We start from the raw sequence: 57,671 nt of genomic DNA, 5'->3' as shown, positions 1-57,671 counted from the left end.
ATGCGTTCGCTTGGGATCAGGAATGGATATGTACTCGGTCAATAAATAATAGGTCGGCTGTCAGGACGCCGTCGTCGGAACGCCGCCCGCAGCAAGCCGGCTCCTACAGTAGATCGGGGACAGCCGCGGACGATTGGTCGGCTATAAGGCCGCCTTCGCGAGCAAGCCCGCTCCCACAGTTGGGATCGGGTACCGCCGCGAGAGACGGGTCGGCTGTAACGCCGTCATCGCTGCGATGCGGCGACCGGACAAGCCAGCTCCTACAAGGCCGCGCCGGTTCACTCGTCCTCTCCCTCACCTTCAGGTACAACACGATTCTGCGTCAGGTAGCGATCCAGCGTCTCGTTCTGCGCAGGTTGGGAATTATCCCCCGCCACCTGCCACAAATGCCGCTCGATCCCCTGGGCCAGCATATGCCCCACCGCCGCCTCGATCGCCGACAAAACACACAACTGCGCCGGTTCGTTGGTGGTGTAGCCCACCTCGGCCTCGAGCAGTTTCTTGAATTCGATGAACTTGAATACCCCGGCACTGCGGGCCACGGAGTAGATGGTCTTGCTGGTCATGACGTTGGACAGCACCTGGCCGCTGCGCACGTCCACCGCCCGCAGGTTCACCGTGACCTGGTCGACGCGATACTCACGGGCTATGTCGATGCCCAGGTAGCGCGCCCCTTCCCCGCCGCTACGTACGTTGGTGTCGTAGGCGATGATCCCGCCTTCGAGCATCATGTTCGCCGCTTGCAGCGGTGGCAGTTCCGCCTGGATGTTCACCGGGGTGTTGGGTTTCTTTTGCGAGGCGCGGATGATCTTGCGTTCGGTCAACAGGTTCTGCAGACCTTCACGCTCGAGCACCACGAACCAGCCGCTGGCCTGCAAGGCGTCCATCAGCATGCTCGCCGCGCCCTGGGTGACGCTGGTGGAGAACGAGCTGGCCGGGGTTGGCTTGTATTGCCCGGTCTGGTCACGGAAGCCGTAGACCACCGCCATCAAGCGGCCCTTGGGTCGTGGCATGTTGATCAAGTCATAATAAGTCGAGGCCCTTGGGGTCAGGGTCGGGGTTTGCGAGTCCTGTTCGGCCGGCATCGGCTCGCGCAGACTGCACCCCTGTAATGCCGCCAACATCAGCCCCAGCGCAATTATTTTTTTCATGTCCTTAACTCCCCATAAACCCGCATCCCCTCAAGGGGCCAGGCCATTCACCTGGATTTCCGAAACTTCGCCCGTGGCCCGGTCGGTGACGTTGATCGTCAGCGCACCGGAGTCGTCGACCACGTCGACGATGAAAGCGTCCGTGGACAGGCTCCCCGTGTTGCCGGTGGAGATGTTGTCCAGCAGTTGCCCGAGCAAACGCGATTGCAACTGGGCGCTGAAGCGCTCCAGGGCCGAGGTCCCGGCCACCGAGGTGCGATCCTTCAAGTCGGGATCGTCGTAGTCGTTCTGCGCCTGGGCATTGTTGAGCAGCCAGGTGCCGTTCAACGGGTTGCCGCCGAACGATGGGTTGACGGGCGTGTAGACCAGTTCCGTGCCCTGGGCCAGGGCGCAGGCGCCCAGGCCGAGCAAGCATCCACCGGCGCGCTGCAAAAACGTTTTCGCTTTCATAGTTCGTCCCTCTCAAGGTCCGTGGTGTCCTGCAACAAGGCTTCCAGCTTGCGCTGGACAATCTGCCCGCGTACCCAGTCGGCGGCGGCATAGGCCTCGTCCTTGAGCTCCACGGTGTTCGGCGGCAGGAAGCGCCGGTAAACCAGTCGTTGTTGAAATTCCACGGTCACCAGGCTGCCCCAGCGAGCCGAAGGTCGTTCGCGTACCACCAGGTTGAAATCCATCGGACTGGTGGCGCGCAGGCGTTCACTGAACGAGTAATAAAATTCGTGGCCGATGTGCGAGATCGTGTCGTCGACGATAAAGCCGAGCATTTCGTCCTCTTCACCGGCCCAGGTCACAGAGGTGCTCAACACCAGGATCAAGGCCAGGCAGAAGCGCTTCATGGCTGCACCGCCCGGGACGCTGCGGACTGGCCTTTGGCCGGGCCCGAGGCGCCGTCGAGGAAGGCTTTCTCGGCCACGAACTGCCAGTCCTTGTAGCTGGCCATGCCGTTGAAGTCCGACCACTGGCTGGGAAAATCCGCCTGCTTCAGGGGCTTGTCCGTGGACGGGCTGCTGATGCCGGTAATGCGTCCGTCGAAGCCGCGCATCAGAAACCATTCGCCGCCGCCAATCGGGTCCGGGTACAGCTGGCGGATATGGTGCTTGGCGCCGGGAAAACGCTCGTCCTGCACCAGGTCGGCGAGTTCCCTGGGGTACTGGGCCAGGCCTGGCGAACTGCGGTAATAGCTGCGCAGTGCCTGGGCGTACTGGGTGCCAACCCACAGCAACTGGCGTTCGCGGTCGCGGCGCGAGGCGGTGGACCACAGCTCGCCGGCACTGGCCAGGCCCATGCCCATCACCATGATCAGGAACAGCACACCCAGGTAGGTGAAGCCGTCTTGCCCCGCAGGCTTACCACTCGGAATAAAGGCTGCCATCACGGGCCCTCCCTGTGGCACCACTCTTGATATCGGCGACACCGCCGGCCACGCCATCAGGCGGTGCAACCATGACCCAGGCGTCCTTGCGTTCGGTGATCGGGTCCATCGGCGGGTTGCGCAGGTAACGCTGTTCAACAAGCTGCTCGATTGAATCGGGATAACGTCCGGTGTCACCGTAATAGTGATCCAGGGCTTCGCGCATCGCCGACAGGCTCTGGCGCAGGGTGGTCTCCCTGGAGGCCTCCAGGCTGTTGAAATAGCGTGGCAAGGCGATGGTCATCAGGGTCGCGATGATTGCCATGACCACCATCAGTTCCAGCAGGGTAAAACCCTTTTCCCGACGCATATTCTCACCACTCCCGGTAGGCGATGCCGTTGAGCCCTTTGCCGCGGGCCTTGGAGTAAACGTCAAAGACGTCCTCGCCCTCCCGCGGGTTCTGAGCCGTACTGTCGTAGGAGCGCACGCCCCAGCCGCCTTCGTCGTCGCGCTTGACCGGTGCCAGCGGGTCATGGGGCACGCGCCGCAGGAAGTAGAACTTGGCACCCTTGGCGCTGCGCACATCACGCACGCCTTCCACCAGCACCTGCAGGTTCGGCGGGTAGCCGCTGCTGTTGAGCGACTTCTCGATGTAACCGGCGTCGAACGCGCGCTTGTAGGCGTCGATGGCATCGCGGATCTGGTACAGCGCGGTGCGCAGTTCCTGCTCTTTGCCCCGGCGCACCACGGTCTCCGTCAGCGGCGCGGCCATGCCGGCAAGCAGGCCGATCAACGACAGCGTCACCACGACTTCGATCAGGGTAAAACCGCGTTGCGAGGCGTTCATGATCAAGGCTTCCCGACGGTAACGGTGGTCGCGATCGGTGCGCTCATGCCATTGGTCTTGACCTCTTCGACTTCGACCTTCGAACGATCCGGCGCCTGGATGTGCATGCTGGTTTCGGTGCCGGTGGTGAACTCCATGTCCGACGGGCTCTGGTACGGCAGGTTGCGCACGATCCGCGGGGTGATCGACAGCACCAGCTCGGATTTGCTGACGTCGTCCTTGTTGCTGCCGAACAGGCGACCCAGGCCAGGAATGTCGCCAAGGCCGGGAATCTTGTTGCCGGTGCTGCCATGGTCGTTGCGCATCAGGCCGGCGAGGATCTGGGTTTCGCCGTCATGCAGGCGCAGGGTGGTCTGCGCGTTGCGGGTATCGACCTGGACCGGAATCGTGCCCTGGCGGGTCGGCTCCAGGGGCGTGGCGTTACTCACTTCCAGGGCCACCTTGATCGCCACTTCGTTGTTCAGGTGCACGGTGGGCTGCACTTCCAGTTTCAGACCGACATCGAGGTAAGTCACGCTTTCGGTGATCACCGGTCCCTGGGTCGACGGCACCGACGTGGCGCTGATGATCGGCACGCGCTGGCCGATGTGGATGCGCGCCTGTTCGCGGTTGCTGACGCGGATGACCGGGCTGGCCAGGGTGTTGATGTCCTTGTCCTGGGCGTTGATCTTGGCCTGTGGCGACGGCTGGATGGTGATCCGGCTGGAGTTGATGCCCTTGAGCTGATCGAGCAGGGTCACCGCCGAACCGTCGCTGTTGACCACGCCGAAGGTGTTCGGCCATTGCAGGCCAAGGTCGAGGATGCGCTGGGTGGCGACTTCCATCACTTCCACTTCCAGCACCACTTCGGGGTTGGACTGATCCTGGGATTGCAGGAGTTTTTCCGCCATGCGCACGGCGTCGCCGGTGTCGCGCATGGTCAGGGTATTGAGGCGTTCGTCGACGAACACGTCGCGGGTCTTGAGCATGGTCTTGACCATGTTCAGCGCGGTGTTGGCATCGATGCTGGTCAGGTAGAAGGTGCGCATCACCAGTTCCTGGTAATCCTTGAGCTTCTGCGGCGAATCCGGGTAGATCAGCAGGGTGTTTTCGTTCACCACTTTCTGGTGCAGCTGGTTCTGTTGCAGCAGCAGTTCCACAGCGTCTTCAATGCGCACGTCACGCACGAAGATGGTGGCTTTCATGTCCGGGCGCAGGTCCTTGTCGAAGATGAAGTTCAAGCCGGCGACCTGGGACAGCACTTCGAAGATGGTCTTGAGGTTGGCGTCGCGAAATTCCAGGGTCACCGGTTTGTCCAGGCGGGTGCGCAGTTGCGGATAGGCCACCACGTTGCGGCTCTGCACCAGGCGGATATTGCTCTGCAGTTCCAGGGCGCCTTCGTTGTTCGGGTCCAGTTCGAGAATCTGTTTGACCTGACGCTCGGCGCCGTAGATGTCGCCGCGGCGCAGGTCGCCGCGGGCCAGTTCGAGTTTCTCGTCGAGGCTGCGCATGTGTTCGAGTTGGCGCATGGCGTCCTGGGCGCGGCGGTTGTTCGGTTCGATGGTCAACACCCGGCCGTAGGCCATGCGGGCCGACGCGAAATCACGCTGGGTGCGGTCCATGTCGGCCTGGGTCAGCAGTGCCGTGATCGCCCGGGCACGGGAGCTGTTGAGGGCGATGTGCAGTTCGGTGTCGCGAGGGTTTTCCCGCAAGCCCTCCTCGATCCGGGCCAGGCCGGCTTCGTACTGCCCCTGCTCCATCAACTCGGAGGCTTCTTCCTTGGCGACCTGCGCCGAGCTGCACGCAGCCAGCCCGGCACAGAGACAGAGGCTCATCAGCAAACGGGATTTGTTCATTGCGCGCTCCCCACAGACAAAGTCTGGGACAAATGCAGAGGCAAATAGACCAGGCTCAGTTCCAGATCGGAAATCCCCTCGATCTTCCATGTTTCGTCGATCACATCCCCTTTACGCACGACGTAGATCTTCTCGCCGTTTTGCAAAAACACTTGCAGGTCGGTGCGGTCATCGATTCGCCCGATGAACTGGAAAGGCATCGGCGGTGCAGTGGGGACCTGCACCACCGGCGCGACGTTGACCGGTTTTTCGGTGACGCTGGCCAGGGTTGGCGCGGCCTTCCAGCTGCGCGCGGCGAACAGGTCGCCCGCCGGGCTCAGGTCCTTGATCGGCACGGGCGCAGCGGAGGCTTGCGCCGCTGGCAACGCGCTACGTTTTTTGCCTTTGGCCGGCGTGGCCACGGCGGCCACGGCAAGGTCGCTGTCGTCGGCCGGCTTGAAGTAGTCGGGCAACCAGGTCAGCGCCGCGGCCACGCCGAGGAACGCCACCCAACCCATAGTGCGTTTGCTGTTCATCATGACCTCGACAGGTAAAGGGTCATGCGGATCCGCCCATTGAGGTCGGTGTCGGCGATCTTCTTGCGTTGCAACTCCAGGTCTTCCACCACCACCGCCGGCAACTGGCCGAGCAAGGCGTGCATGAAGCGCCGCAGTTGCGGGTAGCTGCCCCGCACCGGCAACAGGATCTGGTAACGGGCCAGGTGGGTCTTGGGATCGATGCCCAGGGAGTACTCGCCCCGAGACAGGGTGATGCGTTCCTGGGCGGCCAGCGCATAGATCTTGTCGATGGCGACGGTAGCCTGGGGCTGGGTCGGCAACTTGCTGCGGAAATCATCGAGCTGACGTTGCGGTACCACCGGTGCGGCGACCGAACCCTCTTCGACCTTGGCCAGGTATTCGCGGGCTTCGCGGGTCTGCTGGCTCAGCTGCTGCAATGACTGCCAGTCCGGCAACAGGCCGAACAGCCCATAGGTCAACGCCACTACCAGCATGGCCAGCCCCGCCAGGCCAGGCACGCCCAGGCTTTGCAGGTATTCGTGGACGATCAATCTAGGGATTTGCATCGCCAATCTCCCAGGTAGCCGACAAGTTGAATTGCACCGGGTGTTCCGGCACGTTGGCGACGATTTCGTGGCTGAGCAACGACACGTCGGAGAGCTCGTCGCTGGCTTCGAGGCGGCGGTGGAAGTCGAGCATGGCGTCCAGGTCGCGCGCCTCGGCGCTGATCCGCACCTGGCCCTTGCGGGCATCCGGGGTCAGGGTGAGCAAGGCAACGTTGTCCCGGGGCATGGCTTCCAGGGTGGCGAACAGACGCTCCCAAGGGCGGCGCAACTGCTGCGAGACCTTGCGCATCTCGGCCAGGTTCTGCGCCTGCTCGCGGGTTTCGGCCGGGGTCAGGCTGACCTTGCCGCCGGTGTCGCCGGTGAGCACCCGTTGGGTGGTTTGCAGGTGACCTTGCTGTTGTTCGGCCTCACCGCTGAGGTGTTGCGCAAACACGATGCAGGTCAGCGCCAGCACCACGCCACCGGCCAGCAGGCTCCAGCCCAGGGGGCTCGAGCGGCGGCGTGGCTGAAAGTCGAGCATCAGCGGGCGCATGTCAGGCCACCGTCCGGGACATGACGTACAGGCAATCGCGTACGCAGGTCCGGCCTTCTTCGAGGGTGCGCAGGTGCACACCGGGCACTTCAGGATGGGAGTCGATGCGTGCCGGTGCGTGCAGGTAGACGTTCAGCGGCCGTTCGCTGGCAGAGGCCTGCAATTGGCATTCGCGTCCGACCAGTGCGCTCAGTGCGGCATCGCTGTCGCTGCTGCCCACCGAACGCACCGCTGTCCAGCGGCCATCGCGGGCCAGCAGCAAGACGCTGCGCACCGGCTCGGCGACCACGAACAGGAAGTCGCCGGCGTCGAAGCTTTTGTCGAAGTGATTGAACGCCGCCATCAGGTACGGTTGCACCGAGCGCAGGCGCAGGCCACGGCCGCTGACCAGGGTACGCAGGCGCTCGAGCAAATCCTGCGGCAGCGCCGTAGCGATGCGGTCATAACCGGCGGGTTCGGCCGACAGCACCAGGTCCCAGGGTTGGTTCGCCGCGCCGTAGAGGTCTTCCAGGCACAGCTGGGCAAACCCCTGCAGCTCGGCGGGGCTGCTGATCTGCTCGCTCCAGGGCACCAGGCAGAACCGGCTGAAGTGGCCGGAGACCACCACGGTCAACTCGGCACCGGCGCGGGCATGTTCGCCCAGCAGGCGGTCGAGGGTTTCCAGGGCGACCGCCCAGGCCATGAACCCTTCATCGATGAAGCCGACGCTGCCCAGCCACAGGGTGTCGCCACCTTGACGCTGACCGAGGCCGACACCGCTGGCGCCGAGCACGGCGACATAACGCTCACGAGATAAAAGTGACACGATTGATCTCCTCGAGAGTGGTCCGGCCTTGTTGCACCAGTTCCAGCGCCGACTCGCGCAGCAGGCGCAAGCCACGTTTGCAGGCGTGTGCCTTGATTTTCGAAATCGGTTGGCGCTCGACGATCATCTGCCGCAGCTCGTCGTCCAGGTGCAGCAGCTCGGCAATCGCGCTGCGGCCGCGGTAGCCGGTGCCACGACAATGACCGCAGCCCTTGCCGTGGACGAACTGGTAGTGGCCGACCTGTTGCGGGTCCAGGCCCGAGCTTGAAAGCTCTTCTTCGCTCGGCGTGTACGGCGTGCTGCAAGCGCTGCACACCAGGCGGATCAGGCGCTGGGCCAATACCGCATTGAGCGCGGAAACCAGGCTGTAGGGGTCGATCTCCATCTGGGTGAAGCGTCCGATCACGTCGAACACGTTGTTGGCGTGGATGGTGGTGAACACCAGGTGCCCCGTGAGCGCCGACTGCACCGCGATCTGCGCGGTGTCGGGGTCGCGGATCTCGCCGACCATGATCTTGTCCGGGTCGTGGCGCAGGATCGAGCGCAGGCCGCGGGCAAAAGTCAGGCCTTTCTTTTCGTTGACCGGGATTTGCAGCACGCCCGGCAGCTGGTATTCGACCGGGTCTTCGATGGTGATGATCTTGTCCACGCCGTGGTTGATCTCGGTGATCATCGCGTACAGCGTGGTGGTCTTGCCGCTGCCGGTGGGGCCGGTGACCAGCACCATGCCGTAGGGTTCGGCGGCCAGGCGGCGCAGTTGGCGCAGGGTTTCCTCTTCAAAGCCCAGGGCCTGCAACTGCACGCCGCAGACCTTGTCGGCCAGGTCCTGCTTGTCGAGCACCCGCAGCACCGCGTCCTCGCCGAAAATGCTCGGCATGATCGACACCCGGAAGTCGATCTGGCGGCCGCTGATGCCGATCTTGAAACGCCCGTCCTGGGGCACGCGTTTTTCGCCGATGTCCAGTTCGGCCATGACCTTGACCCGGGAAATCACCTGCTCGGCGAACTCGTTGCCCTGGATCTTGCTGATGTTGTTGAGCACGCCATCGATGCGGTACTTGATCACCAGGCCGCTGCCGGTGGTGCCCAGGTGGATATCGCTGGCGTGCATCTTCAGCGCGTCGTAGAGGGTCGAGTTGACCAGCTTGACCACCACGCTGGAGTCTTCGCTGATGCTGGTCAGGGACAGGCTTTGCAGGGTGTCGATCTCGGTATTGCCGTCGGCCTGGGCGTTGAGCGACTCCACCGCGTGGAAGCTCTCTTCGTGGCGCGCCAGGTAGGCTTTCAGGTCGTCGGCATGCACCAGGTACAGCGGCGCGCCGTGCAGGCAGTCGTCGATCCAGGCAAGGCGTGCAGTGTCGAAGGGGTCGGCAAACACGCCAATGACCGCGTCGGCGTGACGCAGCAGGATGAATTCGCGCTTGAGGCATTGGGCCAGGGTGACCCGGTCGAATACCGGGGTCGATTGAAACAGGCTGTCGGTGTCGAGCACCGGGTAGTGAAGGGTTGCGCCCAGGCACTGGATAAAGGGCATGGGGGCCAGTTCGCAGAGCACCCCGAGGGCTTCGAGCATCCGCTCGCCGGTACTGCCGGCCCGGGAACGGGCCTGGGCCAGTTGCTCACTGGAAAAACGAGTCGGTACAGAGTCCAGCGGTGGCACATCGACGACAAGGGATAGACGGTCCATGGCTTGCTCTCCAACACCCGGGGCTTAGAGCCCTGTCGGCGCGGCGAGCAATTGCGGCATGTGCCGTAACCTCTTGTCGCGCCATTACTCCCCGGTGAGCAATTGTTCGTCGTCTGGCGCTGTGGAGGCCGAGGTACTTCGTCGGCGATCTGCTAGCACCCAACTACCGTCGTACAACTGCAGCGGGAAACTCTCGGTCCTGCTCTGGCGTCGTTCGACAAAGCCTTCGGAACTGCTCACCGCCGCGTTGGGTTCGCGCTGTCGCCCCAGAAGATCAAGCACTGCACGCGCCAGTTCCGCCATCGGAAAGGGTTTGAACAGGATATGGCTGACTTCCAGTTGCCGGGCCCTTTCGCAAACCTCTGCGGTGGGGTGCCCCGTGATCAGCACAAAATGACACTTCCTGTTCTGGCGGACGGCATCGAGCACCTCAAAGCCTTCCATATCGGGCAAGCGGTAATCGAACACCATCACATCGGGTGCGAAGTCGCCGGCTTCAGCGATTCCTTGCGCACCGTCGTGAGCAATCCGGACTTCCAACCCTTGCGCCTGCAGGTAACCCTGGAGGTTTTCTGCAAGAAGTTGTTCGTCTTCAACAACCAGTACTTTGTTTAACAAGGTGGACTCCTTGAACCCCAGGTCCGAGTACCGAACCTGGCGGAGTGCGCGCCTTGATAGGTCTAACGCACACTTCATGCCAGGCTGAGTGCCGGTAATTTTATGTATTCATGTCCTTGAATTTAAAAGCAATGCCGTTTCGTCCACATGCCCCACCCCCCAAAAGCGGGGGAAAGCGAACGGACGTGCAGCGAAGCTTTCCCCCACTGTTGGGGAAAGCTCATTGATCGTCAATTCTTTCGATGCTGTTGCTTGCGCGCAGCTGCGCCAGCGCCTGCAGACGCGCCTGGACCTGTTTCTGTCGGGCAAGGTAGGCCCGAACCATTTCAAGTCCCTGCTCTTGTGTGACATCGGCGGCCTCCATTCGGTTCTCCAACAGGATCAAATGCCAGCCCACCGCCGTGCGCACCGGCTCGCTGACGGACCCGGGTTTGAGGGCAAAGGCTGCGGCTTCGAACTCCGGCATCATGCGCCCCCGGGCAAAGTAACCCAGGTCGCCGCCGGCGCTGGCCGAAGCGTCTTCGGAACCGCTACGAGCGACGCTGGCAAAATCGGCGCCTTCACGGATGCTCGTGTGCAGTGCCTGCAAGCGTAGTCTCGCGGCTTCGACTGTGGAAGCGTCCGCCCCCTGAGGCACTTTTATCAGGATATGCCTGACCTGGATTTCCTCGGGACGGTTCATCTCGGCGCGGTGCTCCTGATAGAACGCCCGCACCTCTTTTTCGTCCGGCTCGACGACCCTCGTGAGTTCAGTAAACATCTGCTGCGCCGCCAGGTCGCGGCGGGTGTACTCGATGTAAGAAGCCTCATCGAAACCGGCGTCTTCCAGGCGCCGGGCGAACACCTGTGGGCCACCCATGGCCTGGCGGGTCTGGTCCACCTGGGCTTGCACCGTGGCATCGCTGATCACCACCCCGCGCTTGAGCGCCTCCTGCCACAGCAGTTCCTTGTCGATCAGTGCATCCAGCGCCGCCGTGCGCAGCTGTTTGTAGGCGCTGGGGCTGCGGATGCTGGCGACCGCCCGGCCCTGATCCTCCAGGTATTCGGCGAAATAGCGCTCCAGGCGTAGCTGGGAAATTTCCTCGCCATTGACCCGTGCCACGGCCGGGCCATTGCTGCAAAACGCGGCGGGCACCCACAGGGTCAACAGCACCATTACAGTCGTGAGTTTCATCTTCGGCCTCCGGATCAGGGCGTGGCGGCAATGGGTTTGTAGGGGGCGACCAGATAGAAGCGCTGGTCGGGCAGGTCCACGGTGACCACATGGGCGCCGCTCAGGCCCAGGCGTCGGCCCGGCCCGAAACTGATCAGCGGGGTCAGGCCGGTATCGAAGTCGTGCAGGCCTTCCAGGGCATTGATGAGTTTTTCCCGGCTGGCATCGCGCCCCGCCTGCTTCATGCCCTCGCTGAGCAGCAGCATCGAACTGTAGGCCCCGACCTGCAGCACCGCGTGTTCGCCGCCGAGCTTCTGGCGTTCGCGCAATTGGGTCAGGGCGGTGCGCCCGGTGCGCGTCCAGTCGCTGGGCACGAACGGATACGCCAGGAACACCCGCCGGGAAAACCCGCTGGGCACCTGCATCAGATCCCCCGCCACCTGGTTCGAGGCGGCGAACAGATAAGGCACCTGGCCCGCGGTCTGCAAGCGCGCGGCCAAACGACTGAAGCCGCCACTGCTGCCCATGTAGAACACCGAGCGCGAGCCCAGTGGCAACTCGTCCTGCGCCGTCTCGTAGGGTTGCAGGCGCACTTTCTGCCAGGCGTTGTCCTGCAGGTATTGGGCAAGTTTCTCCGCCGCCAGGCGCTGGCCCGGCTCGTTCGGGTAGGCGATCAGCGTCGGGCCCTGCAGCACGCGCAGGCTGGTGGCGGCGTAGTTGGCCAGGGCAATCATCTGTTCGCGCAGCCCCGGCAGCGGCTCGAAAATCTGCCGACTGGCCTGGGCCGTGCCCTGCAACGACAGCGGCCCGATCAGGGGCACGCCGGCCTGCTCCAGGCGCGGGGCCAGTTCGTTATCCAGCGCCGGCACCAGCGGTGCGACCAGGGCGAACACCTGTTCCTGTTCGATCAACTGGTCGAGCGCATGCTCGGCGCTGACACGGTCGGGACCGGGATCGAGGATGGTCAGGCGCAACTGCCGGCCATGGATCCCGCCCGCTTCGTTGATCCGCGCCACGCTGCCCCGCAGCACCGCCGCCACCGTGGTGCCCTCCTCGCCCAACACGCCAGTGCTCGGCAGCAAGGTGCCCAGGTGCAGGCTGTCGGGGCTCAGGCCCGGATCGCGCTCATCAGCCAGGCGCTTGAGGTAGGCCGTCAGGTTGCGTTGATCGCTCATCGACAGGACGAACCGCGGCATCGCCGAATCCAGCCGGTTGTTGCCCGAGTCACGCCCCTCCTGGATCGCACGGGCCACAGTGCCCTCGGTGTAGGCTGGGTAGGCACGTCCGTTGATCTGCTGCTGGCCGTAGGTGCTGGTCAGCCGCGACCAGCTCAGGTCCGGCGGGCGCACCCCGCCTTCCGGGCGCCCCAGGCCATCGCTGCCGTGGCAGTTGGCGCAGGGCACGCTGGTGGCCGGCAGCAGCATGCCCGCCGCGCCGATCCGGGCCATGATCGGCTCACCTTTGGCGGAGACACCTTCGCGGTACAGCCGCTTGCCCGCGCTTTCGCTGGGCGTCAGCGTTAATGCCTGGGCGCTCAGGCTGATGCCGCCGAGGAGAAGCAGGCCGAGGATCAGGGCGTTTTTCATGGCCCTGGCTCAGCGACCGGCCACGGGCATTGCCAGCAACTGCAAGCGCTGGGCAATGGCGGCGGCCGGGGCATCGGGACGGATCTTGCTCCAGCGCTTGTTCGCCACGTCACCGACGATCAGCTGGGTGGAGTGCTGCTCGGGGGACGGTATGACCTGGCCGATACGGCCCAGGACCAGGTCCATCTGCGCTTTGTCGCCGGTAAGAAAAAGCCAGTGGGGCTCATCGACGCCCTGCTTCAAGGTGTAAGCCTTGAGTACCGCCGGGGTGTCCCGCAGCGGATCACTGGTAAGGGAGATAAAGGTGATGCCGTCCGCCTTGTCGCCCAGCACTTCGCGCACTTGCTTGAGCTTCTGGGTGATCAACGGGCAGGCATCGGTGCAACTGGTGAAAATCACATTGAGCAGCACCACGCGGTTTTCCAGCGCGTCGCTGTAGAAACGCAGGGTATTGCCGTTCTGGTCCTGCAACGGCGTATCGGTGAACCAGGTCTTGGCATCGCGGGTGCCAGCGGTCGGCTGGGCGGTGGCCGCCACCGTATCGGCGGCAGGCGCCGCGGGTGCATGCCCTTCGTGGGCCATGGCCAGGGCGCTGGCGAGGCAGGCGCAGAGGCTCAGGGCGAACCCGTGGAGAAGTCTCATGGCTGATGCTCCATGGCGATGGCGGTGTGTTTGGCATGGGTGTTGCGTTCACCGCTGAGCTTCTCCACCTGCCGGGTCAATATGTTCGGGTCGGTGAAGCCGTAGTAGCGGGTCCAGTGGCGACTGTTGCCGTCCCCCACCAGGATCAGCGGCGCATGGTTCTTGAAGTCGCCACTGAAGCTGCCCAAACCCTTGAGGGTTTCGTTGACCGACTGCGTGGAACCGGTCAGCCAGCTCCAGCCCGGGCCGTTCTGGAAGGCGCGGGCGTAGTCGTTGAGGCGCTTGGCGTCGTCGCGCTGTGGGTCGATGCTGATCGACACCAACTGCACCTCGGTGCCGACCCGCGCACCCAGCTGTTTCTGCACCTTGCCCATGATCGAGGACACCACCGGGCAGACCGTGGTGCAACTGGTGTAGATGAAGCTCATGACCACGATCTTGTTGGCCACCAGGTCTTTTTCCAGGCGCACGGTCTTGCCGCTCTGGTCCACCAGCGCGACGTCGGCAAACTTGACCTGGGCGGTCTCGGAACTGGTGCTCTTGGCCGCCTGGGTGTGGCCGGCATGTTCGTCTACCGAGTGGGCCAGGGCCTGGCCGATGGCTAATTCCAACGAGCAGGCCAACAGGCAGATCGTCAGCAGTCCATGATGTGCGAATCGGTTCATGTCGATGTCCTCTTCAATGAGCAATGCCTGGGGTTACCCGAACGCTGGCAAAAGTCTGGTCGTCGAAATTCGCGCCCAGGGACGCCGCACGCACGTGCAGGTACCAGGCGCCTTTTTGGTCAAGGGTGACCGGGGCTTCATAAATGCCATTGCCGACGTCCCGTGCTGCGACGTGCTGGGGCCGTGAACTCGGCGCGAGGAAGTAACGCACCTGCACGTCCTTGACCCCGCTGCGCTGGACCTTCTGCTTGCCCTGGACGATACGAAAGCGCACGACATAAGGGCTGCCCAAAGCGGCCGTGGTCTTGTCGAGCATGAACTCCACTTTCGGCACGCCGGCGACGGGCGGGAGTTTGTCGTTGGTCTCCACCACGGCGCTGAAGCAATGGATGATGTTGGGCTGGTTGAGCAGGAACGCCACGTCGAAGCGCCCCGCCGCCGGCAGCTTGATCCGCGAGCTGTACAGCCCCGGTTCGACCTCGCGCAGGCTGCGGTCGATGACCAGTGCTGCCCGCGCCACCTGCCCGCGATTGGGGTAGCCGGACATCGGCGCGTTCATGCCTTCGGCATAGAAGTAGGTGGTGTTGTCCACCGGGTTGACCACAAACACCGCGTTGTCGTCCCGCGACACCGCCAGGCTCGACGCCAGGGGCAGGTCACCGGCCAGCCGTGGTGGCTGCGGCCCGGCTTCGAAACCCTGGCTGATCGGCTTGCGGCCTTCGCCGAGGGACGCCAGGTTGATCATCGTCACCTTGGCCGAGGCCAGGCCGCGCACGTAGGCATAGGCCTTGGTGAACACCACCTGGTAGGGTTCGGCGGACACGTCCAGTTCATGGATCAGCGCATCGTTGGCCGCATCGATCACCGCGGCCTGGTTCTCCAGGGTATTGAGCACGATGCCGAAACGCCCGTCGGCGCTGAAGCCCATGGGGCCAAGGCCCTGCTTGACCTTGATCACCCGCCGCACCGACTGGCTCGCGGCATCGACCACGGTCACCGTGCCGTCCTTGCCATCGGCCACATAGGCCGCGTCGGACAGTGGCGAGTACGCCACCGACAGCGGGTGCGAACCGGTCTTGAGCTGCTTGGCGATGGTCAGGCTGGCGATATCGATGAGGCTGACGGTGCCGTCGTCGCGGTTGGTGACAAAGGCAAAACGGCTGTCCTTGCTGAAGGCGATCTCGTGGTGGCCGCTGCCGGTGGCCAGGTGCTTGAGGGTCTTGAGCGTGGCGGTGTCGATCACCGTGACCCCGGATTGCTCGGCCGACGGAGCATTGTTGCCCACCCACAGCAGGCGCTCGTCCGGTTGCAAGGCCACGCGCACCGGGTTACTCCCGGCGGCCACCGAGTCGATCAGCTTGAATTGCTCACTGTCGATCACCGCGACTTCGCCCGCCGTCGGCATCGACACGAATACCCGCTTGTTGTCCCTGGGGGTGACCCAATCCATCGGCGGTTGCTTGATGTCGATGCGGGTCAGGGTGCTGGTGATACCGCCCACCGAGACTGACGGGTCGACCACCGAGACGCTGGCATCACGGTTCATCACCATCAGGAAATAGCTGTTGAGATCGAGCAGCGGCCGTGCGCCGATACTCGACTTGAGGAACACCCCGACCCGGGCCTTGCAGCTCTGTTCGCGGCCCTGGGCCTGGTCGGCAGCAACGGTTTCCGGGTCAATCCAGGCGCCGGGGGCGATGCCCGCCAGCGGTTGGCCGGACGCCTTGTCGGTGACCTTGAAACGCACGTCGGCAAACTCACCCTCGCGCAACACGCCGCCTTCGGCCAGCGGCCGTACTTCCAGGGCCACCGACACGCCGTCGCGTTCAAGGGTCTGGTCGCTCCAGGTGTCGGGTAGCGCAATGTCGCTGAGCAGGGTCGGTGGCGATGTGCGCCACACCCCGAACCAGATCAGCGCGACCCCGACGATCAGCGCCACGCTGGCGATTTTGATGGTCCTGTTCATGTCACTCTCCCCTTCAGATCTATCCCTGCCTCACCGCGCCCCCCTGTAGGAGCTGGCTTGCCAGCGAAGGCGTCAGCACATTCAACATTGATGTGTCTGACACTCCGTCTTCGCTGGCAAGCCAGCTCCTACAGGTGTTGCGTTTGCCTGCCCTACGGCGCTGGCGCCGGTTCCGCTTCGTTGGTCACCCGCAACAGCCCCCACAACCCGGAGGTGTTGCCGTAGGCGGCGTAATCGCGGAACAGGTAGTCACCCGGTATCGCGTTGACCCCTCCGGCGCTCGGCAGCATGAAACTGAAGTGGGCTGCCGGCAGGACGCTCTCGCGGGCGCCGATGTACATCGACATCGGGTTGTAGCCGAACTTCACCGAGCCCACGCCAGGGGTGCCCATTGGATAGCCGCCGGTATCGCTCTTCTCCGACAGGAACGGGTTGGTCGACCAGACGTGCCCGTCCAACTGGAAGGTCGTGCCGCGACTGCCGCCGGTAGGCATCAGGATGTGCGTACGGAATGGTTGCCCAGGCCTCGCGTAAAGCACCGGCGTTTGCGGATCACCACCCACCAGCGCATTGCTGTAGGCCATGTGCGCGTTCACCATGTCGCCGTAGCCCGCGCCATCGGCGCGCCCGAACGGTGCATCCGGGGCCAGGCCGAAGCGGTACCACATGGGTTCGGTCCTGTAGTTGATGGCCATGCTCGAGTTGTCCTGCGGATCGTTCGGTACGCCGAACCCTTCCGCGGCAATCCCTTCCACCGGCCGACCATTGGCCCAGCGAATGTTCAAGGCCTTCTGCCAGACCATCGCAAAGTCGCGGTAGCTGGTTTGCCCTGGTGCGGTGACCGTGGCATTCACTTTGCGCGTGTCGTCAACCCAGGTGGCGCCCACCGGCAGGATGCTCGCCGCAGCGGCCAGGCCTTTTTGCGACTGCTTGATCACGTCCGCCGGAGTGAAATTCAACCCGCCGAACTCGATCGCCGTGGCGTTGATGTTGTCGACATTACGTCCCAACTGAGTGATCGGTTTGCCTTCACGCTCCAGGTGCCCGGCGTAGTACTGGTAGGTACGGGTCGGGTAGGCTCCGCTGCTGCCGACACGCGGCGGCACGGTCTGGGTCGGGTTGGCGCCGACGTTGGTGCCGTCGGATTTGGTGATGTCGTACGCCAGCAATTGCGCGTGCAGACCCACGTGGCTCGACGGCCGCATCAGGTTGTTGCTGAAGGTGGTCGAACCGGTGCCACTGTTGCGATCACGCTTGACCATGCCTTGCATCACCGCGGTCTGGGCCAGGTCCGGCATCACGCTCGGCAGACGGTTTTCCAGGGTGACATTGATGCAGTCACCGGCCGCTGCGCGCAGCACCAGGGGTTCGACTGGCACACCGGGTTTGAGCTTGCCGGTGGCAGGGTCGAGGTCGGCCTTGCGCACATACAGGATCGCGGTCGGGTCATGCAGCGGCCCGCTTTGCCCGCCGATGGTGATGGTTTCACCGTCTTCAGGGTCGAACACAGTGACCTGCGGAATGCTCACGGTCCGCGAGTTGAACACCAGGGTGCCGCCGGCCGGATTCAACGGCCCGCCGACATGCTGGCCGAGACCCGCCGGATCACCGATGGTCAGGCCCAGCGGGTTGCGGAGGATGTCGTTGGCCAATGCCGCCACCACTTCATAGTTGCGTTGTGGGGTCGGCCTAGTGCCGATACCGTTCGGGTTGGCGCCGTACCGTGGGCAGATGCCGTCGAACGCCACGGTGTTGCGCATGCCGGTAGGCTTGGCGTTGTTGGGCAGCGCGAACAGATCGCTGCGTTGCGCCGTGTAGTTGCGCATCACGCCCCAGATGCCGCTCCAGTAGCCTTCGATCGAAGCATCCATCGAGTACAGGTAGTCACCGGTGGTGGCCGCTGAGCTGGACAGCATCGACACCGGTGCAATGAAGCCCATCTGCTCGGAGATGCCGATCATCTGCGACGCGCGCCAGCCGGAGTTGGAGCTGTTGCCGAAACCGGAACCGCTTTGCAGCCACTTCACGCCGTGCAGGGTGACGTTGTGCTCCTCCTCGTGACCACCGGCATGCACCCGCAGCCGCACGTTGTCGCCGGTGTAGGTCCGCAGCATCGGGGTGAACGGATCGCCAGGCTCGGCGCCGCCCTTGTTGATGTGCGGCGGGAACAGCGTGGTGCCGCCGGTTGGGCCGGTGGCCGCGGTGATCAGGTTCGGCGCCAGGTTCATCGCCGGGATCGCACGGTCGGTACGGCTTTGCATGGCGTACGCCAGGTCGCCGCCCAGGCCATCGGCCTGCATGCCGCGCTTGCCGTCCGGGCCGACCTTGTTCGGGTCGTACACCCGCAGGGCCAGCGGTTCGTTGCGGTAATTGACCACGAACATGCCCGGGTCATCCACCGAAATGGCTTGAGGGCATGGCCGGCTCGGGCAGCCGGGCAGCATGCCGCCCTGCATTTCGACAATGCCGTCCAGCAAGGTACTGGCGTTGTTACGCACAGGCGGGTTGATGGCGTAGCGGAAGCTGTCCGCCGTAGCCGGGAAGGCTTGTGCATTCGGCTTGCCGTCCGGGCCTGCGCCGACGTACACACCGGCTTCATACGCGTGCTGGAAGTCGCTGTACTCGAGGAAGAACTCACGGAAGCTGTCGTTCTTGCCATCGCCGTCGATGTCACCGGTATTAATCACCGCTTGCCACGAAGTCGGTCCGCCATCCTGACGCGCGCCGCTGTACAACGGCTCGCCGGTCTCGGCGTGGAACCAGGTGGAACCGGCCGGTTCTGCCAGTACGGTGGCGTACAGGCCAATCTGTTGGTGAGTCGATGGGCCGAGGTGGTCGTGGGTGAAGATGGTGCCCAGGCCACGGTCGACGCCTTTGGCGTTCACCACCGGATCGACGAACCAGCGCTGCATCGCGGTACGCGCGCCGACCCAGTCAGCCCGGCCATATTGACCGAAGTACGGGTGGTTCTTGGCTTTCGGACAGGCAGGTGTGCCGTCGCGTGGATCAGTGCCTTCGCACTGGTTGAACTCGCGGATGGCGTGGATGCGTTCTTGCACCGCACCTGGGGAAAGTACGCCGTCTTCGTAGTTCCAGCCGTTGGACGAACCATCGGCAGACACCAGGTCCCACTTCGGCAGGTGAATGTGCTGGCCGATCACGTCGGTCGGCGTGCGCACCTGATAGTCGTCCATCTCATAGGTGGCCGGCACCAGGTTGGTTTGCTGGTATTGCACGCAGTCGAAGGTGTTCATGCGCATCACCAGAGGTTCTGGCGGACGCTGCTTGGTGATCACCGGCCAGGCGTCTTCCCAGAGCGCGAGGATGCGCGCTTGCGGGAAGTGGTAGCCGACCTTGTTGTACACCGCGTCGAACTGGATGTTGGCCGCCTTGTAGATGCGCGGACGGTCGGCGGTGAAACTCGAGGAGCCAATGAAGGACATGCCGTCGAGCCGCTCACCACTGTTGAATTCACCGATGCCGGCGCTGCTGCTCAGGCGTTTCTGCCGGTCGTCCATGCACGGTTCATAGAATGGCGCACCGGCCATCGGCAAGGCGCCGTTGGTGCGGAAAGGCCGTGCGACGATCTGGTTGCCCGGCAGCAGGGCGAAACTTGGATGGTCTTTCTTGGCGTGGAAGGCCATTGCCGCTTGCTCGACTTCGGTGCCCTCTTCCGGCAGGTAGATCGGCTTGGCGCGCGTGACCGTCTTGGAGAAATCCAGCGAGGTGGTAATGGTCTCGGCCTCGCCACCGGCAGACATGCCATCCAGCACATGGCGGCCCAGGCCACCGTCCCAGCCACCGGACTGAGCCGGGTCAAGGTTGGCCCACAAGGCTTTGCCCGTGGCTTTCAAGGCCTGCGCCGTGGCAGCGTCGAGCATGTCCAGCGGCGGAGTCGGTGGGCGTTGGCCGACCGAGCTTTCCATGCCGCCAATCCAGAATGGATAACCAGGGTTTTTCAGGGTGCCGTCGGCGTTGCGGTTGGCTTCGCTGCGATCGACCAGGGCCAGGGAACCGATGGCCTGGGCGCCGCCGCTGCCGCCATGGTGCTCGCCGTCATCGTCGCCCTCTTCTTCATCGTCATCGTCGTTGGCGGCCAACAGGCCCTCGCCGATTTTCGGTACCACGGCGACTTTGCCTGGCATCGGTGCCATGGCTTTGCCGGGCAGCGGCACTACCGCAGGGATGGGTGTGCCAGCGACGATTTCACCATCGGGCAAGGCCCGTGCGCCCGCCGCGGGTTTACCGCTGCGCAGGGCATAAGGCTCGCTGTGGTAACCGTCGTTGCCTTGTTGCGAGACTTCGAGCTTGGTGCCTTCTTCGAACACGTCGTGCACCCGCCACATGGCCCACATGCCCTGGGCGAAGTGCGGGTAGAAGTGGCAGTGATAGATCGCATCGCCGGCGACCCGGTTGCGGTTGCCCGAACCGCCGTTGGCGATTTCATAGGTGTATCCGGCGCCCGCACCGATGCCCTGGGCGTCCACGTAGTCCGAGTTGTCATCGTTGGGGTTGAACAGCCACTGATGCCCGTGCAGGTGGAAAATGTGCTGCTCATGGCCGTTGTGGGTGTTGCGGAATTTGACGAAGTCACCGATGTAGCTGTGGTTGACGTTGGACGGCTCGGACGGGTACAGCGCCATTGTCGCCTTGACGCCCACCTGATCGGCGTTCGGTGTCTGGCCGGGGGTGATGCCTTCCAGGCCGGCGTTGGCCGGCACGTCCACCAGCATCGCCACGTCGCCGACAGTGTGGGAGCTGAGGAAGAATTCTTCGTAGGCGCAGGACAGGCAATCGTGCATCGGACCGACGCCGAGACGGTTGGCGACCACTTCGGCGCCCATGCCGCCGGAGCCATAGTTGATCATGAAGGAGTCGCGGGTCGGCTCCAGCACGTGGGCCATCACCGGGTCGGCCCAGTAGGCCGGAAACGCCTGGGTCGCTGCGGTTTCATCCTGGAACTGCGAGGCGAAGTCGCGGAACGGTTCCAGCCGATTGGGAAGCGCCGGGTTGCGTTTGCCCACCGATTCCAATGGATAGGTGGAGGGCGGGAAACTGCCGTCGGCATTGCTGCCCATGACGATCGCGTCGCTCTCGCTGGAAATGATCTCATTGCCGTCGACCATGTTGATGATCGGCGTGCCGGCCTTGCCTTCACGGACCCACGGCTCGCGTTGCGGGTAGCGGGCCTGGTAGTCGACGATCGGCTGACCGGCCGGGGTGCGCCCTGTGGTCGCCAGGCGCATTTCTTCTTCGGTCACCGTGTTGCGGTAGGTGCGACCGCCCTTGGGCACCACCACGACCTGGCCGAACAGACCGTTGGCGACGTTGCCGGCCGCACCTTCACCACCGAAAGTTGCGCCACGGCTGCTGGCGGCGAACACCCCTTCGCGCTCGGCATACAGGGTGTATGAGCGGCTGGCGCCCGGAGCGATCAGGCTATTGGCATTGCGCCCGGTGAACGAAGCGATGTCGTCGATGCTGTTGACCGCTTGCATGCCGTTGACCTGGAAACCGACATGCCGGTCGGCCACTTGCTCGTCGACCTTGAAGTTTTCGTTACCGCCCACTTCGATGCCTTCTTCTTCCTCGCCCTCCTCTTCCTCGCCACCGTCGTGGGAACCGGGGTTGGCCTGATAAGCCAGCAGGTTCTGCAGGTTGATGGTCAGGCAGTCACCGGCGGCCACCCGCAGCACCAGCGGACGTGGACGCTTGTCGGGACGCAGCGAAACCTTGCCCGGCACCGCCGCACCACCCTGGGCCAGTGAGACGTCATGGTCATCGACCACATCGCGACGCAGGGCGAACATCATGCCGTTGACGTTCTGCGCACCGAGGCGGTTGAACATCAGCGGCTGGTCCAGCGCCACGACGTTGGCCACCAGGTTGCGCTCACATCGCGCTGCCGCTTCGGCGACTTCGATGCCGAGCATCGATGCGGCCAACAGCAGCCAGGGAAGGACGGATGGAGCGTGGAATGTGCCGGTCATGATCACGGGCCTCGCTGTGGGTGCTCACAGGGAATAATTCTCGACAAAACCCTTTGAGCAATCTGCATGCCATAAAAAATTTATCGTTATTTCAAACAGTTACAGTCCCCATTTAATTCATCGGGGGATATTCCCCACCCATTCCCCACTTTTGCGTCGGGGCCACCATGCCCCAATGTTGGGGAAACTCGCCCCAAGCTGTTCGTCATAGCGGGGCATCCGCCGCCAGCCCCTGCAGGCGCCGGTATTGGCGCAGCACACTGGGCACATAACGCTGGGTTTCGGCGAACGGCGGGATCACCCCGCCACGGCTGAGCACCGCTTGCGGCCCGGCGTTGTAGGCGGCCACGGCGAGGGCGATGTCGTTGTCGAACATCGTCATCAGGCGCTTGAGATATCGGGCTCCGCCCTGGATGTTGGCCTTGGGGTCGTAGACGTTTTTCACCCCCAGCTCGCGGGCGGTGTCGGGCATCAACTGCATCAACCCGCCCGCGCCCCTGGGCGATACGGCGCGGGCGTTGTAGCTCGATTCGGTCTGGATCACCGCGTGCAGCAGCGCGGCCGGCAACTCGTTGTCCGTGGCGGCCTTGGAGACCAGCTCGGCATAGGGGCGCGAAGCGATCATTTGCGGCTGCTGATCGAGGCTGACCGCCGCCACTTCGACCTCTTGCACCACCCGTTCGTAGTGGCGGCCGGGGCGATGGACGTTGGACAAAACGAAGTCGCCCTTGGCGTCTCTGGAAACAAACACATCGGCCTGGACAGCACCGGCCAGCAGCATCATGCCAAGCAATCCTGTGGTGAGAGTTTTCATGGTTCTACCTCCCCTGACCGGCCCCGAAAAATGGGGGTAATGCCCCAATGGCCAGTCGCGTATCAGCCATACGCAAGCACTGTGCCGAAAGCGCGAGTGGCCGGAATACGGGGGCTGCACGAGGATGTCCGAAGCTTGAGCGGGGCTTTGCATGGCAATTGCATAAGCCGTTGACGCGACCCTTCTGCCGACTGTGTGAGGTCAACATGAAACAGCGTCTGCGTTTCGCCCCGCGTGCTTTTCCCCCTCGAGCCGAGCGCGGGTTCACATTGCTTGAACTGTTGGTGGTGCTGGTGGTGCTGGGGCTGTTGGCCGGCATCGTCGCGCCGAAATATTTCGCGCAACTGGGCCGTTCCGAAGTGAAGGTGGCCAAGGCGCAAATAGAAGGCCTGGGCAAGGCCCTGGACCTGTACCGCCTGGAGGTCGGCCATTACCCGTCGACCGAACAGGGGCTGCAGGCACTGGTCACCGCCCCCAGTGACGAAACTCATTGGACCGGTCCGTACCTGCAGAAAAAACTGCCGCAGGATCCGTGGGGCCGTAACTACAACTACCGCTACCCTGGCGAAAACGGCGAGTACGACCTGCTGTCCATGGGCAAGGACGGCCAACCCGGCGGCGAAGGCGAAAACGCCGAAGTCACCAGTTGGCAATGAGGGGAATGGCGACCATGCGTTTTCACCTCAAAGCGGTCGGCAAGGCCGGTGTGGTTTCAATGACTGTCGAGGCGCCAGGTGACAGCGAAGCCCGGCGCATCGCCGAGGACCAGGGCCTGCGGGTGGTCAGCCTGCACGCCGAACGTCACTGGCGGGCGCTGCGCCCCAGGCAGCGTGAGACCTTCAACCTGGTGTTGTTCAGCCAGGAACTGACCACCCTGCTCAATGCCGGCCTGCCGTTGATCGATGCGCTGGAAAGCCTGGCGGAAAAAGAGAACGCGCCACAGGCCCGCAAGACCTTGAGCGAACTGGTGCGCCTGCTTTACGAAGGCAAATCGTTTTCCCAGGCGTTGGGCCAACTGTCGGCGGTGTTCCCGCCGCTCTACGTCGCATTGGTCCAGTCCAGCGAGAAGACCGGCGCCGTGGGCGAAGCCTTGGGCCGCTACGTCAGCTATCGCCAGCGCATGGACGAGGTTCGCCAGAAGATCGTCAGCGCCTCGATCTACCCCATGCTGTTGCTGGTGGTGGGCGGTGGCGTGGTGTTGTTCCTGATGGGGTATGTGGTGCCGCGCTTCAGCCTGGTGTTCGAAGGGCTGGGCTCGAACCTGCCGTGGCTGTCGCAGATCCTCATGAGCAGCGGCATGTTCCTGCACGCTCACCAGGGCGAATTCTTTGGCGCACTGGCGACGATCGTCATCGCCCTCGCCTTCCTCCAGCGCCAGCCGGCCTTTCGTCGGGGCCTGGACCGCTTGATCGAGAAACTGCCGGCGGTGCATCAACGCATCTTCATGTACGAACTGGCGCGGTTCTACCGTTCGCTGGGCATCCTGCTGCAAGGCGGCATCCCCCTCGTCACCGCCATGGGCATGGTCCGCAACCTGCTCACCCCGGCCTCCCGCCTGCGCCTGGACCAGGCCTGCGAAAGGGTGCGCGAGGGGCAATCGCTGTCGACGGCGCTGGAACTCAATCACCTGGTGACCCCGGTGTCCCTGCGCCTGCTGCGCGCTGGCGAACAGTCCGGCAACCTCGGGCAGATGATGGAGCGTAGTGCGGACTTCTACGACGAAGAAATCAGCCGCTGGATCGAATGGTTCGTGCGTTTGTTCGAACCCTTGCTCATGACTTTCATCGGCCTGCTGATCGGGGTGATCGTGATTTTGATGTACATCCCGATTTTCGAGCTGGCCTCAAGCATTCACTGACGCCTCTGGGACGGGCCTGCCCGGGAAATCTCAGTCTTTTTCCCCGTGACAACGAATAAAGCCGGACCCAGGCGTGTTTACCCACTGAATATGGCAGCACGTTGCAATGTTCATCAACGTTCTAACTTGAATTAAAAGACGGAGAACGACATGCACATCAACAAGCTATTACTGGCGGTAGCGATTGGCGCGGTCTTATCGGCGTCTACCGTCCTGATTCCGGACAGCCTGTCCGGGGTATCGAGTGCCCAGGCGAAAGAAGGCGGAAGTGGTGGGGGTGGTGGTGGCGGTGGCCACGGTGGTGGTGGCGGCAGTGGTGGCGGTGGCGGCGGTCACGGTGGTGGCGGCGGCAGTGGTGGCGGCGGTCACGGTGGTGGCAGCGGTGGCGGTGGCGGTGGCGGTGGCGGTGGCGGCGGTAATGGTGGTGGCCACGGCGGAGGCAGTGGTGGCAGCGGCGGTGGCAATGGCGGAGGTCACGGCGGCAATAGCGCCGGCAGCGGTCATGGCGGCAGCGACCATGCTTCGGGACACGCCGGCAATACCGCCTCTAACTCCGGACGTAGCAGCACCCACTCTGAACCGGGCGACGATCATGGCGTACATCAGGCCGGGCATGACGACAATGGTGTTCACCGCTCCGGCGAGGTCGGCGACGACCACGGCGTTCACCGTGCTGGCGAAGTCGGTGACGATCGCGGCCTGCATGCTGCTGGCGAACCCGGCGACGACAAACGCGTCAACTGACCTGGTCTAAACCCTGTGGGAGCCAGCCTGCTGGCGATGGCGGTGGGTCAGACGACATCAATGTCGAATGTCCTGACGCCATCGCCAGCAGGCTGGCTCCCACAGTGGATTGTGTGAACCGTAGATCTACAATACACCCTGCGTCTGATCCAGGCGCTCGCGTAAAAACTCGATCAGCACCTGCACCGGTCGCGACGCCTGGCGATGCTGCGGATACACCGCCGACAGCGTCAGCGGCTCGGGACAAAATTCATCCAGCACCGCCACCAATCGCCCATCCTTCAACGCCGCCCCGACGATAAACGTCGGCAGGTAGGTAATCCCCATCCCGGCAATCGCCGCGTCCTTGAGCAGCTCGCCATTGTTGACCCGCATCCGCCCGGTGACGTTGACCATCAGCGGCTTGCCCTGCCCTTCGAAGCGCCATTGCACCTGACGCCCATGACCGTAAGGCAGGCAGTCATGCTGGTGCAGGTCTTCGGGTTTGACCGGCGTACCGCGCTCAGCCAGGTAAGCCGGGCTCGCGCAGTAGACGCGCTGGATGGAAGCGATGCGCCGCGCGATCAACGTCGAGTCTTCCAGCGTGCCGATGCGCAGTGCCAGGTCGTAGCCCTCGCCGAGCAAATCCACCGGGCGATCGCTCAGGTCCACCTCCACCGTGACGTCACGATAACGCTGCAGAAACTGCGGCAGCAGGCACCCCAGATGCGCCAGCGCAAACGACAGCGGGGCACTCACGCGAATGGTGCCGCGCGGCTCGGTGGTCTGCCCGGCGATGCCCTGCTCCACCTGCTCGACTTCGCCCAGCAGGCGCAAGGCCGATTCGTAGTAACTTTGCCCCAGGGGCGTGACATCCAGCCGCCTTGTCGAGCGATTGAGCAGCCGCACACCCAGACGCGCTTCGAGCTGCATCAGGCGCCGGCTGACAAACTGCTTGGACAATCCCAACTGATCGGCGGCGGCCGTAAAGCTGCCGGAATCCATCACCTGGCAAAAAATACGCATATCTTCGAACGGGTTCATTGTCGCGCCTTGATTGACAGTCCGACACTTTACAACGTTTACAAAGCAAAAGATCGCAGCCTCCGGCAGCTCCTACAGTTGTACGCGTTCCCCTGTAGGAGCTGCCGAAGGCTGCGATCTTTTCAGCCTGTCGACTTACTTCGAAGTAAAGGTCGTGTAGCTGTTGATCAGGTTACGGTAGTTCGGAATGCGTTCCGACAGCAGGTTGGCCAGGCCTTCCATGTCGTTGCGCCAGTCGCCTTGCAGCTCGCACGCCACGGAGAACCAGTTCAACAGCTGTGCACCGGCGGCCGACATGCGGGCCCAGGCTGCTTGTTGGACGGTGGTGTTGAAGGTGCCGGAAGCGTCCGTCACCACGAACACTTCAAAACCTTCGGCCAGGGCCGACAGGGTCGGGAACGCCACGCAGACGTCGGTGACCACGCCGGCGATGATCAGTTGCTTGCGACCGGTGGCCTTCACCGCCCTGACGAAGTCTTCGTTGTCCCAGGCGTTGATCTGGCCAGGGCGCGCAATGAACGGCGCATCCGGGAACTGCGCCTTGAGCTCCGGCACGATCGGACCGTTGGGGCCGCTGTCGAAACTGGTGGTGAGGATGGTCGGCAGTTCGAAGAACTTGGCGATGTCGCCCAGGGCCAGCACGTTGTTCTTGAACTCGTTGGGCGAGAAGTCCTGGACCAGCGAGATCAGGCCAGTCTGGTGATCGACCAGCAGCACCACTGCATCGTCTTTGTTCAGGCGTTTGTACGGAACGTTGCTCATGAAAAACTCCTTGGTGGATGGTTGTCGCTTAAGTTGATTAGAAAGCAAAACACGAGCAGCCGAAGGCACCCCAGAACCCGGCGAAATCACTCACCGGCGCATTCGACAGACGCGCCCGCTCATGGCTGTGGGAGTGCACCGCGCAGGGTCCGCTGCACTGGTGAACCTGCGCCTGCAACGGCGAATTCGGCCGCCAGTGGCCCGGTACCTTCACCACCGGCGACCAGTCCGGCAGCACCGGCACGCTGGCGGGCCCAAGTTTTTCGAAATCATCGGCGGCATACACCACCTTGCCGCCGACCACGGTCAGCACCGACTCGATCCATTTGATCGCTTCGTCCTCGACGCTGAAATAGTCCGCGCTCAAGGCTGCCACGTCCGCCAGTTGCCCGACCTTGATCTGGCCTTTCTTGCCCTGCTCGGAGGAGAACCAGGCGCTGCCGTGGGTGAACAGTTCCAGGGCGGTCTGGCGCGACAGGCCCTCGGCGTGCAATGCCAGGCCACCGACGGTGCGGCCGCTGACCATCCAGTACAACGAGGTCCATGGGTTGTAGCTGGACACCCGCGTGGCATCGGTGCCGGCGCCGACCGGTACACCTTCGGCCAGCATGCGCTTGATCGGTGGCGTCGCCTCCGCTGCCTTGGCGCCGTAGCGCTCGACGAAGTATTCGCCCTGGAACGCCATGCGATCCTGGATGGCGATGCCGCCACCCAGCGCCCTCACCCGCTCGATGTTGCGGGGGGTGATGGTTTCGGCGTGGTCGAAAAACCACGGCAAGCCGTTGAACGGGATGTCGCGATTGACCTTCTCGAACACGTCGAGCATGCGGCTGATGGATTCGTCGTAGGTGGCGTGCAAACGGAACGGCCAGCGCTGCTCGACCAGATGGCGCACCACCGGTTCCAGTTCGTCTTCCATGGTTTGCGGCAGGTCCGGGCGCGGTTCGAGGAAGTCCTCGAAATCCGCCGCGGAGAACACCAGCATCTCCCCGGCGCCGTTGTGCCGCAGGTAGTCGTCGCCCTGGTGCAGGGTCACGCTGCTGGTCCAGTTCTTGAAATCGGTCAGTTCTTCCTTGGGTTTCTGGGTGAACAGGTTGTAGGCGATGCGCACGGTCAGTTGCTGGTCCCTGGCCAACTGCTCGATCACCTGATAGTCGTCCGGGTAATTCTGGAAACCGCCGCCAGCGTCGATGGCACTGGTCAGGCCGAGGCGATTGAGTTCGCGCATGAACTGGCGCGTCGAGTTGACCTGGTACTCCAGCGGCAACTTCGGCCCCTTGGCCAGCGTCGAGTACAGAATCATCGCGTTGGGCCGCGCCACCAGCATGCCGGTGGGTTCACCGTTCGAGTCCCGCACGATCTCGCCACCCGGCGGGTTCGGCGTATTGCGGGTGTAACCGGCGACCCGCAACGCGGCGCGGTTGAGCAAGGCGCGGTCATACAGATGCAGGACGAACACCGGGGTATCGGGCGCGGCCTGGTTCAACTCTTCGAGGGTCGGCATGCGCTTTTCGGCGAACTGGAATTCGTTCCAGCCACCGACCACCCGCACCCATTGCGGCGTGGGTGTGCGGTCGGCCTGATCCTTGAGCATGCGCAGCGCATCGGCCAGTGACGGCACGCCTTCCCAGCGCAGTTCGAGGTTGTAGTTCAGACCGCCACGGATCAGGTGCAAGTGCGAGTCGTTGAGGCCGGGGATCACGCAACGGCCCTTGAGGTCGATCACCTGCGTGCCAGAACCGCGCAAGGCCATGGCCTCGGCATCGCTGCCGACCGCGACGAAGCGGCCCTCGCTGATGGCGACCGCAGTGGCGCGTGGGTTTTCACGGTCGACGGTATGAAATTGGCCATTGAACAGAATCAGATCGGCGTTCATCGCGTTTCCTTGGGCGCAGTGGAAGAAGACAGCCAGGGCGCGAACAGGCGCGTCGCCATCGGCATGAACAGGTACACCACCGACAGCACGATGGTCAGGGTGATCAGGAAGGTCGCGACCACGTAGTTGGAGAGCACGGCGTTGAGCCGCAACAACGGCCCCCAGAGCAGCGGCACCAGCAAGGTGTGCGGCAGGATCACCAGCAGCGTCACCACGGCCTGCTTCCAGCGCGGCGGTGGCGAGCCCGACTCGACCTGGGGGGCGAACCAGAATTCGTTGACCGGGTTGACCTCGGTCTGGTCGCCGTCGGCCAGCATCGGCGTGGCTTCGTTGACCAGCGCCTGGCGTTGGGGCGAATCGAGCCAGCGCTGCATCGCCGAGGTGGAGCAAAAGCGCAGGACGCAGGTGTACATATCGAGGCCCGCGTTCTTGCCGCGCATCACATCCACGCCCAGGTGCCCCTCCTGCTGTCCGGCGACACTGACGATGTTGCGCAGCCAGGCCTCGTAGGGCACTTCATAACCGGCCCTGACCCGGTGTTTGATGACCAGGGTCACGACCTCCTCGAAAGGCGAGTCGAGCACGTTGGAATCAGGCATGGCGGAGGGCTCCGGCGAGACAATATTGAATTGAATAATGCCGGGGCGAGAAAGGAAAAAATTGAATGTACGTGCTCTTATTGCGAGGGACCCCGAGCCCCCTGTAGGAGCTGGCTTGCCAGCGAAGACGGTTTTACATTCAACAATGTTGCTGACTGACCCACCGCAATCGCGAGCAAGCTCTCTCCCACAGTGGTCCGAGTACATCTGTAGGAGATAGGTTGGCCTCGTAGCCGCCTTCGCTGGCAAGCCAGCTCCTACAGGGGTTGGGTACATCCGCAAAAATACAGGTTGGCCGGCAGGCCGCCGCGGTCACGCCGGGATCGACAGCGGCTCCGACATGAACTGACTGATCCGCGACCGCAACCAGCGCTCCGCCGGATCATTGTCATGCACCCCGCTCCAGGCCATCGACAACTGCGCCGCCGCAATCTCGAACGGCGGATCCTCGGCACGCAAGCCACACCCCTCCACCAGCGCACACGCCGCATAATCCGGCACCGTCGCAATCATCTCGGTGCCGGCGAGCAACGCGCGCAAGCCGCTGAACTGCGGAACGCCCAGCACCACCCGACGGGTGCGACCAACCTTCGCCAGGTCCAGGTCGATATTGCCGCTCAGGTCCCCGGAAAACGACACCATCGCATGGGGACGCGCGCAATACTCATCCAGGGTCAGCGTCCCCGGTCGCTTGTCACCGCGCAGCACTTTGCAGGGAATATCCCGCAGCTTCTTGCGCTTGGCATTGGCCGGCAGGTCGGTGGTGTAGCTGACGCCCACGGAGATTTCCCCCGACGCCAGCAACGCCGGCATCAGCAGGTAATTGGCCCGGCGCACCACCACGACAATGCCCGGTGCCTCTTCCTGCAGCTTGCTCAGCAGAGGCGGAAACAGACCGAACTCGGCATCGTCCGACAGGCCAATGCGGAAGACGTCGCAACTGGTCGCCGGATCAAATTCCTTGGCGCGACTGACCGCGCCGGAAATGGTGTCCATGGCCGGTTGTAGTTCCTTGAGAATCGCCAGCGCCCGTGCCGTCGGCTCCATGCTTCTACCGTTGCGCAACAGCAAAGGGTCGTCGAACAGATCGCGTAACCGCCCCAGCGCCGCACTCACGGCCGGTTGGCCCATGAACAGTTTTTCCGCCACGCGGGTCAGGTTCTTCTCGAACATCAGCGCTTCGAAAATCACCAGCAGGTTCATGTCGACGCGACGCAGATCGTTACGGTTCATAGGCACGGTTCCCTTGTGTGTTGAGCCAGGCGCGAGGTGGCGATTGTGTCTGACTTTACCCAGGACTGCCCACCCTGCATGAGGAATTAACAACGTTTAACTCGCGCGCCAGAGCCTTGGGGTTCAAGAATGAATCCTACCCATTCGGACATTCGCCATGGCTCAGTTCCAGCAAAGCGCCGCTCGCGCGACAGTCGCGCAGCCCCAGGAAAAAAGCGCCAGCGGCCTCAGTCCGCAGCGCGAACAGTTGGTGAAACAACTGATCCTCGATCGCCTCGGCGAATCCCTGCAAGTGACCGAACTGGCCCAGGCTTGTTCGCTGTCGCGCAGTCATTTCTCCCGCGCGTTCAAGTGCAGCACCGGCTGTTCGCCACAGGAATGGATTCGCCAGCAACGTATCGCCCGGGCCAAGCAGCTGATCCAGCACACCGACCTGAGTCTCACGCAAATCAGCCTCGAATGCGGCTTCTGCGACCAGGCTCACTTCTGCCACATGTTCACCCGCAGCGAGGGCATCAATCCGTTTGCGTGGCGTTGCCGGGCCGTACGCGCCCTCCCCACATCACCTGCCTGCGGGCAGCACCCGGATCATCGAGCGCCGAGTTCAACCGCTGTGATAAACGACGCATTGCGCGCCGGAAAAAATATGAGGAATATGCTCCAGAAGTGCGTTCCAGACGCATTCACACAGGAGCAACCCGTTGACCCTCGCCCTCGAACAGGCTGTGCATTTCGGCCCCTACCGGATCTACCCCGGACAACGTCTGGTGCTGGAATCCGACCGGCCCCTGCGCCTGGGCCGACGCGCCATGGACATCCTGTTGATCCTGCTGGAACACGCCGGCAAGGTGGTCAGCAAGCAACAGCTGATCGCTGAAGTCTGGCCCGACAGCGTGGTGGAAGAGATCAACCTGCGGGTGCACATGGCCGCCCTGCGCAAAGCCCTCGGCGACGGCCAGGCTGGCCAGCGCTACATCGTCACCGTGGCCCAGCGCGGCTACAGCTTTGTCGCGCCGTGGTCGCTTGCGCCCATCGAACACCGTCCGCAAAATGGCCTGGTTGAATCCAGCGGCCATAACCTGCCCCTGCGCCGCGCCCGCCTGATCGGCCGCCAGGTGCTGGTCGACAGGCTGGTGGCGCAACTGCCGCTCCAGCGCTTCATCACCCTGGTCGGCCCCGGCGGCATCGGCAAGACCAGCGTCGCCCTGCGCGTCGCCGAGCAACTGATCGGCCACTACCGCGACGGCATCCGCCTGCTGGACCTGACGCCGATCAACGACGCCTCGTTGATCACCGGCCACCTGGCGACATTGCTGGGGTTGTCCCTGCACGACAGCGAACCGCTGAGCACACTTGCCACGTTCCTGCGCGAGCGGCATATGCTGCTGGTCATCGACAACTGCGAACACCTGATCGACCGCGTGGCACTGCTCTGTGAAAGCCTGCTGGGTGGCGCGCCGCAGGTGCACATCCTCGCCACCAGCCGCGAGAGCCTGCGCGCCGAAGGCGAATTCGTCCAGCGCCTGGAGCCGCTGGAATGCCCCCCACCCATCACCGTGCAGGACCGCACCCAGGCCCTGGGTTTTTCCGCCGTGCAGCTGTTTATCGAGCGGGCCATGGCCAACCAGGACAGCTTTGAGCTGAGCGAAGCCGAATTGCCGCTGGTCATCGAGATCTGCCAGCGCCTGGACGGCATTCCGCTGGCCCTGGAACTCGCGGCCGCGCAAGTCGCCAACCTTGGCCTCAGCGGTTTGCTGGCGCAGTTGCAGGAAAGTTTTCGCCTGCTCGCCCACAGCGGCCAGACGACCCAGGGCCGGCATCAAACCCTGCGCACGACGCTGGACTGGAGCTTCAACCTGCTCACTGCTTGCGAACAGACCTGCCTGCGGCGACTGGGCATCTTGCGCAGTGGTTTTACCCTGGAATCGGCAGCGGCGGTGATCGTGGGCGAACACATCGAACCGCGCGAGGTGTTCGGCTCGATCATGCAACTGGTGGCCAAGTCGCTGCTGATCGTGGACGTCGGTGACGAAGAAGTGTTCTACCGCCTACTCGACACCACCCGCCGTTATGCCCTGGAAAAACTCGAACAAAGCACTGAACTGCCCGACACCCGCAAACGCCACGCCGAACGGTGCCTGGCCCTGATGCAACAGGCACAGGAGGACTGGGAACAGATCCCCACCGGTCTGTGGATCGAGCGTTATGCCCGCAGCCTGGAGGACATCCGCGCAGCGCTCGACTGGGGCCTGTCTGCATCAGGGCCGCAGGCGCTGGCGATCCGCCTGACCGCGACGTCCACGCCGCTGTGGCAGGAACTGTCGCTGCTCAACGAGTACGGCGGTTATGTGCGCAAGGCCCTGGCCCTGCTCGATGCCGCGCCCGAAGTCTGCCCACGGCTGCAAATGCTGCTGAAACTGGCCTTGGGCAGCACCTGTTACCACGCCCAGGGCGGCACCGCCGAAACCGTCGAGGCCTTCGTCAGCGCCCGGGCTTTGGCCGAACACTGCAAAGACGTAGCCGGACAACTGCGCGCCATCTCCGGGCACCTGGCGGTCAACCTCAGTTGCGGCCACTATCAAATGGCCCTGGAACAGAGCGAGCAATTCGATCGCCTGGGGTTGCATGGTGACCCGATGCTGTCCCTGAGCACCCACCGCCTGCGGGTCCTGGCCCTGCACTTTGCCGGCGATCAGCAGCGGGCCCGGATGAACGCCGAAGAGGTGATCCAGCGCATGGCCCACAGTGGCCATCTCAATCGCTTCACCCATGGATTTGGCGTGCAATACGACCAGAGCGTCGCCGCGCTGACCATCCTCGCCCGTATCCTCTGGATCCAGGGCCAACCGGAGCAAGCCTGGCGTACGGCCCGGCAGGCACTGGACATCGCACTGCAGATCAACCATGGCACGTCCATCTGTTACACCCTGGCCCTGGCGGGCTGCCTGATCGCCCATTACAACGGCGACGCCCGAACCGCTCGCGAACTCTTGCACCTGCTGCTGGAACAGGCGCAGAAACACTCGGTGCTGCTGTTCCATACCTGGGCTCGACATTATGCGCAGGTTATCGACACTGCCCAGGCCGATGCGTCGCCGCGTCCCGCTGTGGGCCTGATCAAGGAACTCATGATCACCCTCGACAGCCGCCTGATTGATGACGACTTGCTGCAACGCGCGCAAACCGGTGCGGCGGGCTGGAGCACCGCGGAGATTCTGCGGGCCAGGGCCGATGTGCTGCTGGCCGCTGATTGCCCGGTGCAGGACTGTGCCGCCGAGACCTTGCTGAGCAAGGCGCTCAACGTGGCAAGAGTCCAAGGCGCCCTGGCCTGGGAACTGCGCAGCGCCACCTCGTTGGCGCGGCTTTGGCAGCGTCAGGGCCGCGACCGGCAGGCCCGGGAGCTGCTGTCGCCGATCCACCAGCGGTTTACCGAAGGCCATGCCACACCGGACCTGGCCACCGCGCAACGCCTACTCGGCGAGCTCCCCAGCCACGAGTCGGCTTGATGGCCGGTGGGTGTGACTGACGTAGCCGGCGTAGCGCATTTCGAAGGTACGCAAGGCCCCGCTCTGTTCGAGTTTTTCCAGGGCATAACAACGGGTGGTATTGAGGAAACGGTAGCGCGTCACGCCGCGCAGTTGCTCCAGTGCCAGCAGCGATTTGAGCGCCAGGCTTTGCATCACGCTGCTCAGGCTGGACGGCGGCAGCGTCGCGCAACTGATCACGGCGATCGCCGCGTCGAGGGTGAACGCCGCTTTGAACACCGCCAGACGCTGCAACACGGTTTGCTCCATCGGGCTTAGCCGCTCATAGCTCCAGTCCAGGGCCGCCTTCAGCGTCTGGTGTCGCGGGACCGCCGTGCGCCGCCCCTGGGTCAGCAGCTGAAAACAGTTGTCCAGTTGCGCTTGCAGCCCCACCAGCGCCAGCGCATCGATCTGCGCCGCCGCCAACTCGATAGCCAATGGCAGCCCATCGAGTCGCCAACAGATTTCGCGCACAGCCTTGAGGTCCTGCTCGCGCAGGGCAAAACCTTGCTGGCGGGCGCGGGCACGGCTGACGAACAACTGCACGGCCGAATAGCCCATGACCTCATCGACACAACGTAACGCCGACGTCGGTGGCACCAGTAGCGGCGGCAATGGCAAGAGTTCTTCGCCGGTGGCCAGCAGCGGCTCACGGCTGGTGACGAGAATCGACAGGCGCGGTGCCGAAATCAACAGCTGCTCGACCAGTGCCCGGCAGCTTTCAAGCAGGTGCTCGCAGTTGTCGAGAACCAGCAAACCATGCCACTGGCCCAGCGCGTCCAGGGTCGTACCCACGTCCAGTTGCAAGGTGCGCGTCACATAGTCGACCACCTGTGCCGGGTCGTCGATCATCGCCAGATCCACCCGCCACACGCCATCGCGAAAGTGCTGCAACAGCAATTCGGCGACACGCAGGGCAACGGTGGTCTTGCCGATGCCACAGGGCCCGACCAGGGTCATGCAACGGCGCGCTGGCAACTTGCGCACCAGACTGCCCACCACGGCATCGCGACCGATGACGGGTGTGAGTCGTGCCGGCAGGTTGTGGGGGGATGGTGCAAAGGCGTCGCTGGCCAAAGGCGTGAGCTCCAGCGCCTGGCGCACCGGCGCGACAAAGCTGTAGCCACGCTCGGGGATGTTGACGATGTAGCCGTGCCCGTCCTGCCCGTCACGAAAGGCCCGGCGCAGGGCGGCAATGTGCACGCGCAGGTTGATGTCCTCGACCACCGTTCTCGGCCAGACCTGGGCAATCAGATGGTCCTTGCTGACCACCGAGCCGGCATGCTCAACCAGCACCTGCAGGATATCCAGCGCCCGCCCGCCCAGGCGCAGCGGCTGATCACCCTGGCGAACCAGTCGCTGATTGACGTGGAAGGCGTAGGGGCCAAAGTGCAGCACCGTGTCGCTGATTACATTTCTGAGGCTGTTCATACGCTTTCACCCGCTGGAAACCTGCTCGGCACATGACAGGCTCCGTACCTTCCTTGCAATGAGTTCAGCGGTATCTTGGCAGGCTCCGGTGACGGTACAACCGCCATGGGGGGAGCGTCACGGCCAATAGGGTGCGCACAACGGACAAGCGTGTCAGCTGAACTGCTCACGGTACTGGATCGGGGTCAGGCCGAGCTTTTCACTGAACGGAAACGGTGGCGAACGATACAGAGACATTCCGCAGACGCCTCAGTGATGTAGTCACGCAATTGAATGCGTAATCAGAGGCTTTATCTTGAAGACAAATCAAGCGGCAGCTTTAACAGAAGTATTGAAATTTAATCGAACCAGCACCGCAACTATCAATAGCAAGACAATAGTCGTTCCCATTACCGAAAACACGGCATTATCGAAAGCTAGTCGTGCATTCATGACCAGCGAATCACCAACCGCACCCGGCAACTGTTCGGCCATCAGTATCGCGCTATCGATACCATCTCGGGCCAGTTCTGCATCAATGGAGCTTTCAGGAATAAATAATGTTCGACTGTAAACAACCGACATCAAGCTGCCCATGATTGCAATACCCAACCCCCCTCCCAATTCATATGATATTTCTTCGATTGAGGCTGCCATTCCGGCACGCTCGGGCGGTGCGGCGGACATAATCGTATTTGATGCAGCCGTCATACTGGCTCCAACACAAGCCCCTAGCAGAAATAAACAAGATACTTGCAGGTACATGGAGTAGGAGAAGCTGAACATGAACAGGGCAATGCCCGCAGCGTACACAGTCAGCACACACGACAGAAAACGGTCGCTCCTGAAGCGCGGCAGAAGCCAACCACACAACGGACTGCCAACAATGGCGCCTAAAGACAAAGGCAAGAAGTAAAGCCCGGTCTGCAACGGAGAAAGCTCCAGAACCAGTTGCAATCGTTGACTAAGGACCAGGTTGATACCCATCAGACACCCGGCTACCACCAACCCGGCCAGAACCGCAGAGGAAAACGCAGGGTTACGAAAAACCTGCATATCAACCAATGGAAATTCGCTGTTGCGTTGGCGACGGGCGAACAGCAGGGCAAAGGAAATGCAGATCAGCAATGCCAGAATGACATCCGCATAGGAAGGCATCTGCTTGGCAAATTCCTTGATCGCATACGCGAGACTTATCAACACCACCGTGATTTGTAATGAAGCAACCAAGTCCCAAGGTTGAGCAGAATCGTTCTTGATATTTTTGATCAGCAATCCCGACAACAAACATGCTATCAACACAATCGGAACGTTGATCAGAAACACCGAGCCCCACCAGAAGTACTCAAGCAGTGCCCCGCCCATCAAAGGACCAGCAGCAGCACCTCCGGAGGCAACTGCTGCCCAAATGCCAATGGCAATAGAGCGTTCATCTTCATCTTCAAAAGACAAACTGATGATTGCAAGTGTCGCCGGCATCATGGCTGCCGCCCCGACACCCAAAAGTCCACGAGCAAGAATCAAAACAGCGGAAGTTGGTGAGAATGCCGCCAGTAGTGACGCCACGCCGAAAATGAGCAGGCCAATGATAAAGATTCGTTTGTGCCCGATCCGATCCCCAAGCGTGCCAGCCCCTAACAAAAGGCCCGCAACCACCAATGGATACATATTTACGATCCAAAGCTTTTCTGAGGTAGAAGCCCGCAGCTCATGGGTTAAAGTGGGCAGCGCGATATATAAAACTGTCATATCAATCGCCACCAGAAGAAGTGCAATCGAAACAACAGCCAATACAAGCCATCTATACTTCTCTACATGCATCTTCGCCCCACCTAACTTGCTACTTTTAGTGCTTGCGGTAATAACAGCGGCTCACAACCCCAACAACCTAACCACAAGCCCGATACACAATCAACAGGCACAACGCAAAACTCGAGCAAGAAAGTCAAAAGAAGAACACGCTGTAGGAATTATCTCTGCACTTCCACAAACACCTCACATGAAACACATTTCGTTTCGACTTTACACACAACTTCTTTCAGAACATGCGCCTGCCCCTCAGGATAAGACCCATCGAAAAAGGAGAAGATCAGTAGATATTACGGATCAGGAAATCCGTCTATTAGTGTTCGAAAATTGTAACGGCCAGAGGACACTAGCTGAACTGCTCGCGGTACTGGATCGGGGTCAGGCCGAGCTTTTCACTGAACAGGAAACGCATGTGCCGTACGCTGCCGAAGCCACTTTTGAAGGCTACGGTCTTGAGCGGCAGGTCAGCGGTTTCCAGCAGGTTCCTGGCGCGGTCGATGCGGGCGCTTTGCAGGAACTCCATGGGGGTCATGTTCACTTCCCGGGCAAAAACCCTGGCGAAATGTCGCGGGCTCATGTTGGCCAGGCTCGCCATGCGTTCGATGCTGAAGGCTTCGTCCAGGTGTTCGAGCACATGGTTCTGCACCCGGGTGATCGGCGTTTCATTTGGGGCCACTGCCGCCATTAGCGGGCTGAACTGCGCCTGGCCGCCCTGGCGTTTCATGACCACCAACAACACCTTGGCCACGTCCTGGGCGACTTTCTTGCCATGGTCGGCGGCGACCACGGCCAGCGCCAGGTCAATGCCGGCAGTGACGCCGCCGGAGGTGATGAGGTTGCGGTCCTGGACGTAGATCTGGTCGGTCTCGACCGTCGCCCTGGGGAATGCCTTGATCATCCGTTCGGTGTAGTGCCAGTGGGTGGTCACGCGATAGCCGTCGAGCAAACCGGCGTGCCCCAGCACGAACGCCCCGGTGCAGATCGAGCCAAAGGTCTGCGATCGGCTGACATTGCGCTTGAGCCACTCGAGCAAGGGCGGATGTTTTTCGTTGTAGGCACCGGGGCCGCCGGGCACCAGCAGCAGATCAAAGCCGTCACAGGCCTGCTCGACCGGCATGTCAGCCTGCACCCTCACGCCATTGGACGCCCGCAGTGCGCCGGGCTCGGTGCCAAGGGTCGTCAGCACATAGTGCTCGTCGGGCTTGAGATAACGATTGGCGATGGAAAACACCTCCATCGGCCCGGCCATGTCGAGCAGGAGAAAGTCGGGGAACAGCACCATTGCCACGGTTTTCATGGGTTCAATCACTGAAATCAAGGAAGGTCTTTGTGCCGAACACCGAACCTGTGGGAGCGGGCTTGCTCGCGAAGGCGGTGTGTCAGTCACCAAATTTGTTGAATGTAACACCGCATTCGCGAGCAAGCCCGCTCCCACAGGGGTACTGCGTCCGTAGGTACACAGCTGTCAACCTGAAAGAGACAGTATTTCAGTTTTCATCTACTTATTGCACCAATGGATTAACATTAACCTTCTCCTCACTCGGACGAATCAACGTCCCAAAAGGAGATTTCATCATGCTGACCCTTCGCAAAGCATCGGATCGTGGCCTGGCCAATCACGGCTGGCTGAAGTCGTTCCATACCTTTTCCTTCGCCAGCTATCGCAACCCGAAAGAACAGGGTTTTTCCGATCTGCTGGTGATCAACGATGACCGCGTGGCCGCCGGCAAAGGCTTCGGCCAACACCCGCACCGCGACATGGAAATTTTCTCCTATGTGCTCGAAGGCGCGCTGGAACACAAGGACACCCTGGGCACCGGCTCGGTGATCCGTCCCGGCGATGTGCAGTTGATGAGCGCCGGCAGCGGCGTGGCGCATAGCGAGTACAACCACTCGGATTCGCGGCCCGTGCACTTCCTGCAAATCTGGATAGTGCCGGACGTTAGCGGTGCCAAGCCACGCTATCAGCAGGAGCATTTCAGCACCCAGAAGAAACGCGGTCGCCTGCAATTGATCATCTCCCCCGACGGCGCCCAGGGTTCGTTGACGGTGCGCCAGGATGCGCGGGTGTATGCCGGCCTGATTGATGGCAAGGAAAGTGCCACTGTGGAACTGGCTGCCAATCGTTATGCCTATGTCCATGTGGCTCGTGGTCGCGTTGAGCTGAACGGTGTAGCACTGCAGGAAGGCGACGGCGTGCGGGTTCGCGAGGAACAGTTGCTGAGCTTGAGCAATGGGGTGGATGCCGAGGTGCTGGTGTTCGATCTGCGTGCGAATGAGTTGCCAGAAATGCCATGACCCTGCGGGAGCGAGCCCGCTCGCGAAGAACGGAAGGACAACGCGGTTTCCAGGGAGCACGCGTTATCGTTAACGTCCATCGCGAGCAGGCTCGCTCCCACAAAAGGCTTCGACAATTTCCTCAATCACCACACGGACCCTCGCCGTATGCCGAAGGTCCGCGTGGGTCACCAGCCACACGTCATAGGGCAACGGCCGAGTACGCTCCGGCCACAGCCGGACCAGTCCATCCCTCTCCCCCACGTACACCGGAATTTCCCCGATCCCGATCCCCTCGGCAATGGATCGCCGCACCAGCAGGCTGGAACTCAGGCTTGCGACAATCCGCCCGCGCCCCACAGGTTCACTGACCAGCGTCATGTCCTTGCCGCTCTGCAGATACGGCTGATACACCACCAGATCATGCCTCTCGAACGCCGATCCCGGCTCGGGCACACCGTGGGCATTGACATAGGCTTGCGAGGCGAACAGGCCCACCGGCCAACGGGCGATTCGCCGCGCGATGAGGTCCGGATTGTCCGGCCGGGTATTACGTACGGCGATGTCGGCTTCGCGTTTGGCCAGGCTGAGGATTTGCGTCGAGGCGTCCAGTTGCACCCGCACGTCGGGGTGACGTTGATGCAGTCGAGCGACGGCCGGGATCAGGAAGTCGATGGCCATGGAGTCGGTGGTAGTGACCCGCACGGTGCCCGTCAGCCGGTCGTCGAGGCCTTGGATACGGCGCTGCAATTCCAGCGCCGAGTGCTCCATTTTCTCGATGGCGCGCATCGCCGCTTCGCCGACCGCGGTCAACGCATAACCTTCGGAGGTGCGCAGGAACAGCGTCGCTCCCAATGACTTTTCCAGCGACGTGATGCGCCGGCCCACCGTAGCCTGGTCGACACCCAATACTCGCGCGGCGCCACGCAGCGTTGATTCGCGGCAGACCGCGAGAAATACCCGTGCGTCATCCCAGTTCATGGAGCTCTCCATCTGATGCATTTGCGCATCACGATAACGCGAAATCGCTGCGCTGGTGCATCACTAAACCTGGTTAAGCTGATCACCAGTGAAAAACTTGCAGGAGAGCACCCATGCTCAGCCCCCTGAACACCCCACGCAACGCATTCTGGCTGCCGATTTTTGCCGGCCTGTGCGCCAGCCTGGTCAGCATTGGCCTGGCGCGTTTTGCCTATACGCCGTTGATTCCCTCGCTGATCCAGGCCCATTGGTTTTCCGCCAGCGACGTGGTGTACCTCGGTGCCGCCAACCTGGTGGGCTACCTGATCGGTGCACTGATCGGCCACCCGTTGGCGCGTCACACATCCAACAAAACTGTGCTGCGGCTGATGATGCTGGCGGTCACCCTGTCGTTCTTCGCCTGTGCCTTTCCCTTGTCGGTGAGCTGGTTTTTCGGCTGGCGTTTGCTCTCGGGCGTCGCCGGTGGCGCGATCATGGTGCTGGTGGCGTCGACGGTGTTGCCGCATGTGCCGGCCTCGCGCAAAGGGCTGGCCAGTGGCGCGATCTTTCTCGGCATCGGGCTGGGCATTGCCGGGTCGGGGACGATCGTCCCGCCACTGCTGAGCCTGGGCCTGCAGCAAACCTGGTTGGGACTCGGCTTGCTGGCACTGATATTGACTGCTATCAGCTGGTTTGGCTGGCCGTCGGCTGCGCCCCAGGCAACGATGACAGCGACGGCCGATGCCGTGTCGACCCGCACCCAGCCGGCCGTCTACCTGCTGTTTGCCCAATACGCACTCATGGCGGCGGGGCTGGTGCCAGCCATGGTGTTCCTGGTGGACTACGTGGCCCGCGGCCTCGGTGCCGGGCCACAGGTCGGGGCGCTTGTCTGGGTGATGTACGGCCTCGGCGCGATTGTCGGGCCGGTAAGCTATGGCTTTCTCGCGGATCAACTGGGGGCGAAGCCGAGTATTCGTCTGGTGCTGGTGGTGCAGGCGATTGCCGTGGCGCTGCTGTCGATCTCCAGCTCTTTCGCGGCATTGGTGCTGCTGGCAGTGATCCTCGGTTCGTTCCCTCCGGGCATCGTGCCGCTGGCACTGGCGCGGGTTCACGAATTGGTCCCCGGGCATCATCAGCAACAGGTGGTGTGGAGTCGCGCCACCGTATCGTTTGCCACCTTCCAGGCCATTTCCGGGTTCGCTTATTCCGCCTTGTTCAATACCAGCGGCGGCCATCATGGGCTGATGTTCGTGATTGCTGCCGGGGCGATTGTTTTGGCGTTGTTGCTGGAGTTGGCGGTGCGTTTATCGAGTCGGCCTGACTCTCTTGTTCAGGTCAGTTGCCCATGAAGATCAAAAGATCGCAGCCTGCGGCAGCTCCTACAAGGGGCCTGCATTCCCATGTAGGAGCTGCCAAAGGCTGCGATCTTTTGATTCTCCGCGCGAAAGCGCGGTCTCATTTAACGGACACTTTGCCCACAGGTATATGAAATGAATTTGCCCAAAGACATGACCCTGATCGAAATCACCCAACCCGGTGGCCCTGAAGTCCTGCAACCGCGCCAGGTGCCCTTGCCCACTGCAGGCGTCGGTGAAGTGCTGATCCGCGTGCATGCTGCCGGGGTCAATCGCCCCGACGTTCTTCAACGAGCCGGCAAGTACCCGATGAAACCCGGCATGAACCCAAACCCAGGTTTGGAAGTGGCCGGCGAAGTGGTCGCCGTTGGCGCAGATGTCAGCGAGTTTATCGTCGGCGACAAGGTCTGTGCGCTGACCAATGGCGGCGGTTATGCGCAGTATTGCGCGGTCCCGGCCAGCCAGGCGCTGCCGATCCCCGAAGGCATGGACTGGGTGCAAGCGGCGGCGGTCCCGGAAACCTTCTTCACGGTGTGGGCCAATCTGTTCGACATGGGCGGCGCCAGCAAAGGCCAGCGCGCGCTGATTCACGGTGGCACCAGTGGCATCGGCACCACCGCCTTGATGTTATGCCGCGAGTTCGGTGTCAAGGCATTTGCCACGGCGGGCAGTGAGGAGAAATGTGTGGCGATCCGCCAATTGGGCGCCGAAGCGATCAACTATCGCGATCAGGACTTCGTCCAGGTCATCCAGGAAAAAACCGCCGGCAAGGGCGTCAATGTCATCCTCGACATCATGGGCGCTTCGTACCTGAACCAGAATATCGCGGCACTGGGAATGGAAGGTCGACTGGTGATGCTGGGTTTCCTCGGCGGTGCCGTCGGCAAGGATGTCGACCTGCTGGCGATCATGAGCAAGCGCGCGACGGTCACCGGCTCGCTGCTGCGCCCGCGTACCCGGGAAGAAAAAGCCTCGATTGCCGAACAATTGCGCGAATACGTATGGCCGGTGCTGGCGGCCGGGCGTTGCCTGCCGATGATCGACAAGGTGTATGCGCTCACCGAGGCCTCCCAGGCCCATGCGCGAATGGAAGCTGGCGATCACATCGGCAAGATCGTGCTGCGCGTCGACTGATAGCGCCGCAAAACCCTGTGGGAGCGGGCTTGCTCCGGGCGGCGTTCCGACGAAGGCGGAGCATCAGTCTCACTAGTGCTGACTGACACATCGCCTTCGCGAGCAAGCCCGCTCCCACAGGGTGAACGACCGTCGCATTTTTCCCCACCCCACGCGCGCATCTGTTAAAACGCGGTCTTCATGTCCCTACCGGTGAACCACCCAATGCCCTCAGCCCTGCTCACCCGTCTACGCCTGCGCTGGCTGCCGCTGCTGTGCATGGCCGCGCTGGTCGTCGGCTTGCCCGTGGGTTGCGGCGCACTCAAGTACAAAGAGCGCGAGTTGCTGTTCCGCATCGAGCCGGGCACGGCCGGCTGGTATCGCGGCCTGCCGCAGGATGTGCAGGAATTCGACATCAAGCCTGCCAGTTTCAAGGCCGGGCAAAACCTGCATGCCTGGTGGTGGCCGGCCGCGCGCCGTGACGCGCCGTCGATCCTCTACCTGCATGGCGTACGCTGGAACCTGACCGGCCAGGCCTTTCGCATCGAGCAGTTGCGCGCCATGGGCTATTCGGTGCTGGCGATCGACTACCGCGGCTTTGGCCAGAGCAAGGGTGACTTGCCGTCGGAGGCCAGCGTTTACGAAGATGCCCGCGCTGCCTGGGAACGTTTCAGCACGATGCAACCGGACCCCGGCAAGCGCCTGATCTACGGCCACTCCCTGGGTGGCGCGGTGGCCATCGACCTGGCCGCAGACTTGGCCGCGCAAGCGAAAAAGCAGCATGGCGCCGTTCCGGTGCGCGGCCTGGTGATCGAGTCTACCTTCACTTCCCTGGGCGATGCCGTGGCGGAAGTGGCCGACAACAACCTGCCGGTGAACTGGCTGCCGGTGCGCTGGTTGCTGTCGCAGAAGTTCGACTCCATCGACAAGATCGTCGACATTCACATGCCGTTGCTGGTGGTCCATGGCCTGGCCGACCGGTTCATGCCTTCGAGGTTCAGTGAGCAACTGTTCAATGCCGCCAACGAACCCAAGCGTCTGTTGCTGATCCCCGGCGGCACCCACAACAACAGCATGAGCCTGGGCGGCAGCCAGTATCGTCAGGCGCTGGAAGGCTTGATGAAGGCCAAACCGCAGATCGCCGGGCCGATGGTCTCGCGTGACGCCCAGGACTCCTGAGGGTTATCGATAGCCCCGTGCCTGCAGGTCGAACAGCTGCGCATAACGCCCGCCCGCCGTGACCAGCGTGTCGTGATCGCCACGTTCCAGAATCGAGCCCTGATCCAGCACGATGATGTGATCGGCGTTGCGCACGCTGGAAAAACGGTGGGAGATCAGCAGGGTCATGCGGCCCTGGGTGTGCTGGCTGAAATGCTCGAACACCGCCGCTTCCGCCGCCGGGTCGAGTGCCGAGGTCGGCTCGTCGAGGATCAGGATATCGGCATCGCGGCGCATGTAGGCGCGCGACAGCGCGATTTTCTGCCACTGCCCGCCCGACAGCTCCAGCCCACCGGCAAACCAGCGCCCCAGTTGCGTGGCGTAACCGCGATCGAGCCGCTCGATGAACGGCGCGGCCATGCCTTCGGCGGCGGCTTGCTGCCAGCGTTGCTCGTCCTGGAACGCCAGGGTGTCGCCCACACCGATGTTCTCGCCGACGGAAAACTGGTAGCGAATGTAGTCCTGGAAGATCACCCCGATGCGCCGGCGCAGCGCATCTTCCTCCCAGTCCTGCAAGTCGCTGCCGTCCAGCAGGATGCGTCCTTGATCGGGACGGTAGAGCCGGGTCAAGAGTTTGATCAGCGTGGTCTTGCCCGAACCGTTCTCGCCCACCAGCGCCACACTGTGCCCCGGTACCAGGTGCAGGTCGATACCCGCCAGCGCGTCGCGACTGGCACCCGGGTAACGAAAGCCGACGTTCTCGAACCGCAGGCCATCGCCAGGCACCGCGCCCACCGTGAGATGGCCCGTGGCCGCGACCACGGGCTCGGCCAGGTATTCATAGAGGCTCGACAGGTAGAGGCCATCCTCGTACAGGCCGCTGATGGCGCTCAGGCTGCTGCTCACTGCCGACTGTCCCTGCTTGAACAACACCAGGTACATGGTCATCTGGCCGAGGCTGATGTTGCCGTGCACGGCATCGACCACCACCCAGGCGTAGGCCAGGTAGAACGCCGCGGTGCCCAGCAGGCCGAGGACAAATCCCCAGCCATCGCGACGCAGGGTCAGCCGCCGGTCCTCGGCATAGAGCCTGGCAAAGGTGTCGCGGTAACGCTGCAACAGCAGCGGCGCGAAACCGAACAGCTTGACCTCCTTGATGTAGCCCTCATGGGACAGCAACGTCTCGATGTAGGTCTGCTGTCGGCTCTCCGGCGCACGGCGGGTAAACAGGCGAAAGGCATCGCCGGAAAAATGCGCCTCGGCAAAAAACACCGGCAACGCGCCGACCACCAGCAACACCAGCGCCCAAGGCGAAAAATGCACCAGCAACACCCCGAAGCTGATCAGCACGATCAGGTTCTGGATCAGCCCCAGCGACTTCATCACCAACGCCAACGGCCGGGTCGAGGCTTCGCGCCGAACCCGCACCAGCTTGTCGTAGAACTCGGAATTCTCGAACTGCACCAGCGATAACGTCTGGGCCTTTTCCAGAATCATCGTGTTGACCTTCTGCCCCAGCTGCACCCGCAACAGCGACTGCTGCACCGACAGCGCACGCTGGGCACCCGACAGCAAGGCCAGTACCCCCGCCTCCAGCAGCACATAACGCACCACCGGCCACAAAGGCGCACTGCCTTGCTGCGCATGCAATTGCATGGCAAAGACCACGGCATCGACAATGCGCTGGCCCAGCCACGCCGCCAATGCCGGAAGCACACCGGCAATGAGGGTCGCCACCACCAGACCCAGAAACAATGCGCGCGAGGTGCCCCAGACCAGCAGCAAGGCACGCTGGGATTGGTCGAGCAATGAGGTGACGCGGGCAAATACCGGGCTCACTCCAAAGGCTCCGCCAAGGTATCGAGCCGCTCCCCCTGAAACCGCGCCCGATACCGCCCCGGACTCTCCCCCGTCCACTTCTTGAACGCCCGGTGAAATGCACTCGGCTCCTGGAAACCCAGTTGTTCGGCGATGTCGCCGATACTCGCCTGGCTCTCACGCAACTGTTCGAACGCCACTCCACGTCGCACTTCGTCCTTGATCTCCTGATAGGAACAGCCTTCGCGCTCGAGTTTGCGGCGGAAGGTACTGGGGCTCAGGTGTTGCTCGAGGGCAAAGGCCTGCAGGGTCGGCCACTCGCTGTAATGGCTGTTGCGCAAGCGCTGGTGCACCTGTGACGCCAGGCCGTGCTGGTTGCGAAAGCGGATCACCAGCCATTGTGGCGCGGTGCGCAGGAACACTTTGAGCGACGCCAGGTCCTGGACCACCGGCAGGCGCAGGTAGTGACTGGCGAACTCGATTTCGGTGCGCTCGGCGCCGAAGGTCAGGTTCGGCCCCCAGAGCAAACGGTCATCGCTGAGCGACAGGCGCCCGTGGCGAAAGTCCGCGCGGTCGATCGGGATGCGTCGTCCACCCAGCCAGCACATAAGGCTGATCATCAACACCAGGAAGGTCTCTTCGCCGAAACGGCTGACGTCTTCGTTGGCGCCCTGGCTTTGCAGGCTGATGACCGCTCGTTTGCCGCGCACGGTCAGGGTGCCGCGAAAATCGCGCAGGAACAGGCCGAAGTTGACCAGGCACTGGCGCATGGCCTTGTGCAGATCGGGCTCCTGGATCAATGCCCGGCAAATCAGGGCGAAGCTGCCCGGCGGCATGCCGTGGGAGTCGAGGCCGAAGAATTCGTCGTCGAGCTCGCGGATCTGGATCAGCCACAGCGCTGCGAACGCGCTGGCCGGTACCCGCGACGTGGGTTGCGCAATCACCGCCGGGTCGATGCCGGCCTGTTCGAGCACAGCCCGAACACGCTGCGGATCGTCCCCCAGCCCCTGGATCATTGCCTGCACGAAGTAGGCGGCCACCGAGTCCTTTTCCCGCATGCGAACGCTTCGCTCCCCATCACCCGAAATGGCAAAAAACATCAGTGCCGTTGAACAGTTTCAGCATAGGACAACCACCCTGCCGGCTCTAGACTCGCGGCAATAGTACGCTTTCGGCCATACAGGCGGCCAAGGTATCGCAGGGTTTATCGAAAGGACGGCAACATGAATCTGCAAAACATTGGCGTGATCGGCGCCGGCACCATGGGCAACGGCATCGCGCAGGTCTGCGCCCTGGCCGGTTTCAACGTGACCCTGGTGGACATCAGCGAGGGTGCCTTGCAAAAAGCCCTCGCCACCGTCGGCAAGAACCTTGACCGCCAGGTCGCCAAGGAAACCCTGAGCGCCGAGCAGAAAAACGCCGCCCTCGACAAAATCCGCCCCAGCACCGATTACAGCAACCTGCGCGACGCGCAACTGGTGATCGAGGCCGCCACCGAGAACCTCGAACTGAAACTGCGGTTGCTACAACAGGTTGCCGCACAGGTCGGCGCCGAGTGCGTGATCGCCTCCAACACGTCGTCGCTGTCGATCACCCAGCTCGCGGCCAGTGTCAGCCAGCCGGAACGCTTCATCGGCCTGCACTTCTTCAACCCGGTGCCGGTGATGGGCCTGATCGAAGTCATTCGCGGCCTGCAAACCAGCGATGCCACCCATGCCCTGGCGCTGGACATGGCGACCCGCCTGGGCAAGACCGCGATCACCGCCGGCAACCGCCCGGGGTTCGTGGTCAACCGGATCCTGGTGCCGATGATCAACGAAGCGATCCTGGTGTTCCAGGAAGGCCTGGCCAGTGCCGAAGACATCGACGCCGGCATGCGCCTGGGCTGCAACCAGCCTATCGGCCCCCTGGCCCTCGCGGACCTGATCGGCCTGGATACGCTGCTGGCGATCATGGAGGCCTTCCACGACGGCTTCAACGACAGCAAATACCGCCCGGCCCCATTGCTCAAGGAAATGGTCGCTGCCGGTTACCTGGGACGCAAGACGGGGCGCGGCTTCCATGCCTATGCCTGAGCGTTGTTCGCGTTTCGCCGAATACCGGGACAAGGTGCTGGAGCTGTTCGCCAGCAAGGGTTTCGGTCAGGTCGGCATGCGCGAGCTCGCGACGTGCCTGGGGCTTTCCCCGGGCTCGTTGTATCACCATTACCCGAGCAAACAGCACCTGCTGCTGGACTTGATCGAAGAGTTCTACGAAGAGCTGCTGGCCACGCTGGGGCGCATCAAGCAAAAGGCGCCGGGTAAACGCGACCGCCTCAACAGCCTGATCCGCGCGCACCTGAACCTGCATCGCGACATGCCCTGGCATTTTCGCCTGGTGGAACGCGACAGCGGCTGCCTGAACGACGAGCAACAGGCACGGGTTCGACATTTGAGCGAGCAGTACCAACGCCAATTGATGGTGATACTCGGCGCCCGTTCGCGGTTCAGCGAATCGGGCCTGCTGGCGGCCGGTCATGCCATCGCCGCCTTGCTCAACAGCGCGCCCAGCTGGCTGGCGTCCCATGCGCTGGAAGAAGGCGAGCACAATGAACTGCTGGAGAACATGGTCGGTGGCGCCATCGAGCGCTTGCTGGCGCCGAAGCGCCCAAGCGAGGCTATAAGCCTGGCCCGGCCTATCGAGAATCCATCTAAAAAAACCCAGGCTCCCACCGCGATTTAGCGCTTTGCTTGCCCAGTCAATCTCATCGGAATTCGCGCTGGTACCCGGCGTCCAATCCGATGTGTATCTTCAATGACCGGGAGCAGCACCATGAAAATCAGTCCCTACCTCATCTTCAATGGCGATTGCCGCGCCGCCTTCACGTTTTACCAGCAATGCCTGCAAGCCCAGCTCGAGGCGATGATGACGTTCGGCGAAACACCCGCCGCCGAGCACGTCCCCAAGGAACATCACCACCTGATCATCCACACCTGCCTGAAGGTCGGTGACCAGATGCTCATGGCCTCGGATACCACCCCCGACCGTCCGACCCAGGGCATGAGCGGTTGCTCGATTTCCCTGAACGTCGACAGCATTGCCGAAGCCGAGCGGGTGTTCAACGCACTGGCAGAAGGCGGCAAAGTCGACATGCCACTGGAAGCCACGTTTTGGGCCGCACGCTTTGGCATGCTGGTCGACCGCTTTGGTGTGTCGTGGATGGTCAATTGCGAAAAGGATCAGTGACACTGTTAAGACCGGCTGTCTGGCAACTCCCGGGCCGTCTGCTACCGTCAACTTCTAACCCCTGTAGCAGCGGCCCTTCGGAGAAAACCCACCATGCAAGCCCATGACGCGTCATGGTCCACCCGTTTCAAACTGTCCTTGCTGGCGGGCGGGCTCACCGCCGCGCTGCTGGCACTCAGCGGTTGCGCGACAGTCGATGCCCAGACCACCGCCTACGTCGGCGTGGAACATCCCGCACCGACGCTGCCCAGTGAAGTCGTGGTGCTGCGCACCGAGCCCCTTCGCCCGCACGTTCGACTGGGCGAAATACTGATCGACGCCAGTGTCGACCCCGCCCCGCCGATTACCGAGGTTGAAGAAAAATTGCGGGAAGAAACCGCCAAGCTCGGCGGCGATGCCGTGGTGGTGGTGTATGACCATATCCAGGCGGTCGGTGCCTATGTCAACGGGCCGCTATGGGCGCGCGACGTGCAGACCATCGAGGGGCGCAAACTCAAAGGGATCGTGATCAAGTACAAGTGAGGCGCGGGGATTTTTCGTCGAAAAATGCCGGTCGAGTAGCCTTCATCGGGCCTCGCCTGACAGGACACTGAATGAACCTTGTAGGAGCTGGCTTGCCAGCGAAGGCACCCGAACGACCAACGCAATACTCAAAGACGCCTTCGCCGGCAAGCCGGGCTCCTACAGTCCACCGCTACCCCAATTGATGGGAGCCCCGTAGACACCGTCCTGAGCCTACACCAACCGCTCAATCTTCTGATGCTGCCACACCAGCTTGTAATACAGCGTCTGCAACGCCAGCATCCCCAGATACGCCACAGGAAACGCCATCCACACCCCTTGCAGCCCGAACCGCGCGTCCAGCAGATACGCCACCGGCAACTGCACGCCCACCACGCACACGATCGAGATCGCCACCGGCACCATCACCGTGCCGCTGGCGCGCATGATGCCGCCGATGATCGCCTGGAAGCCGAACACCAGCAGGCTCCAGAGCATGATGTGCAGCAGATGCTCGGCCATGCTGCGGGTCGCATCCTCGGTGAGGAACGAGCCCAGCAGCCAGTGCGACAGCAAATACCCCAACACCACCAGGCCGCCGGTCAGGCACACGTTGATCATCAACCCGGTCTTCAAGATCGGCCCGATGCGTTCGATGCGCCCTGCCCCGATCGCCTGCGCCCCAAGGATCGACGCCGTGATCGCAATCGACAGCGCCGGGAACTGCACGTAATTGACGATCTGCGTCACCGCCCCGTACGCCGCCGTCGCCTGGGAACCGTGCTGGTTCACCAGCGCCAGGATCACCAGCTCCGACAGCGACAACACCACCATCTGCAAGCCGGTGGGCAAGCCAATGCGCAGCACCTTGCCGAGGATCGCCCTGTCCAGCTTCATCGCCACGAAAAATTCCCGGTCCGGCGCCAGCGGATGGCCCTTGCGAATCAGGCGCCACGCCAGCCACCCCATCGCCGCCAGGTTGCCCGCCAACCCGGCAAACGCCGCACTCTGGATCCCCATCGGCGGCAACCCCAGCCACCCGCGTATCAACGCCGGCGTCAACGCCAGGCCGATACAGGTCGACACCACCAGCGCCAGCAACGGCGAGAACGTATCGCTCACCCCGCGCAGCAACTGCGTGAACAACACGAACACCAACAGCGTCGGCATGAACCACAACATTACATGCGCATACGCCACCGCATCGTCCAGCACATCCCCCGGCGTCCCCAACCCCACCAGCGAATCCCGCGCAAACACACTCCCGACCACCGCCGCTACCAGCCCGATCAACAACCCCAACAACAAGGTTGACCCGGCAATGGCCTTCACCAGATGCGTCTCCCGCGCCCCCCAGGCCTGGCCGATCAACACACCCGCCCCCGCACCCAGGCCGATGACCAGGGCGATGAAGAAGAACACGATGGGGAACATGCCCGACACCGCCGCCAGGGCCTGGGTGCCGAGCATCTGGCCGATGTAGATGCTGTTGACCGTGCCGGACATCGACTGGAGGAAATTGGACAGGACCATGGGCGCGAGGAACAGCAGGTAGGTTTTCCAGAGGGCGCGTTGCGGTTGGGCTGGGGTTTGCATGGGGGTAGAGGTCCATCTCGACGGCGGGCGTGTTGATTGAGGATAGCTTCGGTGGCTGAAACCAAAGGGCGATGACCATCTCAGGTCTGTGTTTGGATTTCCAGTGAAGAGATGTGAAAGGTCTGAGATTTCGTTGTCACGGGTCCTACGCAAAGCTCGGAATGCCTCACCTTGCCCACTGAACCGATGAAGCTTATAGTCCGCCCCGTCGCCCACATGGCGATCAGGTTTGGCGACCTGTCTGATCGGGTGCAAAAGCTCTGCTTTCTTGCAGGTGCTGTTGCACGCACGCAAAGCTGTCTTTATGGCAGCTGTGCGCGGGAGACCTTCGGGTCTGCCGGATTCCGATCCCGGTTCGCCAACCTGCGTACAGCTGTCACCCATTCGTTTGGCGACGATTGATGGATAGCCAACTTTTCCCTGATCGGAGTTTCACCTATGGATAGATACATGCCCCTCACCGGAATCGACCTGGTTCCGGCCTCTCTGCTGATCGACACCCAAGCCCCCCTCGACGTCCTGCAAGCCATGGCGGATTACCGTATCCGCACCGTGACGCAAGTGCTGGAAAACATCGCCTTTCGTGCCGAAATTGGCTGCGACACGGTGGTGTTGTCCGACTTCTCAAAACTGCTGGCGATCCCATTACGCGATGGTTGCGATTTGATGGACGTGATTGGCCGACGCTTGCGTGCCCAAGCGGCGGAGTAAATGAAAAGGGCGCCCAAGGCGCCCGCTTCTTTGATCCGTCGACAAATGATCCTGGCCCATTTTTCTGAATGGCAACCAGCAACAGTCAATGAATCTTCCATTGGCAACGACCCAGCGAAACCCCTGATAACGACCCTGAAGCCTGGCACTGAATCTTGTCGCCCTTGCAGTCTCTCTTGCCCAACCTACCCGAACAGGGTACAAATCGCTCAAGTTGTACGACAACATACTAAAAAACTCCCACTCCACACCCGAGTTGTCCTATCACCCTTCGAGATCTGCCATGCCCCGCCCTACATTTGCGCAAACCGTACCGCCGCCCTTCCCCCGCCATCTCGCCTTGATCATTCTTTTGTGCATGGGCTGCGCATTCGCCGGCAACCATGTGGCGGCGCGGGTCGCTTTTGATGATGGCGCGGGTGTGTTGCTGGCGATTTTGATGCGTTCTGGCGGGACCTTGCTGGTGCTGGCAAGCCTGGTGCTGTGGCAAAGACAAAGTTTGCGTCTGCCGGCAGGTGCATGGCGCTGGCAATTGCTGTTGGGCCTTCTGATTACCGCGCAGAGCCTGTGTCTGTATTCTGCCGTCGCACGGGTCCCGGTGGCGCTGGCGCTGCTGGTGGCGAACGTGTTTCCCATCCTGCTGGCGTTGCTCACCTGGGCGCTGGGTGGCCCGAGACCGACCGCACGCACCGCTACGTTGATGGGTTTGATTCTGGTGGGGTTGGTGTTTGTGCTGGACGTCCCCGGACGCCTTTCGACCACGACCAGCGTCGGCCCGCAATGGCTGCTGGGCGTCGCGCTCGCGTTCTGCGCCGCCAGCGTGTTCGCCTGCGCGCTGTGGATCACCGACCACAAGTTGTCTCAGGTGCGTGGTTCGGTGCGCAGTCTGCTAACCATTTTCATCGTCTTCAGCAGCGTCAATCTGGCGGGACTGACGGGTGCCCTGCCTGGCGGACTAAACCTGCCCGCAACCTCGACCGGATGGCTGGCTCTGGCCACCCTGGTTGTGCTGTACGGCACCGGTTTTATCGTGCTGTTCATTTCAGTGCCTCGGCTGGACATGCCACGCAATGCACCGGTAATGAACATCGAGCCGTTGGCGACGTTGCTGATGGGCTGGATTGTGCTGGATCAAATGCTCAGCGCGGGGCAGATCCTGGGTGGGGTGATTGTGGTCACCGGCATCGTTTTGCTGACGTATCGCAAATCAGTTATCAAGGCTGACGCCGAAGCTGTGGCGTGAAATGCCTCGATGAACCGTTCGTTTCACTGCACCGCTTGCGCGATATCCCCACAAAAGAATATCGGTGCTGCCATCTCGCATTCGAGTGAAATGCAGCTGGCAACAGGCCCGCTGCGAAAGCTTTTGGCACCTTGCGCACGATATGTCATTGGGTGCGCAAGGTCGTCTCAGCCTGCAACAGGGCCGCATCCGGCCCTGATGAATTACTGCTGGGTGCCGGGCAGCAGTTCAAAGGTAGGGGTAAAAGGCGTAATGGCGGCCATCAACCGTTCGAAGGGTTTGTGGTCGCCTTCGAAGGTAGCTTTTCCCGCCGCGACGAGTTGAGCAAAGCTGGTTTTCCTTGCCATCACGCCTTCAAGATCCGAGCGGTCAAGGGTGATGGTCAGGTCAGCCTTTTTCGCTTGCTGCCCCTTGATGGTGGTCAGCGTTGAATTGCTCAACTCAACCACAAACTGTTCACCGTTGTCGGGTGTCCTGAGATTCAGAACCAGGTGTTGATCCGCAACCTTGCTGCCGTCCAGGGCAATGCCGAGGTATTCCAGCCACAACTCGGTGCTCATCGCGCGGATCATGTCCGGCCCGGTGGGTTTCGGCGGCACTCCCTTGGGCATGCCATGGCGTAGTTCATACGCCGCCGCCAGGAAGCTGTTGCGCACGCCCGCACTTTCCTTCTGATAACCAACCTGCTCATAGACGTCCGCGAGCAAGTCCTTGGCCTGGGTGTTCTGGGGTTCGGCGTACACCAGCTTATTGAGAATTTCATAGGCTTCGCGGTATTTGCCCTGATCGAACAGGGATTTGCCCTTGACCATGATTTTGTCCGCGCCCCCCATCATTTCCACGTACAGCGGTGCCGAATCTTTCGGAGACAACGGCATCAGTGTCGCCGGGTTGGCATCCCAGTAACCCAGGTAGCGGTTTATCACGGCACGGCTGTTGTGCTCTTCGGAGCCGTGGTAGCTATGGGTCGCCCAGTTGTTTTTCAGGCTTTCGGGCAACTTGTAGACGTTTTGGATCTCGTTGATGGTGACGCCCTGGTTGGCGGCGTGCAGCACGGCATTGTTCAGGTTGGCATAGGCATCGCGTTGCGCGCGCATGACGTCCTGAATACGCTCATTGCCCCAGCGTGGCCAACTGTGGGAGGCGAACATGACATCGGCCTGTTGCCCGTAGCGATACAGGGCGTTGTTGATGTTTTTCGACCAGACCAGTGGATCACGGACCAGAGCACCGCGCAGGGTGTAGATGTTATGGATGGTGCCGACGATGTTTTCAGCTGCCCAGAATGCCTTGAACTGCGGGAACCAGGTGTTCATCTCTGCCGGCGCCTCGGTGCCGGGAGTGCTTTGGAACTCCATTTCCACACCGTCGATGGTCAGGGACTCGAAATCTTTCTCGATGTAGCGATTGGGTTCGATCAGGCCCATGTTGCCTAGCGAGGCATTTTTTCCGATAGCCATGTCGACATGGCCATAGGGGCTGTGCGGCAGCATCACGCCATATTGGAAAAAGGCGCGCCGGGTCATGGCGTTGCCGGCGTAGACGTTTTCAGCCACGGCATGCTCCATGAAACCGGTGGGTGCTATGAGCGGGATCTTGCCGCTGCGCACATCGGCTTCATCGACCAGACCGCGGACACCACCGAAATGGTCGGCATGGGAGTGAGAGATCACTATCGCCACGACCGGGCGCTTGCCGAGTTTTTCATTGATGAAATCCAGCGCAGCCTTGGCGGTTTCCTTCGACATCAGGGTGTCGAACACAATCCAGCCCGTATCGCCCTTGATGAATGTGATATTGGCCAGGTCAAACCCACGCACTTGGTAAATCTTTTCCGGAACGACCTCATACAGACCGAAGGCCATGTTGAGTACCGCCTGGCGCTGCAAGGACGGATTGATACTGTCGTAGTCCTTGCCCCCGAGCAGGAAGTCATAGCTGCCCATGTTCCAGGCGACATTTCCGGCTTCGGCCATGATCTTGTTGTAGGACGGTGCCGCGATGAAGCCTTTCCTGGCCTCTTCAAAATCACGGTTGTCCGCGAACGGAAGGGTCTTGCGTACAGCATTTTGCGCTTCGATCGTGTAGGACGAAGGCGCTTTACCCTTGCTGTCGAAGTGCGAATTTTGTGTCGCTACCGGTTCAGGATTTGCGTCGTTTGCCACGGCAGCAAAGAGCATAGGGCTGATGCCGCTCCCAAGGGTGATTGCCAATGCCAGATGAAGGGTCTTGTTGTGCATGGGGGTTCCTGCGCCAGAGGGCCATGAGCGTCAATGGGGAAATTTGCGCTCGATTGTATTCATTGGGTACGCGTCACCTTGACCCGCCTGGCCATGAATAGCATATTCATTTCATTACGAAAAATTCCGTTTCAGCCATTTTCGATAACATAAAGGTTATGAGATGACACCGCGTCGCTTACGTCAGTTTCTGGCATTGATTGAGCAGGCACACTTTGGTCGAGCGGCCAAAGCGCTGGGGGTTTCCCAGCCGGCGCTGAGCAAAAGCATCCAGTTGCTGGAGAGCGAACTGGGGGTCACGCTGTTTGATCGACGCTCAGACGGCGTCGTATTGACGGCGTTTGGTCAGTTGCTACGGGAAAAAAGCCAGCGCCTGTTAGTGGCCGAGGAGGATTTGCGCCGCGATATCACCCTGTTGGCGGGTGGCGATATCGGCGCGCTGAAAGTGGCCTTGGGTCCCTATCCGAGTGTCACCAGCGGATACGCCAGCATCGCGCGTTTGCATGCCCGACATCCGCAGATCAAGGTCACTGCCCATGTCGCCGGCTGGCGCGAAGTCGCTCATCAGGTCGCCACGGGTGCAGTGGACCTGGGGATCGCCGAAATCAGTACCTTGCAAGGCCGGGAAGAGTTCACCTGTGAGTTGCTGGGTGAGCATGTGGGCCGTCTGTTTTGTCGCCCCGGCCATCCCCTGCTATCGCAAAAACGTTCACCAACGCTGGCGCAAACACTCGACTACCCTTGGGTGGCCTCGCGCATTCCGCTGCGGTTGGCGACCCATTTGCTTCCGGCAACGTTGGGCTGTGCCGGCGCCTACGATCCCTTGACGGGTGATTTCGTACCGGCGATCGAAATAGACGTGCCCATGCAAATTGTCAAATTCGTCGAGAACAGCAATGCCCTTGCGTTAGGCAATCTATCGACTTTCGAGCAGGAAATCAGCGCAGGGGCGATCGTGCCGTTGCCCGCCCATGACCCTGCCCTGCGTACCCGTTATGGCTTCATTTACCTGAAAGAGCGCTCACTGCCACCCGCGGTAGAGATTTACATGCGGGAGGTGCGAGCTGTGGAAGCAGAAATTTGTCAGCGTGAACGCATCCTGGCCCGGATGGGCAGCGAGTGAACTGAGTTATATATCCAGGAACGCAATGCGACATTATTGAGCTATACCCAATAGTCCCCCCAACGCACTTCTTCCATTCTTGGAGGTTGGCAATGAAACCCTGTCTCTCCCTTTCAGCACTATTGATGACCGCAACGCTCTTGGGCTGCTCCAGCTCTTCACACCAACAGTCAATGAATCTTCCTTTGGCAGCGACCCAGCGAAACCCCGGTCACACCGCCACGACTACATTGACCGGCGAAGGCAATCAGACCAACTTTGACTTCTACCTGACCGGCGTTCCCAACGGCACCATCCTGCCGCCCCGCATCTACACCTTCATCAACAAAGGCAGTTGCCAGCAACCCGGGGCAGTCGCGTTCGCAATGAACGACAAGGTCAACACTGAACCCAATGCAGGCACCGGTGGATGGACGTTTTACAGGAGCGCGCCGATCGCCATGCCAGACCTGCTTTCCGGCAAGTACGCCGTCGTCGTGCGCACTTCACCCGAGGATGGCAGCGCCGATATTTTCTGCGGCGATGTTGTACATGCGACTCGATGAAACACCCATCGCCGTGAGTAGTTGAGTCGCGTTGTATGTGGTGATTGTGTTTACCGTTTCCAGGTTGGTGTTAACCCAGTTTGTAATACTGGCGTTACATCAGCCACTGAAGCACTGCAATCGCCCGTTCATTTGAAAAAACCGCACTAGACTCCTTCCTGCGCCTTAATCCGTGCACGGTCATGCAGTAATGGGGAAATGATTCTGTACGCAGTACCTAGGCTAATTACTCGGTGGTCAATGCATCAGGGGACAATGTAAA

At 62.1% G+C, this 57,671-nt stretch carries 49 protein-coding genes and 1 pseudogene; 17 read left to right on the top strand and 33 right to left on the bottom strand.

What is annotated here, in order from left to right; translation table 11 throughout:
* Positions 1 to 278 precede the first annotated feature (278 nt).
* From NPS56_RS22595 to NPS56_RS22500, 20 genes are all read right to left on the bottom strand, one after another.
* Positions 279 to 1,151, bottom strand: a complete 873-nt coding sequence (locus NPS56_RS22595) for a CsgG/HfaB family protein (RefSeq protein WP_274076680.1) — start codon at positions 1,149 to 1,151, stop codon at positions 279 to 281.
* Positions 1,152 to 1,181: 30 nt separating this feature from the next.
* Positions 1,182 to 1,601, bottom strand: a complete 420-nt coding sequence (locus NPS56_RS22590; RefSeq protein ID WP_274076679.1) for a curli assembly protein CsgF — start codon at positions 1,599 to 1,601, stop codon at positions 1,182 to 1,184.
* The gene (csgE, locus tag NPS56_RS22585) at positions 1,598 to 1,987 is read right to left on the bottom strand and encodes a curli production assembly/transport protein CsgE (protein ID WP_274076678.1); all 390 of its coding nucleotides are present in this window, start codon (positions 1,985 to 1,987) and stop codon (positions 1,598 to 1,600) included. The genes NPS56_RS22590 and csgE overlap by 4 nt, the downstream gene beginning before the upstream one ends.
* Complete coding sequence (locus NPS56_RS22580) at positions 1,984 to 2,523, bottom strand: type II secretion system protein (RefSeq protein ID WP_274076677.1); 540 nt, start codon at positions 2,521 to 2,523, stop codon at positions 1,984 to 1,986. The genes csgE and NPS56_RS22580 overlap by 4 nt, the downstream gene beginning before the upstream one ends.
* Positions 2,498 to 2,872, bottom strand: coding sequence for a type II secretion system protein (locus tag NPS56_RS22575; protein WP_274076676.1), 375 nt, complete (start codon positions 2,870 to 2,872; stop codon positions 2,498 to 2,500). The genes NPS56_RS22580 and NPS56_RS22575 overlap by 26 nt, the downstream gene beginning before the upstream one ends.
* A 4-nt stretch (positions 2,873 to 2,876) precedes the next feature.
* Positions 2,877 to 3,350, bottom strand: a complete 474-nt coding sequence (locus tag NPS56_RS22570) for a type II secretion system protein (RefSeq protein ID WP_046815448.1) — start codon at positions 3,348 to 3,350, stop codon at positions 2,877 to 2,879.
* A 2-nt stretch (positions 3,351 to 3,352) separates the two neighbouring features.
* Positions 3,353 to 5,185, bottom strand: coding sequence for a secretin N-terminal domain-containing protein (locus NPS56_RS22565; RefSeq protein ID WP_274076674.1), 1,833 nt, complete (start codon positions 5,183 to 5,185; stop codon positions 3,353 to 3,355).
* A complete protein-coding gene (locus NPS56_RS22560; protein ID WP_274076673.1) occupies positions 5,182 to 5,700 on the bottom strand; it encodes a hypothetical protein in 519 nt (172 codons plus the stop codon). Before NPS56_RS22560 ends, NPS56_RS22565 begins: the two co-directional genes overlap by 4 nt.
* Entirely contained in the window at positions 5,700 to 6,248 is a 549-nt protein-coding gene (locus tag NPS56_RS22555; protein ID WP_274076672.1) for a GspMb/PilO family protein, read from the bottom strand. The genes NPS56_RS22560 and NPS56_RS22555 overlap by 1 nt, the downstream gene beginning before the upstream one ends.
* Positions 6,235 to 6,780: a PilN domain-containing protein gene (locus NPS56_RS22550; protein ID WP_274076671.1), complete on the bottom strand. Its 546-nt coding sequence runs from the start codon at positions 6,778 to 6,780 to the stop codon at positions 6,235 to 6,237. Before NPS56_RS22550 ends, NPS56_RS22555 begins: the two co-directional genes overlap by 14 nt.
* A gap of 1 nt (position 6,781) precedes the next feature.
* On the bottom strand, positions 6,782 to 7,585 hold the full coding sequence (locus tag NPS56_RS22545; RefSeq protein ID WP_274076670.1) for a hypothetical protein: 804 nt from the start codon (positions 7,583 to 7,585) through the stop codon (positions 6,782 to 6,784).
* Entirely contained in the window at positions 7,566 to 9,272 is a 1,707-nt protein-coding gene (locus NPS56_RS22540; RefSeq protein WP_274076669.1) for a GspE/PulE family protein, read from the bottom strand. Before NPS56_RS22540 ends, NPS56_RS22545 begins: the two co-directional genes overlap by 20 nt.
* 84 nt (positions 9,273 to 9,356) lie before the next feature.
* Complete coding sequence (locus NPS56_RS22535; protein WP_274076668.1) at positions 9,357 to 9,890, bottom strand: response regulator; 534 nt, start codon at positions 9,888 to 9,890, stop codon at positions 9,357 to 9,359.
* A gap of 220 nt (positions 9,891 to 10,110) precedes the next feature.
* On the bottom strand, positions 10,111 to 11,064 hold the full coding sequence (locus NPS56_RS22530; RefSeq protein WP_274076667.1) for a peptidylprolyl isomerase: 954 nt from the start codon (positions 11,062 to 11,064) through the stop codon (positions 10,111 to 10,113).
* A 14-nt stretch (positions 11,065 to 11,078) separates the two neighbouring features.
* A complete protein-coding gene (locus NPS56_RS22525) occupies positions 11,079 to 12,629 on the bottom strand; it encodes an ABC transporter substrate-binding protein (RefSeq protein ID WP_274076666.1) in 1,551 nt (516 codons plus the stop codon).
* A 9-nt stretch (positions 12,630 to 12,638) separates the two neighbouring features.
* Complete coding sequence (locus tag NPS56_RS22520) at positions 12,639 to 13,271, bottom strand: SCO family protein (protein WP_274076665.1); 633 nt, start codon at positions 13,269 to 13,271, stop codon at positions 12,639 to 12,641.
* Complete coding sequence (locus NPS56_RS22515) at positions 13,268 to 13,936, bottom strand: SCO family protein (RefSeq protein ID WP_274076664.1); 669 nt, start codon at positions 13,934 to 13,936, stop codon at positions 13,268 to 13,270. Before NPS56_RS22515 ends, NPS56_RS22520 begins: the two co-directional genes overlap by 4 nt.
* A gap of 13 nt (positions 13,937 to 13,949) precedes the next feature.
* Entirely contained in the window at positions 13,950 to 15,902 is a 1,953-nt protein-coding gene (locus NPS56_RS22510; RefSeq protein WP_274076663.1) for a YncE family protein, read from the bottom strand.
* A 152-nt stretch (positions 15,903 to 16,054) separates the two neighbouring features.
* On the bottom strand, positions 16,055 to 21,892 hold the full coding sequence (gene mnxG / locus NPS56_RS22505; RefSeq protein ID WP_274076662.1) for a manganese-oxidizing multicopper oxidase MnxG: 5,838 nt from the start codon (positions 21,890 to 21,892) through the stop codon (positions 16,055 to 16,057).
* 205 nt (positions 21,893 to 22,097) lie between these two features.
* Positions 22,098 to 22,706 (bottom strand): lytic transglycosylase domain-containing protein, encoded by a 609-nt coding sequence (locus tag NPS56_RS22500; RefSeq protein WP_274076661.1) that lies wholly within the window; start codon positions 22,704 to 22,706, stop codon positions 22,098 to 22,100.
* A 206-nt stretch (positions 22,707 to 22,912) separates the two neighbouring features.
* Here NPS56_RS22500 and gspG point away from each other — a divergent pair, with 206 nt between their 5' ends.
* From gspG to NPS56_RS22485, 3 genes are all read left to right on the top strand, one after another.
* On the top strand, positions 22,913 to 23,362 hold the full coding sequence (gene gspG, locus NPS56_RS22495; protein WP_274076660.1) for a type II secretion system major pseudopilin GspG: 450 nt from the start codon (positions 22,913 to 22,915) through the stop codon (positions 23,360 to 23,362).
* Between the two features lie 14 nt (positions 23,363 to 23,376).
* Positions 23,377 to 24,564 carry a type II secretion system F family protein gene (locus NPS56_RS22490; protein ID WP_274076659.1) on the top strand — a complete coding sequence of 396 codons (1,188 nt, stop codon included), beginning with the start codon at positions 23,377 to 23,379 and terminating at the stop codon, positions 24,562 to 24,564.
* A 150-nt stretch (positions 24,565 to 24,714) separates the two neighbouring features.
* On the top strand, positions 24,715 to 25,308 hold the full coding sequence (locus NPS56_RS22485; RefSeq protein ID WP_274076658.1) for a hypothetical protein: 594 nt from the start codon (positions 24,715 to 24,717) through the stop codon (positions 25,306 to 25,308).
* A gap of 126 nt (positions 25,309 to 25,434) precedes the next feature.
* Here NPS56_RS22485 and NPS56_RS22480 read toward each other — a convergent pair whose 3' ends face one another.
* The 5 genes from NPS56_RS22480 to NPS56_RS22460 form a co-directional block, all read right to left on the bottom strand.
* On the bottom strand, positions 25,435 to 26,331 hold the full coding sequence (locus NPS56_RS22480) for a LysR family transcriptional regulator (protein WP_274076657.1): 897 nt from the start codon (positions 26,329 to 26,331) through the stop codon (positions 25,435 to 25,437).
* Positions 26,332 to 26,466: 135 nt separating this feature from the next.
* Positions 26,467 to 27,093, bottom strand: a complete 627-nt coding sequence (gene ycaC / locus NPS56_RS22475; protein WP_274076656.1) for an isochorismate family cysteine hydrolase YcaC — start codon at positions 27,091 to 27,093, stop codon at positions 26,467 to 26,469.
* Positions 27,094 to 27,130: 37 nt separating this feature from the next.
* Positions 27,131 to 28,969, bottom strand: a complete 1,839-nt coding sequence (locus tag NPS56_RS22470; RefSeq protein WP_274076655.1) for an amidohydrolase — start codon at positions 28,967 to 28,969, stop codon at positions 27,131 to 27,133.
* Positions 28,966 to 29,568: an antibiotic biosynthesis monooxygenase gene (locus NPS56_RS22465; RefSeq protein WP_274076654.1), complete on the bottom strand. Its 603-nt coding sequence runs from the start codon at positions 29,566 to 29,568 to the stop codon at positions 28,966 to 28,968. The genes NPS56_RS22470 and NPS56_RS22465 overlap by 4 nt, the downstream gene beginning before the upstream one ends.
* A gap of 312 nt (positions 29,569 to 29,880) precedes the next feature.
* The gene (locus NPS56_RS22460) at positions 29,881 to 30,801 is read right to left on the bottom strand and encodes a LysR family transcriptional regulator (RefSeq protein WP_274076653.1); all 921 of its coding nucleotides are present in this window, start codon (positions 30,799 to 30,801) and stop codon (positions 29,881 to 29,883) included.
* 157 nt (positions 30,802 to 30,958) lie between these two features.
* Here NPS56_RS22460 and NPS56_RS22455 point away from each other — a divergent pair.
* Together NPS56_RS22455 and NPS56_RS22450 are read left to right on the top strand one after the other, a co-directional pair.
* Positions 30,959 to 31,372: pseudogene (locus NPS56_RS22455) on the top strand (helix-turn-helix domain-containing protein); the annotation flags it as partial.
* Between the two features lie 130 nt (positions 31,373 to 31,502).
* Complete coding sequence (locus NPS56_RS22450) at positions 31,503 to 34,307, top strand: ATP-binding protein (protein ID WP_274076652.1); 2,805 nt, start codon at positions 31,503 to 31,505, stop codon at positions 34,305 to 34,307.
* On the opposite strand, the gene NPS56_RS22445 is transcribed toward NPS56_RS22450, so the two are convergent.
* The 3 genes from NPS56_RS22445 to NPS56_RS22435 form a co-directional block, all read right to left on the bottom strand.
* The gene (locus tag NPS56_RS22445) at positions 34,272 to 35,756 is read right to left on the bottom strand and encodes an ATP-binding protein (protein ID WP_274076651.1); all 1,485 of its coding nucleotides are present in this window, start codon (positions 35,754 to 35,756) and stop codon (positions 34,272 to 34,274) included. The two genes, NPS56_RS22450 and NPS56_RS22445, sit on opposite strands and share 36 nt — an antisense overlap.
* Before the next feature lie 306 nt (positions 35,757 to 36,062).
* Positions 36,063 to 37,556: an MFS transporter gene (locus tag NPS56_RS22440; RefSeq protein ID WP_274076650.1), complete on the bottom strand. Its 1,494-nt coding sequence runs from the start codon at positions 37,554 to 37,556 to the stop codon at positions 36,063 to 36,065.
* A gap of 334 nt (positions 37,557 to 37,890) precedes the next feature.
* On the bottom strand, positions 37,891 to 38,841 hold the full coding sequence (locus NPS56_RS22435) for a GlxA family transcriptional regulator (RefSeq protein ID WP_274076649.1): 951 nt from the start codon (positions 38,839 to 38,841) through the stop codon (positions 37,891 to 37,893).
* 278 nt (positions 38,842 to 39,119) lie between these two features.
* Here NPS56_RS22435 and NPS56_RS22430 point away from each other — a divergent pair, with 278 nt between their 5' ends.
* Positions 39,120 to 39,842, top strand: coding sequence for a pirin family protein (locus tag NPS56_RS22430; RefSeq protein ID WP_274076648.1), 723 nt, complete (start codon positions 39,120 to 39,122; stop codon positions 39,840 to 39,842).
* A 69-nt stretch (positions 39,843 to 39,911) separates the two neighbouring features.
* Here the strand turns inward: NPS56_RS22430 and NPS56_RS22425 are convergent, their stop codons facing one another.
* Positions 39,912 to 40,802: a LysR family transcriptional regulator gene (locus NPS56_RS22425; protein ID WP_274076647.1), complete on the bottom strand. Its 891-nt coding sequence runs from the start codon at positions 40,800 to 40,802 to the stop codon at positions 39,912 to 39,914.
* Between the two features lie 113 nt (positions 40,803 to 40,915).
* On the opposite strand from NPS56_RS22425, the gene NPS56_RS22420 reads away from it, so the two are divergent.
* The 3 genes from NPS56_RS22420 to NPS56_RS22410 all read left to right on the top strand — a co-directional run bounded on the left by NPS56_RS22420 (position 40,916) and on the right by NPS56_RS22410 (position 44,428).
* Positions 40,916 to 42,130, top strand: coding sequence for a YbfB/YjiJ family MFS transporter (locus tag NPS56_RS22420; RefSeq protein ID WP_274076646.1), 1,215 nt, complete (start codon positions 40,916 to 40,918; stop codon positions 42,128 to 42,130).
* 141 nt (positions 42,131 to 42,271) lie between these two features.
* Positions 42,272 to 43,270: an NAD(P)H-quinone oxidoreductase gene (locus NPS56_RS22415; RefSeq protein WP_274076645.1), complete on the top strand. Its 999-nt coding sequence runs from the start codon at positions 42,272 to 42,274 to the stop codon at positions 43,268 to 43,270.
* Positions 43,271 to 43,474: 204 nt separating this feature from the next.
* On the top strand, positions 43,475 to 44,428 hold the full coding sequence (locus NPS56_RS22410) for an alpha/beta hydrolase (RefSeq protein WP_274076644.1): 954 nt from the start codon (positions 43,475 to 43,477) through the stop codon (positions 44,426 to 44,428).
* Between the two features lie 3 nt (positions 44,429 to 44,431).
* Here NPS56_RS22410 and NPS56_RS22405 read toward each other — a convergent pair whose 3' ends face one another.
* Positions 44,432 to 46,246 (bottom strand): ABC transporter ATP-binding protein, encoded by a 1,815-nt coding sequence (locus NPS56_RS22405; RefSeq protein WP_274076643.1) that lies wholly within the window; start codon positions 46,244 to 46,246, stop codon positions 44,432 to 44,434.
* Positions 46,243 to 47,283, bottom strand: coding sequence for an AraC family transcriptional regulator (locus NPS56_RS22400; protein WP_274076642.1), 1,041 nt, complete (start codon positions 47,281 to 47,283; stop codon positions 46,243 to 46,245). The genes NPS56_RS22405 and NPS56_RS22400 overlap by 4 nt, the downstream gene beginning before the upstream one ends.
* A gap of 165 nt (positions 47,284 to 47,448) precedes the next feature.
* On the opposite strand from NPS56_RS22400, the gene NPS56_RS22395 reads away from it, so the two are divergent.
* The 4 genes from NPS56_RS22395 to NPS56_RS22380 all read left to right on the top strand — a co-directional run bounded on the left by NPS56_RS22395 (position 47,449) and on the right by NPS56_RS22380 (position 49,972).
* On the top strand, positions 47,449 to 48,300 hold the full coding sequence (locus NPS56_RS22395; RefSeq protein ID WP_274076641.1) for a 3-hydroxybutyryl-CoA dehydrogenase: 852 nt from the start codon (positions 47,449 to 47,451) through the stop codon (positions 48,298 to 48,300).
* Complete coding sequence (locus NPS56_RS22390) at positions 48,287 to 48,946, top strand: TetR/AcrR family transcriptional regulator (RefSeq protein ID WP_274076640.1); 660 nt, start codon at positions 48,287 to 48,289, stop codon at positions 48,944 to 48,946. The genes NPS56_RS22395 and NPS56_RS22390 overlap by 14 nt, the downstream gene beginning before the upstream one ends.
* Before the next feature lie 90 nt (positions 48,947 to 49,036).
* Complete coding sequence (locus NPS56_RS22385) at positions 49,037 to 49,450, top strand: VOC family protein (protein WP_274076639.1); 414 nt, start codon at positions 49,037 to 49,039, stop codon at positions 49,448 to 49,450.
* Positions 49,451 to 49,543: 93 nt separating this feature from the next.
* A complete protein-coding gene (locus NPS56_RS22380) occupies positions 49,544 to 49,972 on the top strand; it encodes a hypothetical protein (protein WP_274076638.1) in 429 nt (142 codons plus the stop codon).
* Between the two features lie 213 nt (positions 49,973 to 50,185).
* On the opposite strand, the gene NPS56_RS22375 is transcribed toward NPS56_RS22380, so the two are convergent.
* Positions 50,186 to 51,547: an MATE family efflux transporter gene (locus NPS56_RS22375; RefSeq protein ID WP_274076637.1), complete on the bottom strand. Its 1,362-nt coding sequence runs from the start codon at positions 51,545 to 51,547 to the stop codon at positions 50,186 to 50,188.
* A 438-nt stretch (positions 51,548 to 51,985) separates the two neighbouring features.
* Between NPS56_RS22375 and NPS56_RS22370 the strand changes: the two genes are divergently transcribed.
* Both NPS56_RS22370 and NPS56_RS22365 read left to right on the top strand, forming a co-directional pair.
* The gene (locus NPS56_RS22370) at positions 51,986 to 52,258 is read left to right on the top strand and encodes a hypothetical protein (protein WP_274076636.1); all 273 of its coding nucleotides are present in this window, start codon (positions 51,986 to 51,988) and stop codon (positions 52,256 to 52,258) included.
* Positions 52,259 to 52,541: 283 nt separating this feature from the next.
* Positions 52,542 to 53,501 (top strand): EamA family transporter, encoded by a 960-nt coding sequence (locus NPS56_RS22365; protein ID WP_274076635.1) that lies wholly within the window; start codon positions 52,542 to 52,544, stop codon positions 53,499 to 53,501.
* Positions 53,502 to 53,704: 203 nt separating this feature from the next.
* Here the strand turns inward: NPS56_RS22365 and NPS56_RS22360 are convergent, their stop codons facing one another.
* Complete coding sequence (locus NPS56_RS22360) at positions 53,705 to 55,741, bottom strand: alkyl/aryl-sulfatase (protein WP_274076634.1); 2,037 nt, start codon at positions 55,739 to 55,741, stop codon at positions 53,705 to 53,707.
* A gap of 163 nt (positions 55,742 to 55,904) precedes the next feature.
* Here NPS56_RS22360 and NPS56_RS22355 point away from each other — a divergent pair, with 163 nt between their 5' ends.
* On the top strand, positions 55,905 to 56,864 hold the full coding sequence (locus tag NPS56_RS22355) for a LysR family transcriptional regulator (protein ID WP_274076633.1): 960 nt from the start codon (positions 55,905 to 55,907) through the stop codon (positions 56,862 to 56,864).
* Positions 56,865 to 56,956: 92 nt separating this feature from the next.
* Positions 56,957 to 57,409: a hypothetical protein gene (locus NPS56_RS22350; RefSeq protein ID WP_274076632.1), complete on the top strand. Its 453-nt coding sequence runs from the start codon at positions 56,957 to 56,959 to the stop codon at positions 57,407 to 57,409.
* The last annotated feature ends 262 nt before the right edge of the window (positions 57,410 to 57,671 follow it).

The organism is Pseudomonas putida, from assembly GCF_028682635.1.
GTDB classification, from domain to species: domain Bacteria; phylum Pseudomonadota; class Gammaproteobacteria; order Pseudomonadales; family Pseudomonadaceae; genus Aquipseudomonas; species Aquipseudomonas putida_AE.
This window is presented reverse-complemented; position numbering and strand designations above follow the sequence as displayed.

Coding starts and splice junctions, on each gene's coding strand:
- NPS56_RS22595 (WP_274076680.1), bottom strand. CDS start 1,151: ATGAAAAAAATAATTGCGCTGGGGCTGATGTTGGCGGCATTACAGGGG.
- NPS56_RS22590 (WP_274076679.1), bottom strand. CDS start 1,601: ATGAAAGCGAAAACGTTTTTGCAGCGCGCCGGTGGATGCTTGCTCGGC.
- csgE (WP_274076678.1), bottom strand. CDS start 1,987: ATGAAGCGCTTCTGCCTGGCCTTGATCCTGGTGTTGAGCACCTCTGTG.
- NPS56_RS22580 (WP_274076677.1), bottom strand. CDS start 2,523: ATGGCAGCCTTTATTCCGAGTGGTAAGCCTGCGGGGCAAGACGGCTTC.
- NPS56_RS22575 (WP_274076676.1), bottom strand. CDS start 2,872: ATGCGTCGGGAAAAGGGTTTTACCCTGCTGGAACTGATGGTGGTCATG.
- NPS56_RS22570 (WP_046815448.1), bottom strand. CDS start 3,350: ATGAACGCCTCGCAACGCGGTTTTACCCTGATCGAAGTCGTGGTGACG.
- NPS56_RS22565 (WP_274076674.1), bottom strand. CDS start 5,185: ATGAACAAATCCCGTTTGCTGATGAGCCTCTGTCTCTGTGCCGGGCTG.
- NPS56_RS22560 (WP_274076673.1), bottom strand. CDS start 5,700: ATGAACAGCAAACGCACTATGGGTTGGGTGGCGTTCCTCGGCGTGGCC.
- NPS56_RS22555 (WP_274076672.1), bottom strand. CDS start 6,248: ATGCAAATCCCTAGATTGATCGTCCACGAATACCTGCAAAGCCTGGGC.
- NPS56_RS22550 (WP_274076671.1), bottom strand. CDS start 6,780: ATGCGCCCGCTGATGCTCGACTTTCAGCCACGCCGCCGCTCGAGCCCC.
- NPS56_RS22540 (WP_274076669.1), bottom strand. CDS start 9,272: ATGGACCGTCTATCCCTTGTCGTCGATGTGCCACCGCTGGACTCTGTA.
- NPS56_RS22530 (WP_274076667.1), bottom strand. CDS start 11,064: ATGAAACTCACGACTGTAATGGTGCTGTTGACCCTGTGGGTGCCCGCC.
- NPS56_RS22525 (WP_274076666.1), bottom strand. CDS start 12,629: ATGAAAAACGCCCTGATCCTCGGCCTGCTTCTCCTCGGCGGCATCAGC.
- NPS56_RS22520 (WP_274076665.1), bottom strand. CDS start 13,271: ATGAGACTTCTCCACGGGTTCGCCCTGAGCCTCTGCGCCTGCCTCGCC.
- NPS56_RS22515 (WP_274076664.1), bottom strand. CDS start 13,936: ATGAACCGATTCGCACATCATGGACTGCTGACGATCTGCCTGTTGGCC.
- NPS56_RS22510 (WP_274076663.1), bottom strand. CDS start 15,902: ATGAACAGGACCATCAAAATCGCCAGCGTGGCGCTGATCGTCGGGGTC.
- mnxG (WP_274076662.1), bottom strand. CDS start 21,892: ATGACCGGCACATTCCACGCTCCATCCGTCCTTCCCTGGCTGCTGTTG.
- NPS56_RS22500 (WP_274076661.1), bottom strand. CDS start 22,706: ATGAAAACTCTCACCACAGGATTGCTTGGCATGATGCTGCTGGCCGGT.
- gspG (WP_274076660.1), top strand. CDS start 22,913: ATGAAACAGCGTCTGCGTTTCGCCCCGCGTGCTTTTCCCCCTCGAGCC.
- NPS56_RS22490 (WP_274076659.1), top strand. CDS start 23,377: ATGCGTTTTCACCTCAAAGCGGTCGGCAAGGCCGGTGTGGTTTCAATG.
- NPS56_RS22485 (WP_274076658.1), top strand. CDS start 24,715: ATGCACATCAACAAGCTATTACTGGCGGTAGCGATTGGCGCGGTCTTA.
- NPS56_RS22480 (WP_274076657.1), bottom strand. CDS start 26,331: ATGAACCCGTTCGAAGATATGCGTATTTTTTGCCAGGTGATGGATTCC.
- ycaC (WP_274076656.1), bottom strand. CDS start 27,093: ATGAGCAACGTTCCGTACAAACGCCTGAACAAAGACGATGCAGTGGTG.
- NPS56_RS22470 (WP_274076655.1), bottom strand. CDS start 28,969: ATGAACGCCGATCTGATTCTGTTCAATGGCCAATTTCATACCGTCGAC.
- NPS56_RS22465 (WP_274076654.1), bottom strand. CDS start 29,568: ATGCCTGATTCCAACGTGCTCGACTCGCCTTTCGAGGAGGTCGTGACC.
- NPS56_RS22460 (WP_274076653.1), bottom strand. CDS start 30,801: ATGAACCGTAACGATCTGCGTCGCGTCGACATGAACCTGCTGGTGATT.
- NPS56_RS22445 (WP_274076651.1), bottom strand. CDS start 35,756: ATGAACAGCCTCAGAAATGTAATCAGCGACACGGTGCTGCACTTTGGC.
- NPS56_RS22440 (WP_274076650.1), bottom strand. CDS start 37,556: ATGCATGTAGAGAAGTATAGATGGCTTGTATTGGCTGTTGTTTCGATT.
- NPS56_RS22435 (WP_274076649.1), bottom strand. CDS start 38,841: ATGAAAACCGTGGCAATGGTGCTGTTCCCCGACTTTCTCCTGCTCGAC.
- NPS56_RS22430 (WP_274076648.1), top strand. CDS start 39,120: ATGCTGACCCTTCGCAAAGCATCGGATCGTGGCCTGGCCAATCACGGC.
- NPS56_RS22425 (WP_274076647.1), bottom strand. CDS start 40,802: ATGAACTGGGATGACGCACGGGTATTTCTCGCGGTCTGCCGCGAATCA.
- NPS56_RS22420 (WP_274076646.1), top strand. CDS start 40,916: ATGCTCAGCCCCCTGAACACCCCACGCAACGCATTCTGGCTGCCGATT.
- NPS56_RS22415 (WP_274076645.1), top strand. CDS start 42,272: ATGAATTTGCCCAAAGACATGACCCTGATCGAAATCACCCAACCCGGT.
- NPS56_RS22410 (WP_274076644.1), top strand. CDS start 43,475: ATGCCCTCAGCCCTGCTCACCCGTCTACGCCTGCGCTGGCTGCCGCTG.
- NPS56_RS22400 (WP_274076642.1), bottom strand. CDS start 47,283: ATGCGGGAAAAGGACTCGGTGGCCGCCTACTTCGTGCAGGCAATGATC.
- NPS56_RS22395 (WP_274076641.1), top strand. CDS start 47,449: ATGAATCTGCAAAACATTGGCGTGATCGGCGCCGGCACCATGGGCAAC.
- NPS56_RS22390 (WP_274076640.1), top strand. CDS start 48,287: ATGCCTATGCCTGAGCGTTGTTCGCGTTTCGCCGAATACCGGGACAAG.
- NPS56_RS22385 (WP_274076639.1), top strand. CDS start 49,037: ATGAAAATCAGTCCCTACCTCATCTTCAATGGCGATTGCCGCGCCGCC.
- NPS56_RS22380 (WP_274076638.1), top strand. CDS start 49,544: ATGCAAGCCCATGACGCGTCATGGTCCACCCGTTTCAAACTGTCCTTG.
- NPS56_RS22375 (WP_274076637.1), bottom strand. CDS start 51,547: ATGCAAACCCCAGCCCAACCGCAACGCGCCCTCTGGAAAACCTACCTG.
- NPS56_RS22370 (WP_274076636.1), top strand. CDS start 51,986: ATGGATAGATACATGCCCCTCACCGGAATCGACCTGGTTCCGGCCTCT.
- NPS56_RS22365 (WP_274076635.1), top strand. CDS start 52,542: ATGCCCCGCCCTACATTTGCGCAAACCGTACCGCCGCCCTTCCCCCGC.
- NPS56_RS22360 (WP_274076634.1), bottom strand. CDS start 55,741: ATGCACAACAAGACCCTTCATCTGGCATTGGCAATCACCCTTGGGAGC.
- NPS56_RS22355 (WP_274076633.1), top strand. CDS start 55,905: ATGACACCGCGTCGCTTACGTCAGTTTCTGGCATTGATTGAGCAGGCA.
- NPS56_RS22350 (WP_274076632.1), top strand. CDS start 56,957: ATGAAACCCTGTCTCTCCCTTTCAGCACTATTGATGACCGCAACGCTC.